51 protein-coding genes and 2 pseudogenes (2 of these 53 cut by a window edge) are annotated in these 56,849 nt (G+C 62.2%); 32 read left to right on the top strand and 21 right to left on the bottom strand.

The genetic code is table 11. The annotated features are described in order from the left end of the window. From gudD to kdgD, 3 genes are all read right to left on the bottom strand, one after another. Positions 1-535, bottom strand: the beginning of a protein-coding gene (gene gudD, locus AACY13_RS04260; protein WP_339459524.1) for a glucarate dehydratase. Its footprint begins 821 nt before the window's first position; the window shows 535 of its 1,356 coding nt (coding positions 1-535); its start codon is at positions 533-535; its stop codon lies beyond the left edge, outside the window. Between the two features lie 143 nt (positions 536-678). Beyond that, positions 679-2,115, bottom strand: a complete 1,437-nt coding sequence (locus tag AACY13_RS04255; RefSeq protein WP_339459522.1) for an aldehyde dehydrogenase family protein — start codon at positions 2,113-2,115, stop codon at positions 679-681. Between the two features lie 130 nt (positions 2,116-2,245). Beyond that, complete coding sequence (gene kdgD / locus AACY13_RS04250; RefSeq protein WP_339459521.1) at positions 2,246-3,157, bottom strand: 5-dehydro-4-deoxyglucarate dehydratase; 912 nt, start codon at positions 3,155-3,157, stop codon at positions 2,246-2,248. A gap of 634 nt (positions 3,158-3,791) precedes the next feature. On the opposite strand from kdgD, the gene AACY13_RS04245 reads away from it, so the two are divergent. The 4 genes from AACY13_RS04245 (at position 3,792) to AACY13_RS04230 (ending at position 8,495) form a co-directional block, all read left to right on the top strand. Continuing rightward, positions 3,792-5,195: an enolase C-terminal domain-like protein gene (locus AACY13_RS04245; protein WP_339459519.1), complete on the top strand. Its 1,404-nt coding sequence runs from the start codon at positions 3,792-3,794 to the stop codon at positions 5,193-5,195. A gap of 40 nt (positions 5,196-5,235) precedes the next feature. Beyond that, positions 5,236-6,216 carry a tripartite tricarboxylate transporter substrate binding protein gene (locus AACY13_RS04240; protein WP_339459518.1) on the top strand — a complete coding sequence of 327 codons (981 nt, stop codon included), beginning with the start codon at positions 5,236-5,238 and terminating at the stop codon, positions 6,214-6,216. Between the two features lie 257 nt (positions 6,217-6,473). Then, positions 6,474-6,962 (top strand): tripartite tricarboxylate transporter TctB family protein, encoded by a 489-nt coding sequence (locus tag AACY13_RS04235; protein WP_339459517.1) that lies wholly within the window; start codon positions 6,474-6,476, stop codon positions 6,960-6,962. 12 nt (positions 6,963-6,974) lie between these two features. Continuing rightward, positions 6,975-8,495: a tripartite tricarboxylate transporter permease gene (locus AACY13_RS04230; RefSeq protein WP_339459516.1), complete on the top strand. Its 1,521-nt coding sequence runs from the start codon at positions 6,975-6,977 to the stop codon at positions 8,493-8,495. A 19-nt stretch (positions 8,496-8,514) separates the two neighbouring features. Here the strand turns inward: AACY13_RS04230 and AACY13_RS04225 are convergent, their stop codons facing one another. Further along, entirely contained in the window at positions 8,515-9,210 is a 696-nt protein-coding gene (locus AACY13_RS04225) for a tRNA (adenine(22)-N(1))-methyltransferase (RefSeq protein WP_339459515.1), read from the bottom strand. 522 nt (positions 9,211-9,732) lie between these two features. Here AACY13_RS04225 and AACY13_RS04220 point away from each other — a divergent pair. The 4 genes and pseudogenes from AACY13_RS04220 to AACY13_RS22600 all read left to right on the top strand — a co-directional run. After that, entirely contained in the window at positions 9,733-10,233 is a 501-nt protein-coding gene (locus AACY13_RS04220; RefSeq protein ID WP_445262520.1) for a hypothetical protein, read from the top strand. A 121-nt stretch (positions 10,234-10,354) separates the two neighbouring features. Then, entirely contained in the window at positions 10,355-10,726 is a 372-nt protein-coding gene (locus AACY13_RS04215; RefSeq protein ID WP_339459513.1) for a nuclear transport factor 2 family protein, read from the top strand. Positions 10,727-10,823: 97 nt separating this feature from the next. Beyond that, positions 10,824-11,558, top strand: coding sequence for a gamma-glutamylcyclotransferase (locus tag AACY13_RS04210; protein WP_339459512.1), 735 nt, complete (start codon positions 10,824-10,826; stop codon positions 11,556-11,558). 239 nt (positions 11,559-11,797) lie between these two features. After that, a pseudogene (locus tag AACY13_RS22600) lies at positions 11,798-11,914 on the top strand (hypothetical protein); the annotation flags it as partial. A 205-nt stretch (positions 11,915-12,119) separates the two neighbouring features. Here the strand turns inward: AACY13_RS22600 and AACY13_RS04205 are convergent. Continuing rightward, entirely contained in the window at positions 12,120-13,325 is a 1,206-nt protein-coding gene (locus AACY13_RS04205) for an NAD(P)/FAD-dependent oxidoreductase (protein WP_339459511.1), read from the bottom strand. Positions 13,326-13,449: 124 nt separating this feature from the next. On the opposite strand from AACY13_RS04205, the gene pdxR reads away from it, so the two are divergent. Further along, positions 13,450-14,949 carry a MocR-like pyridoxine biosynthesis transcription factor PdxR gene (pdxR, locus tag AACY13_RS04200; protein ID WP_339459510.1) on the top strand — a complete coding sequence of 500 codons (1,500 nt, stop codon included), beginning with the start codon at positions 13,450-13,452 and terminating at the stop codon, positions 14,947-14,949. A gap of 214 nt (positions 14,950-15,163) precedes the next feature. Here the strand turns inward: pdxR and AACY13_RS04195 are convergent, their stop codons facing one another. The 3 genes from AACY13_RS04195 to AACY13_RS04185 form a co-directional block, all read right to left on the bottom strand. Further along, positions 15,164-16,771, bottom strand: coding sequence for a type I restriction-modification system subunit M (locus AACY13_RS04195; RefSeq protein ID WP_339459509.1), 1,608 nt, complete (start codon positions 16,769-16,771; stop codon positions 15,164-15,166). A gap of 151 nt (positions 16,772-16,922) precedes the next feature. Further along, complete coding sequence (locus AACY13_RS04190; RefSeq protein WP_339459508.1) at positions 16,923-18,128, bottom strand: AAA family ATPase; 1,206 nt, start codon at positions 18,126-18,128, stop codon at positions 16,923-16,925. Continuing rightward, entirely contained in the window at positions 18,125-19,441 is a 1,317-nt protein-coding gene (locus AACY13_RS04185) for a restriction endonuclease subunit S (protein ID WP_339459506.1), read from the bottom strand. Before AACY13_RS04185 ends, AACY13_RS04190 begins: the two co-directional genes overlap by 4 nt. Before the next feature lie 381 nt (positions 19,442-19,822). Between AACY13_RS04185 and stpA the strand changes: the two genes are divergently transcribed. Beyond that, complete coding sequence (gene stpA / locus AACY13_RS04180) at positions 19,823-21,100, top strand: glucosylglycerol 3-phosphatase (protein WP_339459505.1); 1,278 nt, start codon at positions 19,823-19,825, stop codon at positions 21,098-21,100. A 183-nt stretch (positions 21,101-21,283) separates the two neighbouring features. On the opposite strand, the gene AACY13_RS04175 is transcribed toward stpA, so the two are convergent. From AACY13_RS04175 to AACY13_RS04160, 4 genes are all read right to left on the bottom strand, one after another. Continuing rightward, positions 21,284-21,742 carry a GNAT family N-acetyltransferase gene (locus tag AACY13_RS04175; protein ID WP_339459504.1) on the bottom strand — a complete coding sequence of 153 codons (459 nt, stop codon included), beginning with the start codon at positions 21,740-21,742 and terminating at the stop codon, positions 21,284-21,286. A gap of 157 nt (positions 21,743-21,899) precedes the next feature. Continuing rightward, positions 21,900-22,277, bottom strand: a complete 378-nt coding sequence (locus AACY13_RS04170) for a hypothetical protein (RefSeq protein ID WP_339459503.1) — start codon at positions 22,275-22,277, stop codon at positions 21,900-21,902. A gap of 294 nt (positions 22,278-22,571) precedes the next feature. After that, a complete protein-coding gene (locus tag AACY13_RS04165) occupies positions 22,572-23,603 on the bottom strand; it encodes a GlxA family transcriptional regulator (RefSeq protein ID WP_339459502.1) in 1,032 nt (343 codons plus the stop codon). Positions 23,604-23,650: 47 nt separating this feature from the next. Continuing rightward, positions 23,651-23,932: a hypothetical protein gene (locus AACY13_RS04160; protein ID WP_339459500.1), complete on the bottom strand. Its 282-nt coding sequence runs from the start codon at positions 23,930-23,932 to the stop codon at positions 23,651-23,653. 366 nt (positions 23,933-24,298) lie between these two features. On the opposite strand from AACY13_RS04160, the gene AACY13_RS04155 reads away from it, so the two are divergent. From AACY13_RS04155 to AACY13_RS04130, 6 genes are all read left to right on the top strand, one after another. Then, complete coding sequence (locus AACY13_RS04155) at positions 24,299-25,126, top strand: NAD-dependent epimerase/dehydratase family protein (RefSeq protein WP_339459499.1); 828 nt, start codon at positions 24,299-24,301, stop codon at positions 25,124-25,126. A 42-nt stretch (positions 25,127-25,168) separates the two neighbouring features. After that, positions 25,169-26,056 (top strand): SMP-30/gluconolactonase/LRE family protein, encoded by an 888-nt coding sequence (locus AACY13_RS04150; protein ID WP_339459498.1) that lies wholly within the window; start codon positions 25,169-25,171, stop codon positions 26,054-26,056. Between the two features lie 77 nt (positions 26,057-26,133). Then, positions 26,134-27,108, top strand: a complete 975-nt coding sequence (locus AACY13_RS04145) for a TRAP transporter substrate-binding protein (protein WP_339459497.1) — start codon at positions 26,134-26,136, stop codon at positions 27,106-27,108. A 67-nt stretch (positions 27,109-27,175) separates the two neighbouring features. Continuing rightward, complete coding sequence (locus tag AACY13_RS04140; RefSeq protein WP_339459495.1) at positions 27,176-27,703, top strand: TRAP transporter small permease; 528 nt, start codon at positions 27,176-27,178, stop codon at positions 27,701-27,703. Next, the gene (locus AACY13_RS04135; protein ID WP_339459494.1) at positions 27,704-28,984 is read left to right on the top strand and encodes a TRAP transporter large permease; all 1,281 of its coding nucleotides are present in this window, start codon (positions 27,704-27,706) and stop codon (positions 28,982-28,984) included. A 71-nt stretch (positions 28,985-29,055) separates the two neighbouring features. Next, positions 29,056-29,967, top strand: a complete 912-nt coding sequence (locus AACY13_RS04130; RefSeq protein ID WP_339459492.1) for an EamA family transporter — start codon at positions 29,056-29,058, stop codon at positions 29,965-29,967. 28 nt (positions 29,968-29,995) lie between these two features. Here AACY13_RS04130 and AACY13_RS04125 read toward each other — a convergent pair whose 3' ends face one another. Next, positions 29,996-30,751: a FadR/GntR family transcriptional regulator gene (locus AACY13_RS04125; protein ID WP_339459491.1), complete on the bottom strand. Its 756-nt coding sequence runs from the start codon at positions 30,749-30,751 to the stop codon at positions 29,996-29,998. A 125-nt stretch (positions 30,752-30,876) separates the two neighbouring features. Between AACY13_RS04125 and AACY13_RS04120 the strand changes: the two genes are divergently transcribed. The 3 genes from AACY13_RS04120 (at position 30,877) to AACY13_RS04110 (ending at position 33,069) form a co-directional block, all read left to right on the top strand. Then, complete coding sequence (locus AACY13_RS04120; protein ID WP_339459490.1) at positions 30,877-31,758, top strand: aldose 1-epimerase; 882 nt, start codon at positions 30,877-30,879, stop codon at positions 31,756-31,758. A 104-nt stretch (positions 31,759-31,862) separates the two neighbouring features. Then, entirely contained in the window at positions 31,863-32,612 is a 750-nt protein-coding gene (locus AACY13_RS04115; RefSeq protein WP_339459488.1) for a substrate-binding periplasmic protein, read from the top strand. Positions 32,613-32,856: 244 nt separating this feature from the next. After that, complete coding sequence (locus AACY13_RS04110) at positions 32,857-33,069, top strand: hypothetical protein (protein WP_339460008.1); 213 nt, start codon at positions 32,857-32,859, stop codon at positions 33,067-33,069. A gap of 227 nt (positions 33,070-33,296) precedes the next feature. On the opposite strand, the gene AACY13_RS04105 is transcribed toward AACY13_RS04110, so the two are convergent. Further along, positions 33,297-34,787 (bottom strand): helicase HerA-like domain-containing protein, encoded by a 1,491-nt coding sequence (locus AACY13_RS04105; RefSeq protein WP_339459487.1) that lies wholly within the window; start codon positions 34,785-34,787, stop codon positions 33,297-33,299. 128 nt (positions 34,788-34,915) lie between these two features. On the opposite strand from AACY13_RS04105, the gene AACY13_RS04100 reads away from it, so the two are divergent. Continuing rightward, positions 34,916-36,793 (top strand): methyl-accepting chemotaxis protein, encoded by a 1,878-nt coding sequence (locus AACY13_RS04100; RefSeq protein ID WP_339459486.1) that lies wholly within the window; start codon positions 34,916-34,918, stop codon positions 36,791-36,793. Positions 36,794-36,835: 42 nt separating this feature from the next. On the opposite strand, the gene AACY13_RS04095 is transcribed toward AACY13_RS04100, so the two are convergent. The 3 genes from AACY13_RS04095 to purU are packed head-to-tail and all read right to left on the bottom strand — an operon-like array spanning position 36,836 to position 38,390. Next, positions 36,836-37,018: a hypothetical protein gene (locus AACY13_RS04095; protein WP_339459484.1), complete on the bottom strand. Its 183-nt coding sequence runs from the start codon at positions 37,016-37,018 to the stop codon at positions 36,836-36,838. Positions 37,019-37,066: 48 nt separating this feature from the next. Further along, entirely contained in the window at positions 37,067-37,492 is a 426-nt protein-coding gene (locus AACY13_RS04090; RefSeq protein ID WP_339459483.1) for a CBS domain-containing protein, read from the bottom strand. Positions 37,493-37,538: 46 nt separating this feature from the next. Continuing rightward, positions 37,539-38,390, bottom strand: a complete 852-nt coding sequence (purU, locus tag AACY13_RS04085) for a formyltetrahydrofolate deformylase (protein ID WP_339459482.1) — start codon at positions 38,388-38,390, stop codon at positions 37,539-37,541. A 344-nt stretch (positions 38,391-38,734) separates the two neighbouring features. On the opposite strand from purU, the gene mvaT reads away from it, so the two are divergent. Further along, the gene (mvaT, locus tag AACY13_RS04080; protein WP_339459481.1) at positions 38,735-39,109 is read left to right on the top strand and encodes a histone-like nucleoid-structuring protein MvaT; all 375 of its coding nucleotides are present in this window, start codon (positions 38,735-38,737) and stop codon (positions 39,107-39,109) included. 95 nt (positions 39,110-39,204) lie between these two features. Here the strand turns inward: mvaT and sbcB are convergent, their stop codons facing one another. Next, on the bottom strand, positions 39,205-40,635 hold the full coding sequence (gene sbcB, locus AACY13_RS04075) for an exodeoxyribonuclease I (protein WP_339459479.1): 1,431 nt from the start codon (positions 40,633-40,635) through the stop codon (positions 39,205-39,207). 163 nt (positions 40,636-40,798) lie between these two features. On the opposite strand from sbcB, the gene AACY13_RS04070 reads away from it, so the two are divergent. The 7 genes from AACY13_RS04070 to AACY13_RS04040 all read left to right on the top strand — a co-directional run bounded on the left by AACY13_RS04070 (position 40,799) and on the right by AACY13_RS04040 (position 48,572). Further along, positions 40,799-41,560 carry a hypothetical protein gene (locus AACY13_RS04070; protein ID WP_339459478.1) on the top strand — a complete coding sequence of 254 codons (762 nt, stop codon included), beginning with the start codon at positions 40,799-40,801 and terminating at the stop codon, positions 41,558-41,560. A gap of 89 nt (positions 41,561-41,649) precedes the next feature. Further along, entirely contained in the window at positions 41,650-42,375 is a 726-nt protein-coding gene (locus tag AACY13_RS04065) for an RDD family protein (RefSeq protein WP_339459477.1), read from the top strand. Beyond that, on the top strand, positions 42,372-43,352 hold the full coding sequence (locus tag AACY13_RS04060; protein WP_339459475.1) for a stage II sporulation protein M: 981 nt from the start codon (positions 42,372-42,374) through the stop codon (positions 43,350-43,352). The genes AACY13_RS04065 and AACY13_RS04060 overlap by 4 nt, the downstream gene beginning before the upstream one ends. Continuing rightward, complete coding sequence (locus AACY13_RS04055) at positions 43,339-44,910, top strand: DUF4129 domain-containing protein (RefSeq protein ID WP_339459474.1); 1,572 nt, start codon at positions 43,339-43,341, stop codon at positions 44,908-44,910. The genes AACY13_RS04060 and AACY13_RS04055 overlap by 14 nt, the downstream gene beginning before the upstream one ends. Next, positions 44,907-46,130 carry a DUF4350 domain-containing protein gene (locus AACY13_RS04050; protein WP_339459472.1) on the top strand — a complete coding sequence of 408 codons (1,224 nt, stop codon included), beginning with the start codon at positions 44,907-44,909 and terminating at the stop codon, positions 46,128-46,130. The genes AACY13_RS04055 and AACY13_RS04050 overlap by 4 nt, the downstream gene beginning before the upstream one ends. Then, positions 46,127-47,218: an AAA family ATPase gene (locus AACY13_RS04045; protein ID WP_339459471.1), complete on the top strand. Its 1,092-nt coding sequence runs from the start codon at positions 46,127-46,129 to the stop codon at positions 47,216-47,218. The genes AACY13_RS04050 and AACY13_RS04045 overlap by 4 nt, the downstream gene beginning before the upstream one ends. Before the next feature lie 25 nt (positions 47,219-47,243). Then, positions 47,244-48,572: a DUF58 domain-containing protein gene (locus AACY13_RS04040; protein ID WP_339459469.1), complete on the top strand. Its 1,329-nt coding sequence runs from the start codon at positions 47,244-47,246 to the stop codon at positions 48,570-48,572. Between the two features lie 169 nt (positions 48,573-48,741). Here the strand turns inward: AACY13_RS04040 and AACY13_RS04035 are convergent, their stop codons facing one another. Beyond that, positions 48,742-49,224: a glutathione peroxidase gene (locus AACY13_RS04035; RefSeq protein ID WP_339459468.1), complete on the bottom strand. Its 483-nt coding sequence runs from the start codon at positions 49,222-49,224 to the stop codon at positions 48,742-48,744. A gap of 330 nt (positions 49,225-49,554) precedes the next feature. After that, positions 49,555-50,040, bottom strand: a complete 486-nt coding sequence (locus AACY13_RS04030; protein WP_339459467.1) for an FKBP-type peptidyl-prolyl cis-trans isomerase — start codon at positions 50,038-50,040, stop codon at positions 49,555-49,557. Here AACY13_RS04030 and AACY13_RS04025 point away from each other — a divergent pair. The 4 genes and pseudogenes from AACY13_RS04025 (at position 50,009) to AACY13_RS04010 (ending at position 54,881) form a co-directional block, all read left to right on the top strand. Continuing rightward, a pseudogene (locus AACY13_RS04025) lies at positions 50,009-50,369 on the top strand (DUF3565 domain-containing protein). The gene AACY13_RS04030 and the pseudogene AACY13_RS04025 overlap by 32 nt on opposite strands. Next, a complete protein-coding gene (locus AACY13_RS04020; protein ID WP_339459466.1) occupies positions 50,370-51,557 on the top strand; it encodes an acetate kinase in 1,188 nt (395 codons plus the stop codon). A gap of 97 nt (positions 51,558-51,654) precedes the next feature. Beyond that, complete coding sequence (pta, locus tag AACY13_RS04015) at positions 51,655-53,748, top strand: phosphate acetyltransferase (RefSeq protein WP_339459464.1); 2,094 nt, start codon at positions 51,655-51,657, stop codon at positions 53,746-53,748. Positions 53,749-53,975: 227 nt separating this feature from the next. Beyond that, positions 53,976-54,881 carry an acyltransferase gene (locus tag AACY13_RS04010; RefSeq protein WP_339459463.1) on the top strand — a complete coding sequence of 302 codons (906 nt, stop codon included), beginning with the start codon at positions 53,976-53,978 and terminating at the stop codon, positions 54,879-54,881. A gap of 256 nt (positions 54,882-55,137) precedes the next feature. Here the strand turns inward: AACY13_RS04010 and AACY13_RS04005 are convergent, their stop codons facing one another. Further along, a protein-coding gene (locus AACY13_RS04005) for a putative bifunctional diguanylate cyclase/phosphodiesterase (protein WP_339460007.1) crosses the window boundary here: on the bottom strand, positions 55,138-56,849 show its 3' portion. 439 nt of this gene lie beyond the right edge of the window; only the last 1,712 of its 2,151 coding nucleotides appear in the window; the start codon falls outside the window, past its right edge; it ends in the stop codon at positions 55,138-55,140.

The following is a 56,849-nucleotide window of genomic DNA, read 5'->3' as shown; positions in this document are numbered from 1 at the left end:
CGTCGTCGGCATTGCGCTCGTCGCGGTAGCCGAGATCGGTCTTGCCCTTGTCGGCGATAAAGAACAGGTAACCGAGCATCTCCACCGCATCACGCTGCTGGCCTTCACCGAGCAGGGCCGCGACCGGCACGCCGAGGTGCTGACCGAGCAGGTCGAGCAGCGCCGCTTCCAGGGCAGTGACGGCATGGATGGTGATGCGCAAATCGAAGGTCTGCAGGCCGCGACCGCCGGAGTCGCGGTCGGCGAAGGCCTGGCGCACCTGATTAAGCAGACCGTTGTAGTTGCCGATGGACTGACCGACCAGCAGCGCGCGGGCATCTTCCAGGGTCTGGCGGATGGCTTCGCCACCGGGCACCTCACCCACGCCGATATGCCCGGCGTTGTCTTTGAGAATCAGGATATTGCGGGTAAAGAATGGGCCGTGGGCACCACTCAGGTTCAGCAGCATGCTGTCGTGGCCGGCAACCGGCACAACCTGCAGCTCGGTGATGATCGGGGCACCTGCAAAGGCACCGGCAGTGTTCTGTGTACTCATGACCGTTCCCTTTTTATTGTTGGGCGGGATAAAGCTCTTGTTGCGGCCGTAGGGTGGATGACGCTTCTTCATCCACCACAACGACGCTGTGGTGGATCGGTGAAGCGTGATCCACCCTACATCGGGTGAGACCGGTGCCGGTCTTAACCGATGTAGGTGGTCTTCACCGTGGTGTAGAACTCCTGGGCGTACTTGCCCTGCTCGCGGCTGCCGTAGGACGAACCTTTACGGCCACCGAACGGCACGTGGTAATCCACCCCGGCAGTGGGCAGGTTGACCATGACCATACCGGCCTGGGCATGACGCTTGAAGTGATTGGCGTACTTCAGCGAGGTGGTGCAGATACCGGCGGACAGGCCGAACTCGGTGTCATTGGCCATGGCCAGTGCCGCATCGTAGTCGGCGACTTTGACGATATTGGCCACCGGGCCAAAGATCTCTTCGCGGCTGATGCGCATATCGGCAGTGCTGTCGGCAAACAGCGTCGGTGCCAGGTAGTAGCCGTCCTGCTCGCAGGAAACGCGCTCGCCGCCGCAGACCAGGCGTGCGCCCTCCTGCTTGCCGATCTCGATATAACGCAGGTCCTGTTCCAGCTGCGCCTGAGACACCACCGGACCGATGTCCACGCCTTTTTCCAGGGCGTTGCCGACCCTGATCGACTTCATCCGCTCGGCCATGGCCGCAACAAACTGGTCGTAGATCCCGGCGGTGACGATCAGACGGCTGGATGCGGTGCAACGCTGACCGGTGGAGTAGAAGGCGCTCTGCACCGACAGCTCCACGGCGGTTTTCAGGTCGGCGTCGTCGAGAATGACCTGCGGGTTCTTGCCGCCCATTTCCAGCTGCACCTTGGCACCACGCGCCACACAGCTGGCGGCGATGCTGCGACCGACACCGACCGAACCGGTAAAGCTGACGCCATCCACCTGAGTGCTCTGCACGATGGCTTCACCGACCACGCGGCCGCTGCCCATCACCAGGTTGAACACGCCGGCCGGGAAGCCCGCGCGGGAGATGATTTCGGCAATCGCCCAGGCGCAGCCCGGTACCAGATCGGCCGGCTTCAACACCACGCAGTTGCCGTAGGCCAGGGCCGGAGCGACTTTCCAGGCGGGAATGGCGATGGGGAAGTTCCATGGGGTGATCAGGCCAATCACGCCCAGCGGCTCACGGGTGACTTCCACCGATACGCCGGGACGCACCGAGGCCAGCAGCTCGCCGGCCTGACGCAGGCACTCACCGGCAAAGAACTTGAAGATATTGCCGGCGCGGCTGACTTCGCCGATGGCTTCGGGCAGGGTCTTACCCTCTTCCCGGGCCAGCAGGGTGCCGAGTTCTTCACGGCGGGCGAGGATTTCGCTGCCGACCTTATCCAGCGCATCGCTGCGCGCCTGGATGCCGGACGTCGACCAGGCAGGGAACGCGGCGCGGGCTGCAGCGATGGCCTGCTCAACCTGGGCGGCATCGGCCTGGGCGTATTCGCCGACCACATCGGCCAGGTCGGACGGACTGGTGTTGCTCGAGTAGCTGGCAGCAGCGACCCATTGGCCGCCGATATAGTTGTCGTAACGCTTGTTCATGATCCCTTCCTAGCTATGTATGGCTTGCGTAGGGTGTCGCGGGGCCGCCCAGGCCGTGCGCACCAATGACGACGAACGGCTGGTGCGCACAGCGCACCCTACGGCGGCTTGGCCCGCCACGTTCAACTGCTTATTGCGCGCCCTGGGCTTCGATCAGCGCGGCGAGCATTGCGTACTCTTCCGGCAGCAGATCGGTCAGCGGGGTGCGCACGGGACCGGCGTCATGCCCAACAATCTTCGCGCCGGCCTTGATGATGCTGACGCCATAACCGGCGCAGCGATTGCGGATGGCCAGGTACGGCAGGAAGAACTCGTCGATGATCTTGCCAACGCTGGCGTGATCGTCACGCGCCATGGCGTGGTAGAAGGTCATCGCGGTCTTGGGGATAAAGTTGAACACCGCCGAGGAGTACACCGGCACGCCCAGGGCCTTATAAGCAGCGGCATAGACTTCGGCGGTCTGCAGGCCGCCGAGGTAGCTCAGGCGATCACCCAGACGACGGCGGATGGACACCATCAGCTCGATATCGCCGATGCCATCCTTGTAGCCGATCAGGTTCGGGCAGCGATCCGCCACCTGCTCCAGCAGCGGTGCGTTCAGGCGACAAACGCTGCGGTTGTACACCACCACACCGATCTTCACCGACTTGCACACGGCCTCGACGTGCAGCGCAACGCCTTCCTGGCTGGCTTCGGTCAGGTAATGCGGCAGCAGCAGCAGACCTTTAGCCCCCAGACGCTCGGCTTCCTGAGCCATTTCGATGGCCTGGCGGGTTGGGCCACCGACGCCGGCGAGGATCGGCACGCTGCCCGCGCAGGTATCCACTGCGGTCTTGATCACCGCCGAATACTCTTTACCGGTCAGGGAGAAAAACTCACCCGTACCACCGGCGGCGAACAGTGCCGAAGCACCATAGGGTGCCAGCCATTCCAGGCGACGCGCATAGGTATCGGCGCGGAAATCGCCGGCAGCATCGAAGTCGGTCACGGGAAAGGACAGCAGACCGGAAGAGAGGATGGACTTCAGTTCTTGTGGATTCATTGTGCGAACACCCTGTAGAGCGAATGGTGGAGAGGAGCAGCAGTCGAGACTGTAGAGATACGTTATCGTACAACAATGATCGATGTCATCACTTTTCTCGACCGGCCATCGCCTGACCTGCCACCGCCCTTTTCGTCGGCTGTTTGCCGCCACAACCCGCCGAGCCCGCAGCAATTGCCCAGAATAAAGCCTTGCCATGGCCATTGCAGAGCCAGTGGCGATTGTCGCGACTTAAGTTGTAGAGCCACGCCGTCCCCATAACCGATGGTCGCCGCCGGCACTTTTCGCACAACGGCGCGTTGACAAGTTCGTCAGACGCTGTTGATAATCCGGCCAAGTCATACGACAACGTATGACAATTCTAAAAACAAAAAATCAGGCCCAGCCATGATTACCACGAGCAAGACACACGCGCCTTCCATCTGCCCGCTCGCTGTCGCCAGCCAGGGCCCAGCCGCCTTGTGCGCCGTGCCCCCGCGCAGCGCTCCGCATCTGCTGCGTCGCGCCGCGCCGAACCATCGCCCTCATTCCTGCTTGCGCCCCCTGCATCGCGCCCTGCCCGCAACGCCGCGCCTTGGTGCGGCTGGCGCACGGCTCCGCGCCCCCGCTGCCCTGCCCCTGGAGAACCCTGCCCATGCTTGAACAAGCCCATACGCACAGCCCGCGAGTGGTGGACATGCAGGTGATCCCGGTGGCCGGTCACGACAGCATGCTGCTCAACCTGTGCGGTGCCCATGCGCCCTACTTCACCCGCAACCTGGTGCTACTGAAAGACAGCGCCGGGCGCAGCGGCGTCGGCGAAGTGCCCGGCGGCGAAGGCATTCGCCAGGCCCTGGAGCGCAGCAAGGGGCTGGTCATCGGCCAGCCGGTCGGCCGCTACAACCGCGTGCTCAATAGCCTGCGACAGGCCATCGCCGGGCGCGACGGCGGCGGGCCTCAGGCCACCGTGCATCAGGTAACGTCCGCAGCTGAGGCCGCCGTACTCAAGCAGCCGCACGAGATCAACCTGCGCCTGGACAACGTGATCACCGCCGTCGAAGCCGCGCTGCTCGACCTGCTCGGTCAGCACCTCGAGGTGCCGGTGGCCGAACTGCTCGGCAACGGCCAGCAACGCGACAGCGTGCCGATGCTCGCCTACCTCTTCTATATAGGTGACCGCCAGCGCAGCGACCTGCCCTATCTGGCCGGCCAGGGTGCGACTGGCGACTGGTATCACCTGCGCCATCAGCCCGCCCTTACCCCAGAGGCCATCGCGCGCCTGGCGGAAGCGGCGCATGCGCGTTACGGCTTTAGCGACTTCAAGCTTAAGGGCGGGGTAATGCGCGGTGCCGAGGAAATGCAGGCGGTGGCGGCGATCAAGGCCGGCTTCCCCGAAGCCCGGGTGACCCTCGACCCGAATGGGGCCTGGTCGCTGGCCGAGGCCATCGAGCTGTGCAAGGGCCAGGGCCATCTGCTGGCTTATGCCGAAGACCCCTGCGGCCCGGAAAACGGTTACTCCGGCCGGGAGATCATGGCCGAATTCAAGCGCGCCACCGGCATCCCCACCGCCACCAATATGGTCGCCACCGACTGGCGGCAGATGGGCCACTCGCTGCGCCTGGAAGCGGTCGATATCCCCCTGGCCGACCCGCACTTCTGGACCATGCAGGGCTCGGTGCGCCTGGCGCAGCTGTGCGAGGAATTCGGCCTGACCTGGGGCTCGCACTCCAACAACCATTTCGATATTTCCCTGGCCATGTTCACCCACGCGGCCGCCGCCGCGCCGGGGCGCATCACCGCCATCGACACCCACTGGATCTGGCAGGAAGGCCAGGAGCGCCTGACCCGTGAACCGCTGCAGATCATCGGCGGTCGGGTGCAGGTGCCACAGAAACCGGGCCTGGGTATCGAGCCGGACATGGACCGGATCATGCTCGCCCACGAACTCTATCGACAGGTCGCCGGTGCTGCCCGCGACGACGCCATGGCCATGCAATACCTGGTGCCAGGCTGGCAGTACCACCCCAAGCAACCGAGCCTTGGCCGCACGCCGGCCTAATTAATCGCTTCGCCGCAAGCCCACTCACCGGAGAATTCCAATGAAAAAAACAATCCGCGCCTCCCTCCTCTCTGCCCTGGTCGGCATGGGTGTGCTCGCCGCCCAGTCGAGCGCCTTCGCCGCCGACGAAGTCAACTGGCCAACCCGCCCGGTGCAGGTGGTGGTGATCGCCAACCCCGGCGGCGATACCGACTTCAACGCCCGGATGATGGCCAAGTACTTCAACAAGATCACCGGCAAGAACATGGTGGTCACCAACGTCGCCGGCGGTGGCGGCACCCTGGCCGCCGAGCAGGTCAAAGGCGCGGCGGCGGACGGCAATACCATCCTCTTTACCCACACCGGCCAGCTGATCGTCAACGAAGTGGCGGGCCTGTCGGATGACAGCTTCGAGGCCTTCGATATTGCCTGCATCGCTGGCGTGGACAAGGGTGCAATCTTCGTTTCCAGTGAGAGCGCCGGGGTCAAGAGCCTGCAGGCGCTGATCGACAAGGCCAAGGCCAACCCCAATAGCGTCAGCTACGGCACAGAGATGGGCAGCTTCTCGCATATCCAGGGGCTGATGTTCGAACAGCTGGCCGGGGTGAAACTGAAGATGGTCGACGCCGGCACCGTGTCGGAGAAGGTCGTCGCCCTGCTGGGCGGGCGTATCGATCTGGGTGCGATCAGCTACGGTTCGGTGCAGGACTACGTCACCGGTGGCCAGATGTTCGCCCTCGGCCAGCCCAACAGCGAGCGCAATGCACTGCTCGGCGATGTGCCGACCTTCAAGGAGCAAGGCGTCGACTTCACCATCGACAAGCCCTATGTGGTCGCATTCCCGAAAGGCACCGACCCGGCCATCGTGGCCAAGATGGCCGGCATCATGCAGCAGATCACCGAGATGCCCGAGTACGCCGATGAGCTGAAGAAGTCCTTCAAGCAGCCGGTGGCCTACCATGGCACCGAAGCAGCCATCGCCGTGCTGAGCAAGACCCGCGACGATTTCATGCAGTACAAGGATGCTCTGCGCAACAAGTAGGAACCTGGTTCACGATTTCGCGAGCTAGAGCCATGCAAGGCAAAAGCAGGCGAGGAAGCGGAGTTTACGAGCAGTAAATGAGCATTACTCGTTTCACTCGCCCCTTCGGGGCCGCGCTAAAGCGCGTTAGCCACAAGTGGCTTTCCGAGTCTGCTTTTAACGCCGCAGGGCCGACGCGCAGCAGATCGTGAACAGGTTCAGTGACCCGGTCGGTTTGACTATCGACCGGTTCCCGGCCCCATCCCCAGAGGTTCCCGATGGCTACTACCAAGAAAAAGGAGCTGCTGATCGGCGTTGCCATGCTCGGCACCGGTCTCGGCTACCTGTTAATGACCAGCCAGCTGCCGCGCCACGACGGCATCGATGCGGCCTTCGTGCCCAGCCTGCTGTCGGCGATGCTCTGTCTGCTCGGCTTTCTGCAACTGCTGAGCGTGCGCAACTGTACTCAAGCCGTGACGGAGTACCACGCCGATGGCGAAGCCGAGGTGGTGGGCGGCAGCGATATCAAGACGGTGCTCAAGACTCTGGCGTTGATCGTCGGCTATATCGCCCTGCTCAACCCGGTCGGTTTTCCGATCATGACCGCGATCTACCTGTACCTGCAGTTCATCGTGCTGACCCCGCTCGATCATCGGGTCAACCACCTCGCCTATGCCCTGATCGCCCTGGTCACGTCGGCCATCACCTATCTACTGTTCCGCGAGGCCTTCGATCTGATGCTGCCTTCCGGGCTGCTGCCGTTCTAAGGAGGATCGACCATGCTCGAATTACTGCAGCAAGGCTTCGGTGCCGTCTTCTCGCTCCATATCCTCCTGCTGATGGTGATCGGCGTCGCCGTCGGCATCGTCTTCGGCGCGGTGCCTGGCCTGTCGGCCACCATGGCGGTGGCCCTGTGCCTGCCGCTGACCTTTACCATGGGCCCGCAAGCCGGCCTGTCGCTGCTGGTCGCGCTGTTTATCGGGGCCACCTCGGGCGGGCTGATCTCGGCCATCCTGCTGAAGATCCCCGGCACGCCCTCCTCCATCGCCACGGTGTTCGACGGCGGCCCGCTGATGGAACAGGGCCATGGGGTCAAGGCCCTCGGCGTCGGTATCGTGTTTTCCTTTCTCGGCACCATCTTCAGCATCGTCGCGCTGATGTTTATCGCCCCGCAGCTGGCCAAGGTCGCCCTGCGTTTCGGCCCCCATGAATACTTCGCCATCGCGGTGTTCTCCCTGACCCTGATCGCCACCCTGTCCGCCGGCTCCATGGTCAAGGGCCTGTTTGCCGGGGCCCTGGGCTTTGCCGTGTCCACTGTGGGCATCGCCCCGGTGGAGGCGATCCGCCGCTTCACCTTCGGCGTCGCCGAGCTCAATGGCGGTTTCGCCATGCTCACGGTGATGGTCGGCATGTTCGCCGTGGCCGAGATCATCAAGCTGGCCGAGACCGGCCGCCGCGCCCATCAGGACAAGGCCAAGTCGGTCAGTCTCAGGCACATCAAGGGCTTCGGTTTCTCGCTCAAGGAGTTTCGCGAGCAACTGCCCAACGCCGGGCGCTCCGGCCTGATCGGCCTGGGTATCGGCATCCTCCCGGGCATCGGTGCAGGCACCTCCAACCTGGTCGCCTACATCCTCTCGAAGAAGCGCGCGAAGAATCCCGAGACCTACGGCAAGGGCAATATCGGCGGCATCGTCGCCAGCGAAACCGCCAACAACGCCGGCATCGGCGGGGCCATGCTGCCGCTGATGACCCTGGGCATCCCCGGCGACACCGTTACCGCGATCCTCCTCGGCGGCTTCCTGATCCACGGCATCCAGCCCGGCCCGCTGCTGTTTATCAGCCAGGGCCCGCTGGTGTACACCATCTTCGCCGCGCTGATCGTCGCCAGCGTGCTGATGCTGTTTATGGAGTTCTACGGCCTGCGCCTGTTTATCAAGCTGCTCGACGTGCCCAAGCACATCCTGCTGCCGATTATCCTGGTGCTCTGCGTGGTCGGTGCCTTCGGCCTGAGCAGCCGGCTGTTCGACGTCTGGTCGATCCTGCTGTTCGGCATGCTCGGTTACCTCTTCGTCAAAGCCGGGATGCCGGCGGCCCCCTTTATCATCGGCTTTATCCTCGGGCCCATGGCGGAAACCAACCTGCGCCGCGGCCTGATGCTCTCCGATGGCAACTTCGGCGCGTTTCTCAGCAACCCCATCGCCGCGGTATTCCTCGCCCTGGCCCTGGTCTTTATCCTCTGGCAGGTCGTCAGCTCACTGCGCAGCAAGAAAAGCCTGGTGAACGAGATACTGCGTACCTGAGCCTGCCCCTTGGCCAGGCTTAAGCCAGCATCTCGCTGATCCAGCGGGCGTGCTGGGCAACCTCCAGCACCTTCGCCTCGGGCACGGCCTGCCGTGCCTGGGCGAAGTCGGCCAGGGTGCGCTGCTTCAAGCGCAAGATTCGCTGCCACTTGGTGAGGAACGCCGGGCTGCGTTGCTGCAGCTGCAGCGGGCCGAAGTACAGCTCCTCAGAGCTGTACATCACCGGCCTTATGCGCTCGGCGACGATGATTTCGTAGTAGAAGCGGTTTTCCCGCAGCAGGTCCTCGCAGAGGATGCTGTAGCCGTTGTCCATCAGCCATTGGCGCAGTGGCTGCTCGCCGCCGTTGGGCTGCAGAATCAGGCGCTCATGGCCGCTCAGGCGGGACTTGCCGCTGTCGAGGATGTCGCGGATTCTCTCGCCGCCCATGCCACAAAGGCTGATCGCCGTGATCCCGTCACCCGGCTCGATTGCCGCCAGGCCATTGGCCAGACGCACGCTGATGCACTGGCTCAGCCCGTTCTCGCGCACGGTACGTTCAGCCGCGTGAAACGGCGTCAACGCCACCTCGCCAGCCACCGCCGCCGTGATCACACCACGGCGCATCAGCGCCACGGGCAGGTAGCAGTGATCCGATCCGATATCGGCCAGCCGCGCACCTGCCGGCACATGCGCGGCTACGCGCTCCAGACGCATGGACAATGCCCGTTCGTTCAACTTCAGCCCCTTTAATCACCGGCGTCCGGCACGGAAGGCTGGATCGGCGGGCGATTCTGCCGGGCAGCGTGGGGGATGGCAAATGCTTGCGGGCTGCGCTCGCGGTTTGGCCTGGATCTGGGGCACCAGGAGGGGCCACGGCAAATCCAGGTGATGGGTCTTAAAAAGGAGGAATGATTAAAAACAAATCACTTAGCCCCCTTTAACTCCTGCCCCGCCCCAATTACTTTATTGACGATCGATGTTGATAGAGCTTCGCTTGCCATAATTGGCGGAGCTCTAAATAAGCGGGTAATACATAGAACGGATACAGCCATTAAAACGAATGGTTATTTTTGTGTGAATATTTGTTCTATCGAGCTCAATACGAGTCACTACACTGTACAAATTCGGGTGAGTTAAATCTTCAAAGGGTGCAACCCGGTGGGCGCAGATGGGCTAACGGCGGCCTAGCGCTGGGCAGCGCAGCCTGCCTGGCCGAAGTCGTCGATCGGTCGAAGCAGCATGACAGCGAGGCAGTCCATGTCTGTGGAGCACTTGGACGTACTGGTCATTGGTGCAGGTCTGTCCGGTGTTGGCGCGGCCTCTCACCTGATGCAGCCGTGCCCGTGCAAGCACTTCGCGATCTTCGAAGGCCGGGATGCCCTCGACTGCGCGTGGGGTCACTACCGCTATTGGCTGTTCATGGCCGACTGGTGCGGCGAAGCGGCCGAGCCGAGCCTGCTGAGTTGCCGGCAGTTGCTGATGTGCACCGGCTACTGCCGCTACGAAGGCGGCTATTCCCCGTCGTTTAAGGGCCGCGAACTGTTCCGCAGCGCGTTCATCCACCCGCAGCCGTGGCCGCAGGGCCTCGATTTCAGCGGCAAGAACCTGGTGGTAATCGGCAGCGCTGCCACCGCGATCACCCTGGTGCCGACCCTAACCGGCCCGGCACATAACCGGTTACAGCAACGTCAGCTGGACGCTCAAGGCGGAGCTGTCCAGCGAATACTTCTGCTGCCTGTCGCGCACATGGATGCCTAGGCGCTCGGCTCTGTTGTCTGCGGCCGCGAGTCTTTCAGGTTGAGCAACCCGCGAAGAGACTGCCGATAACCTATTCGGCACGATTCTCGGTTCGGACACCAAGAAAAAAGAGGTGAATAAAATGACTATTCACATGACAGATAAAGAAAACATCAACCTCGTGGTCCGCAATTACGTAGAGGGCATGATATTCGCCGATGAAGCTTTACTGCGACAGGCCTTCCACCCATCTTGTTGCGTCATCGGTCACTACCATGGAGAGCTTGAGTGGTTATCCCTTGATGATTTTATTAGCGCCATCAAGGCCGAAGGCCCAGCAGCAAAAGATGTAACACCCTTCTGGGAGATGGACGACATAGATATAACGGGTGATGCCGCAGCCGTAAAAGTACGCGATGATTATATCGGGATGAGATTTACAGATTACCTGTCGCTACTGAAAACCGATCATCGCTGGATGATTGTTAATAAGCTTTATTATTACCATGAATAGAAATCGATAATCTTTCAGTCCGCACAGTGGCCGTCCATGCAGTGCGCTTTAATACCTGCTTGAGCGACCTGATTATTATTCATGCCGAGAGGCGGGTATGGCCAAAGAAGCAATCACTCACGTTACGGGGCGAAACCTGACTGAGGAACACGTCGCTCGGGTTGAGCGTTTCGAGCCAGACCCCGGACCAGAACCGGGAACGACCGAACACACCGACGCAGAGTTTGATGCGATGGTGGACGGGCTTTTGCTCGAGTACACCCCGCAAGAGCTTTGGGTCTTCGCCTACGGTTCACTGATATGGAACCCGGAGTTCGATTTCCTCGAGAGCCGCAGCGCTACCGCCTACGGCTGGCATCGATCGTTCTGTCTCAAACTTACCCGGTGGCGCGGTACGCGCGAGTTGCCAGCCCTGATGCTGGCCCTTGACCGGGGCGGAAGCTGCAATGGCTTGGTATACCGGCTTCCGGCGCAAGACCATGCCAAACAATTGGGCCTGTTGATGCGTAGGGAAATTGACGCAAACCCACCGACCAATGTTCCCCACTGGATTTCCGTTAAAACCGAAACTGGAATAGTGCGTGCATTAGCCTTTGTCGCATCACGCGACGGACCGGCTTATGCGGGCAAATTGCCCCTGATGCAGGTTGCACAGGTATTAGCCCGCGCGGCTGGACACTGGGGCTCGGCAGCCCAATATCTATTCCGCACCGTGACCATGCTGGAAGGTCATGGCATACGGGACCGGAATATGTGGCGGATACAGAGCCTGGTTGCCCAGGAAATCGAAGACTCAGGACCTCAGGGGCGGCCCCACGCACTGCCTGACTGAAATGAAGCTGTGAAAAGGGACAGATTTATTTACTGGGTAAACCATCCGCTCTTGGCCGGTTTATGCCGGTCGTGACTGGCCAAAGTCGTCCCATTGCAGCCGGTTGCACCAGGCGGTAAACCGTCGATGGGCTTAGCACGGTTGTCGCCGCAATTTTCTGGGCTGAAAGGGCAACACCCGGCGCTGCGCAAGTGATGTTGGACCACTGGCTCGCCGATGCAGATTAATGGGTTCGCTGTGCTGCCATGCAGCATCAGCTCGGGTGGCGGCTGGATACTGACGCCGAGCATCTATTTACTTATGCGCGACAGTTGGCCGGCGAGAAGAACGTGTTTATCCGTAAAGTCATCTGTTGAACGTTGCGCGATTAGACCGCTGGAACCCGCAGGCAGTCAGTGTCGTTCTACGAGGCAACCAAGAGAGATTTTCCGGGCTGACGCTCCATGAGGCGCAGAACACCTTGGCACCGATCATTAAAAAGAATCACCGCAGGGCAATCCCGTTGCTGTTTCTGCGTGGAAGTAACACCCCAGGCCGGATTGCCCAGGGCGTTGCCGAGCTTTACGCCACCACCGGGATCAACGGGTCGGCCGCCGCCAGGGCGATTGCCCGATCCGCCGCCGGTGGGTAGATCCACTGGGTGTTGATCTGGGTTTTCAGCGCTTTGCCTTCCTGGCCGGTCAGTAGCACCTTGCGCTCCCAGCCTTCGGTGAATACCGCGCCCCATGCACCCAGATCCAGGCAGGTGACGTACTTGTGCTGGCTGTAGGCAATCGGCGCAACACCGAGCAGATCAGCAGCGGCGTTGTTGCCGGCCGAGCGGCCCAGGGCAATGGCGTGCTGGCAGGTCATCAGGGCGTGATTGCCCTGCTCATCCACCGCGGCGTAGGCGGTGTCGCCGGTGGCGTAGATGGCATCCTGGCCGAGCACCTTGAGGTTGCGGTCCACGTGCAGTCGGCCATGCGCGTCGCGCTCGCCGTTGATCTGCTGGGTCAGTGGCGAGGCTTTCACACCCACGGCAAAGATCACCGTGCTGGCGGCAATGCGTTCGCCGTTACCCAGCTGCACGCCGTGCTCATCGACCTTGGACGCCGGGCTGCCGAGCCGCCAGGTGACGCCCAGGCTGTCGCTGGCTTCGGCGACGATCCCGGCAATTGCCTCGCCCATGGCCGCGCCAACCTGCTTGGCCATATCCACCACGATGACGCGGATGTCGGTCTGCTCACCGAGGATGGCGCGCAGGCGTGCCGGCATTTCGGTGGCGGTTTCGATACCGGTAAAGCCGCCGCCGACCACCACCACGGTGTTGCGTGCTGCGCTTTCTGGCTGCTGCGCCAGGCTTTGCAGATGGGCTTCAAGTTTCTGCGCCGACTCCAGGCTGTCGACATCGAAGGTAAAGCGTTCGATACCGTCCAGCGGCGGTCGCGCCACCTGGCTGCCGGACGCGAGGATCAGACGGTCATAGTTCAACTCGGCCTCGGCACCCGAGGCGTCGCGGTAGCTGACCCGCTTACTCGCGGCATCAATCTGCGTGGCGCTGCCCTGGACGAAGCGCACACCCACGGCCTCGAACAGCGGGCCGAGCGGGGCGACGGTGCTGGCCAGGTCGGGTTCATAAAAGCGTGGACGCACGCGCAGTTCCGCCTGGGGCGCAAGCAGGGTGACGTTGACGTCCAGGCGCTGCTGTTGATCAAGCAGGCGCACGGCGCTGAGTGCACTCCACATGCCGGCAAAGCCGGCACCGATGATCAGGATTTGCTGTTTCATATGGGTAGGTTCCCGTAGTGAAGAGAAAGGCTGTTGGCTGACGACGGGAGTGATTCTGCCCCTGGATTGGATCAGTGTATTGATCCATTCTTTCCATAACTCATTGATCCACTTTGGAGCGCTCATGCCCGCCGAAAAATCGCCACCGCAGGTGGTCTTCCTGCCGCTGGGCATGCCCGAGCCGGGCGTCAGTCTGCAGCGCTGGCTGTATGAGGCGCTGCGCAACGCCATTCTCGGCGGCCGCCTGCCGGCCGGCAGCAAGCTGCCCAGCACGCGCGCTCTGGCCGAGCACTACAAACTGGCGCGGGGCACGGCCCAAGCGGCCTATCAGCAGTTGTTGTCCGAGGGTTATCTGGAGGCGCAGACCGGCAGTGGCACCCGGGTTTGCCAGGTATTGCCGGATGCCACGCTCAACGCCGGCTATGTGCGGCGCAAAGTCGTGGCCACCGTAGAAGCGCCGCGCACGCCGCCAGCCACGCCGTGGATCGAACGCCTTGATGCGATCACGCCAATATTCGCACGACGCCCGGTGATGCCGGGGTTGCGGCCGTTCTTTCCACACCGTGGCGACACTCAGGCCTTCCCGGTCGATCTGTGGCGCAAGCTGCATATTCAACAGCTGCGCGCGTCGCGGCTGTCCATCCTGCTCGACTCGGACCCCGGTGGTTTGCCGGCGCTGCGTGAAGCTATCGCCGGCTACCTGGCCATCGCCCGTGGCGTGCAGGTGCCGGCCGAGTGCATCCTGGTGCTCAATAGCGTGCAGCAGGGGCTCGACCTGTGCCTGCGCCTGTTGGCACCGGGCAACTCTCAGGTGTGGATGGAAGACCCCGGTTACCCCGGCGCGCGCCAGTTGCTTGATGTCAGCGGCGTACAGCGGGTGGATGTGCCAGTGGATGGATTCGGCCTGCAGGTGGCGGAGGGCGAACGCCTAGCACCGAATGCCCGGCTGGCCTATGTCACCCCTTCACGGCAGGCACCGCTGGGCAGTGAGTTGTCACCGGCACGACGCCTGGCGCTGTTGCAGTGGGCGGCGCAGCATGGCAGCTATATCTTCGAGGACGACTACGACAGCGAATACCGTTTTATCGCCAAGCCGATTCCGGCGCTGCGCTCGATGCCGGCGGCTGAACAGTCAGTGATCCTCGCCGGCACCTTCAGCAAGCTGCTGTTCCCCTCCATCCGCCTGGCCTATCTGGTATTGCCGGCGCATCTGCTGGAGAGCTTCACCCGCGCCGCCGCGCTGATGTCACGCCACGCCAACAGCCTGTCGCAGGCGGTGCTGGCCGACTTTATCCATGAAGGGCATTTCGATCGCCATGTGCGGCGCATGCGTATGATCTACGCCTCACGCGCCGCAGCCTTCGCCGAGTCGGCACAGCGGCATTGGCAAGGACTGATCGACGTACCGGAGATCCGCGCCGGTCTGGATATCACCTGCAACCTGCAGGTGGACAATGAACAGGCGGCCTTCGCCCGTCTGCAGGCCGCCGGTATCGACACGATGCCACTGGCGCGCTACTGCGTGAAGCCCAGAGCACCGGGACTGGTGCTGGGTTTTGCGCCCTACGATGAGCGCGCTATTGAGGATGCTGCCAAGGCGGTCGCGGTGGCATTGAGGCGATAAGTCCATACGGTACTGACGCATGCCTGGTTTATAACCGAGCGGGTGGGCACTACTGTTAGCGACAGGTCGAAATCGGCCAGGAGCGGGCATTGACGACAGGCAGAAGTCGATCCGAGGCGGACGCTCATCCTCATCAATACCGTGGTATGTCCCCGATTGTTCCCTGTAATGTGACGAACCGGCGGACTTTGAATCTATCGAATTTCTTTGCAATTCACACTAAGGGTGGCAATCCCAGCTCTTTAAGAAACGCATTATGTTTGTCTCGGGCCGCCTGAATGTTTTTCTCCAGTGTGACTAGATCATTATTCACGGCCTGTAAGTCAATCTCTGTTTCTATACTTGTCGTACTGATATAGCGGGATATATTAAGCTTGTAGCCGTTCTCCTTGATTTCCTCTATCGTAACCCGACGGGCATATCGGGACTCTTCCTTGCGAAACCGGTAAGTCTCGACGATCTTGGTGATTTGCTCATTCGTTAGCTGATTCTGCCGTTTGCCTTTAACGAAGTGCTCAGCCGCGTTGATAAAGAGCACGTCATCCGGTCGAATGCACTTCTTAAGAACGAGAATGCAAATCGGGATGCCGGAGGAGTAAAGCAGGTTTGAAGGTAGGCCAATCACCGCATCAATTCGGCCTTCCTTGAGCAGTTTGGTGCGAATTCCCTCCTCGGCACCGCTACGAAAGAGCACGCCATGTGGCAGAACGATGGCCATCACACCCTCGTCTTTTAAGAAATGAAGGCCGTGAAGCAGAAAGGCAAAGTCGGCAGACGACTTAGGTGCCACTCCATAGTTCTTAAAGCGTACGTCGTCGGCCAGAGCGTCGTTGGACTCCCAGCGGCAGCTGAAGGGCGGATTGGCGACGATGGCATCAAACATTGGTTTTTTTGCGGGATCTAACTCGCGCAGTATGGCCCACTCGTTAGTCAGGGTGTCGCCGTTATAGATCTCGAATTCGGTATCCTTTACACCGTGCATCAGCATATTCATGCGCGCTAGGTTGTAGGTAGTGAAGTTCTTTTCTTGGCCATAAATCTTGCCAATGCCATGCGGTCCCATGCGATTGCGCACGTTAAGCAGCAGCGAGCCGGAGCCGCAGGCAAAGTCCATTACACTTTCCAAGCTATGTTTGGGTCCAATTTTTGGGTCCTGGCTGTCGAGGATGACAATGGAGGAAAGGATGTCGGAAATTTGCCGGGGCGTATAAAATTCACCCCCCCTCTTGCCTGAGCCTTCGGCAAACTGCCCGATCAGGTATTCACATACATCGCCAAACGCATCCATCTCGGTGGAGAATTCAGTTAGGCCTTCTGCAATTTCATGGATGATGGTAGAGAGTTTAGTATTGCGATCGGCGTAAGTACGGCCGAGCTTGTCGGAACCTAGATTGATCTCGGAAAACAGCCCCTGGAATGTGCCCTCAAAAGATTCAGTCTCGATGTATTTGAAACCCGCCTGCAGTGTGTTGAGCAGATCCCCGTTTTGAGTGCGAGCCAAATTCGCGATGCTGCTCCACAAATACTGTGGGTGCATGATGTAATGGATCTTTCGACGCATAAGCTTTTCAAATTCGGTGATGTTATCCGGGTTGTTGCCGTACCAGAGCGCAAGCGGCACACAGCAGTCTTTACCTTCTACTTTAGGGTAATCGCTGCCCAGTACCTTCTTCGCTGCCCTTTCATAGTTATCTGACAGGTAACGCAGGAAAAGGAAGGACAGCATATAGTCGCGAAAATTGTCTGCGTTCATTACCCCGCGCAATTGGTCGGCGATATCCCAGAGGGTCTTGCCCAGCTTTATTTGGTTTTGGTCGATCATTGTTTATCAACTCCGGGGATGGAAACTACCGCGGATTCCTCGATAGCCGCTTCGACGCTGGCCTTAAATCGAACTATCAAGGAACATCTGACTGCTTTCCACTGATACAGCTCGCGATCATAGTGGTCGTGAAGATAGACGCTCGATTCAATCATGGTATAGGGGCGGGTATAAGCGACTTCGGAAACAGTGCCGTATTGAACGGGTGCTGGTTAATAAACGCGCCCAGAATTTCCCGGAACATCTTTTTCTCAGAGCGGCTTAGGGGCTGAGGCTCAAAAACAGAGTACTTTGAATGACTGCGGATATTTAAAAAGCGAACGTATAAATCTTTGTTGGGATTACCATCAAAACAAGTGGAGATGTGCTGTCGACCAAAAAAAATAGCTGTCTTCTCTAAAATGCCTCTAAGAGAATTGAAGTGGTATTGCGAGATTTCGCCTGACTTTGCTGCCGCCTGCAATTCCATTAATGATGCTACATGATTCAGGAACGGAGATTCTCCAGTGTCTTGGAGAGTATAAGTGTTGGACTTGTTAGGGCGGTTGAGGATGTAAGACTTCTTCTTGATGTCCTCAGTGCGGCCATTTAGCTCCTTCTTACCTTTAAGCTCGTTGAAAATAACGTTAAAAAATAATCCATGATGCGTGGATATGATGATTTTTATATTATTGCTGGCTTTTTTCAGAAGGCCGGAAAGTCCAGAGGCAACAGCAATTGTGTTGTGCTCATCAAGAGAGGATATTGGGTCATCAATATAAACAAATTTCACCCAATGATAAGGGTCGCCCGGTTCGGCTTCAGTAGCCAATTCGAGTATTGCGAGAAAGAAGCACCAAATAAAAATGTTTTCTTCGCCTCGTGATATTTTGATATCTTCCAAAACTTCACTTTTTCCAGAAATAATTTCCTCGCGGAAAAATCTAATCTCTGAATAATCATAGTCAATTGTGAAGTTGAAATCTGCGTGGCGATGTAAATGGGGGCGAATTCGATCTTCAATGCCCATACCGTCGAGCCCATTGAAAAACTGGGAGTGGGACTTAAATTTTATTCTTCTTTCTCTATCACCATCGAAGTCATTATCCCAGTCAAAAAGATCTTCAGTGAAGGCATTGAAATATAGCGTGTCCCGTTTCTCCTCTGCCTTTCCAATTTCTTTGAACTCCATGGATAGACGGGTTTTACCCACGCCGTTGTGGGCGAAAAGCAGCACAAAGTCACTTCCTTTGATTGGTGCGATCGCCTTTCGTGTGGTGGACTTCTTTCTTCCTCGGACTCCTGTCAGCTCCCTGCGTAACTTTCTGGCAAGCGACTTTAATGATCTGAAGTTGGGTGATGCTGGCTGTTTGCTCATGCATTCACCTCATTCGGAGATGGGAAAAGCAGTTGCATCAGCCCTTCCTTGTGCATTTTTATAGTTTCGAGTTTTTGAGTGTGCGAAATAATTAGGCTGTCGATGGATGTAAGGCAATCGGCTATGCGTCTTTGTTCGAGCAACGATGGAAGAGGGATACTCAGCGCGTGTAATTCTTTCAGAGATATCATTGGCTGGCCAATGCCGATAGAGATGCTTGCTGCATAACCCTTAATAAAGTATCGACAGAATTGAAGCGCGAAATCCACACAAAGCGAGTTGCTTATAGCTTCTAACTTGACTAATCGCTGACTTAGGATTGAGAGTGCATCATCTTTTCTAACTTTGGAAATCTTCAATTCGTCATTGCTCACTGGGCCGTATAGAGCAAGAACGATATCATTGTCTCGCAATACTAATTCAGAGTATTTATCAGCGTAGCTTTCAGGGAGATAGATTGTATTCTCGCTCCATTTTGTCGCGTCGTATCCGATGTTCTCAGCCTGCATTAATCGAATGCCCGTATTCGAGTACTCTGATGCTTTGAATCGCTTCCCTGAAGTTATTCTTAAAACATTTACCAGCAAATTCTCTTTCCACTCTCCGGCATTCCGAAATTCAGGTAAGCGTAGGCAGGGTTGGGTGTCACCTTTGCGAGGAAACAACTGCAGTATCAACCCTTTTTTATGGGTCTTGAGCGCGCTCACCTTAAGGGTTTGAGCGGCAATCAGCTCCTCCACCGACTCCAGACAATCGGCGATTTTTTGTTGTTCCGATTCGCGCGGGTGCCATACGCTAGTGGAGAGGAATTGACTAATTGAAATGTTAAATCTTCCCGCCCTTGCACCTCCATTTACGAGGCTGCTCACTTGAGCATTGTGCGCTCCTGATTCAAAATACCATTCCCAAAAAGCTGGGTTCTCTTCAGCATGGAAGCGGAAGCACTTGTAAATTGGGGCGACTACTCCATCTGAGTGCTTAGACAGTCGTTTGATAGTGCCGTAGGTAGATATCTTTGTGGCTCTGTCGTTATAGATAAAGTCATCACGGATAACTTTCAGATAACGCTCTGAGTTTTCGTTTGCTTCTTTACTTCCGAAAAGCTCACCTTTAAGCACTGTGCCCTGTTCAGCAGAGAGGCTCAGGGTACTGTTTTTTTCGTCAAGACTAGCTCTGTCTAAGACAGGGTCGGCAATCACCTTGAGTTGTATCTTTGTCCACTCCTTCGAATCCCTAAATTCAGGAAACCGTAGTTTGGGAGCCAGCGTTATTTGGGCGTTTTCCTTTCGGTTCGTTGCTTTCGGTTTACTCATACGCGCTGAGTCCTGAGATTTCGCGACCTTGTGCGAGTTTTGTGAGTCGAGGGGGCGATTCGTTCATCTGGCCCCCTTTTGCCTGGGGCGCTTTCAGCCAAGTCCTGTAGTAAAACATGACTACGGTGAATCTCCACGTACCAACTACAAAAGGGGGGGCGTTGCTTTGAATTGGCCCTGCTTTCCTAGAGGCCTTCAAGCCTCAAAGTGAGACCAGGCAGCGTGGATAGTGCTGTCCGCTTTTGGCCGATTTCGGCCCTTCATGACCCGCAGCTGTCGGCCCACAGCAGACCGCCTAATGGGCGTCCCCTATTTCTGACCAACCCTCAACATCCCGGCCTCAGCATTGGTTGAGCCCGGCACTGGGCGTAAGATGCCCCCATGACTACCCACAACCAACGCTTCTCCCTCGACCACCCGCGCCTGCTCGAATCTCTTCTTGCGACCGACAAACTGCTGATCATCCAGGACCTGGACGGCGTCTGCATGGGCCTGGTGCGCGACCCGCTGACCCGCACCATCGAGCACCGCTATGTGCAGGCCGCGGCGCGTCTGGCCGGGTGTTTCCAGGTACTGACTAACGGCGAACATATCGGCAGCCGCGGGGTAAACGGCATTGTCGACAAGGCCTTCGACGACCCCAACTATGCCCGTGAACAGGGCCTCTATCTGCCGGGGCTGGCCGCCGGTGGCGTGCAGTTGCAGGATCGCTTCGCCAGGGTCAGCCACCCGGGCGTCAGCGAGGCGGAGTTGGCTTTTCTGCAAGGCGTGCCGGACAAGGCCACACGCTTTCTCGCCGAACTACTGGCCGCCCCGCCCTACGCCCTCGCCGCAGCCGAGATCACCGCCCTGGTGGGTGCCAGCGTGCTGGACAACCTCGCCTCGCCAACCCTCAACCTCAATAGCCTCTACCAACGCTTCAGCGCCCAACCGGCGCACTACCGGCAATTGCAGCAAGCGGTCGCCGACTTTATGAGCGCCTTGCAACAGCAAGCCAGCCAGGCCGGCCTGGGGGACGCCTTCTTCGTCCACTACGCCCCCAATCTCGGGCAAGACGCCCAGGGCCGCGAACGGCTCAAGTACAGCGACGGTGGCGATGCCGGCAGCACCGACTTCCAGTTCATGCTCAGGGGCGCGGTCAAGGAAGTCGGCGTGCTGCTGATCCTCAACCACTATTACCAGCAACGCACCGGGCACTACCCGCTGGGCGAACACTTCAACGCCCGCCAGGCCCCGCGCGACCAGGACGCGCTACTGCAACTGGCCCGCGAGCATTTCGACCCGGCGCTGATGCCGCGCATCCTCGGCGTCGGCGACACCGTCACCTCCAACACCCGCACCCTAGACGGCCAACAGCAACAACTGCGCGGCGGCAGCGACCGCGGCTTTCTCAGCCTGGTGCAGCGACTCGGTGAAGCCTTCGACAGCAACAACACCCTGGCCTATATCGACAGCAGCAACGGCGAAGTCGCCCGCCCCGGCATCGATATCGCACACCTGCAACGCTGTGCAAACGACCCCAGCCTGCCACCCTGGCCAGCCTTCGCCGGCATCAGCGACAGCGCAGACCCGCTAAGGCTGGATGTGGTTTTTTCTGGCGGACATAGGCAATACGTGGAGTTTTTCTGTGCGTTGGCTGAGGGGTATATGGGGCGGTAGGGAGCTGGCGGCGATTGGTGGTGAAGCCCGAGGGTGATCGTGATCTGTTCCCGATTACGCAGTCCAGATCACGCACAAATTAAGAAACAATCGGGGGCAAAGCACGGCATTGATACTGACCGACAATAGCTGCCAGTCAATACCGACTACCCCGCTCCGACATAGGTAACCCATTTGTCGGAATCAAAGATCCCGCAGCATCAACCACTGCTCCTTGCCCCAGGCCTGAAAACACTCCTGCACCTGCCATCCACGTTTGGCGTAGTAGTCGTTGCGATCATGGGTGTGCAGGTACAGCCGTGTGGTGCCGTTGGCCTTTGCTGCAGCGCAGATGCCTTCTATCAGCTGTTCCGCGAGGCCTCGCTTCCTTGCCTGCGGGGCAATAAAGACGCAGGCGAGCCAGGGACTCAGCTCCGGGCGTTCGGGCAAGTCGTTGGCGGCGAGCGCAGCACCGCCCAGTAGCTGGTCATTCTCCAGGGCGATCAGGCATTGCCAGTCGCCGTTGCTCTGGCCCGCGGCGAATTCGCGTTGCCAGTCGGCCAATGGCTGCTCGATAAACTCGTAAGCAAACTGCTGATGCAGCCACTGCGCCAGGGTGTCGCTGTGTTGCATATGGTCGAGTAGCCAAACCAGGCGGGGCATGTGGGTTCTTCCTTGTTCATTTTTGATCAGTACGCGCATGTGGCCGGAAGGAGGGTATACGGTCAAGCGAAACGCGCGATTCCGATCAGTTGCACGTCAGGCCGGTGTGTTCTTCTACAAGCCCTTATCCGCACGCGGCCCACCCCCTCAACGGCCCTCACGGAATAGCGATAGGCACGATTTCCATCCGGCCCGAATCGCGGCTCAGTTGAAAGGCGCGCACCTGTGCGTTGCCATAGCCACGCGGGTCGGTGAATTGGTCGTACACCAGTACGATCAGATCCGGGTAGGGAAATACGCCTGGGTTGAAGTGCCCGACCGCCAGCAACTTGCTGGTCTCTCGCCGTACCAGCGGCGGCGCAAAAGTCACCAGTTTGCCCTCGTGGTACACCCGGTAGTAGGTCCTCGTACCGCCGGCCGGGTGCGGCTCGCTTACCTGGCGAATCGACCACCAGCTGCCCCGTTCATAAATCACCCGCTCGCTGATGCTACGGCTGCAGCCCGCGAGCCAGGCGATGGCCAGGGCAAGGAACAAACAATGGGTTTCATCACGGGCCTTGTGCTAAGCAGGTGGGTGAATGCCGCGCAAGCGGACAACCAAGGGTAGCGGCTCAACGAAAAACGAGACGGTATAAAGGCAGTGGGTTTATTTACAAAACAGATCGTTCTGACCCTGCCCTTCTCGCCCCATCACCTGCAATCAGCCACTCGATCAACTCGAACCCCACATCCCAGCGCAACGTCTCATGTGCCAGCACTGGTTCGGCGATGGCGCGGCCGATGGAGACTCGCCACCCCTAGAAAGCCGTGGCGTTTCAATGTCGACGGTTTAGCCCTTGCGCACGCCAGCCCGGAAACACCCCGGAGCGATGTCGAAGAACTCGCGGAAGCAGCGGCGGAAATGCGAGATGCTGACGAAGCCGCAGGCAACGGCAATATCGGCAAGGGATTTGTTGGTCTGCTGCAACAACTGACGCGCGCGAGTCAGGCGCAACTCCAGGTAGTAGCGCGAAGGCGTGGCGTTGACGTGACGGCAGAATTGGCGCTCGAGCTGACGCACGGAGAGCTCTACGCAGGCGGCGATCTCATCCACCTTGAGCGGCTCGTCGATATTGTTGTGCATCAGTTCCAGGGCCAGCTTCAGCGGCTGCGGCAAGGTCGGGTCGCGATCCACCGCCACCACCGACACGTCCATCACCTCCTGCAGCTTGTCGCAGCTAAGCACTTCTTCCACGGCTTGAACCAGGCTGTCACCGCAGTCGCGCTTGACCACCGCAAGCATCATGTCCAGGGAACTACTGGCACCGGCGCAGGCTATTCGCTCGCGATCCAACACAAAGGAATGCTTGGAAAGTCGCACCCTGGGAAACAGCTCAGTCATCATTGACCGACCATCGGGGTGAAAAGCACAGTCGTAGCCATCCAGCAGCCCGGCTTCAGCCAGAAAATACGCACCGTTCCACAGCCCACCGAGCATGGCCCCGGCATTGCCGGCCGAACGCAGCTTGGCCCTGAGCAGCGGGTGCGGCTGCAGCGGCACCCGCAAGCCACCGCAAACCACGATCAGCTGTTGCTGGCGCTCCTGCAACTCGGTCAGACGACAGTCCGCCGAAATGACGATCCCCAGGTCACTGACCACCACATCCTCGACACCGACCACCAGCACCTCGTACAACGGCAGCGCGCTCATCAGATTGGCCGTGACCAACGCATCCACGGCACCGGTAAAGGCCATCATCGAGAAGTTATCCAACAACACGAAGGCGACTCGGCGCTTGGCCATCACCGGCTCGTCACGCCGCACCCGCTCGAGGTGCAGCCGGTTCTTGTCCTTCAGGACACTTTCGAACGACGATCTCATCAGAGTGACACCTTGTACGGAGAGTGGTGAGCACAGCTTTTTAGCCGCTAAACAACATGGAAAATAACGCATCGCAACTGGCGCAGCCAGGCAGTTCGACTGCCGCATGTTCGATGCTCCGGTGCGGCCGCGAGTAACACCTCTCCCTGCCGAAGGTCGTAGCCGGTCAGCCCCTGCTGGGGCTGATAGCCGGCTGCGCGGCCCGCCTGAGCACCTCGGGGGCGGCCCAGGATGCGGGATACGGTGATGAGGGAAACGCTCGCCACCCCGGCCACATCGATCAGGGTCGGCACGGCAGTGGTGCGCACGTCGGGAGATTTTCTGCTCATGCCATCCCCTCGGAAGTCCAAGCCGCTTAGCCAGCGCCTGCACCTCGCAGAGCCGAGATACGTTGTCATACAACTTTAGTCGATAGTGGCGAACCCCACGTTTGTCGGCCAACAGTACCGGGCCTCGCGCGAGCCGCCCCGGCGCTTGCCAAACCGCCCTGAGAATGGCGTTACAGAGGCCTTTAACCCGAATAAAACCACACAACACAAGGGGTTTAGCCCCTGACAAATCGCGGTATCGAGCAGACGGATAACCGCAACTGGTTCCTCTTGCGCGTTGACATCTGCCCGCTGGCCTGATGATAATCGACACAAGTCATACGACAACAGATGACATACCCAATAACAACAAAGCAGAGCCCTGCCATGACCCCAACAGCCAATGCCCCAGCTCCCTTCAATCGTTTGCTGCTCACCGGTGCCGCTGGTGGTCTGGGCAAGGTGCTGCGGGAAAGCCTGCGGCCTTACGCCGCCATACTGCGGCTGTCCGATATCACCGAGATGGCTCCCGCCGCTGGCGCACACGAAGAAGTCCGGGTCTGCGACCTGGCCGACAAGGACGCGGTGCATCAGTTGGTCGCGGGCGTGGACGCGATCCTGCACTTCGGCGGCGTGTCGGTCGAGCGCTCGTTCGAGGAAATCCTCGGGGCCAATATCTGCGGCGTGTTCCATATCTATGAGGCGGCGCGCCGGCATGGGGTCAAGCGGGTGATCTTCGCCAGCTCCAACCATGTGATCGGCTTCTACAAGCAGAACGAATTTATCGACGCCAACGCGCCGCGCCGGCCGGACAGCTACTACGGCCTGTCCAAGTCCTACGGCGAAGACATGGCCAGCTTCTACTTCGACCGCTACGGCATCGAGACCGTGAGCATCCGCATCGGCTCCTCCTTCCCCGAGCCGCACAACCGCCGAATGATGAGCACCTGGCTGAGCTACAGCGACCTGACCCAGCTGCTCGAACGCGCCCTGTACACCCCCAAGGTGGGCCACACCGTGGTCTACGGCATGTCCGCCAACCGCAACGTCTGGTGGGACAACCACCTGGCCACGCACCTGGGCTACCAGCCCAAGGACAGCTCGGAGCCGTTCCGCAGCCAGGTCGAAGCCCAGCCCATGCCCGCCGCCGATGATCCGGCGATGGTCTACCAGGGCGGTGCCTTCGTCGCCGCCGGCCCCTTCGGCGACGCCTGAAACGCCCCTGCACTGCAGAACCACCAAGGGAAACCAGCTGCCATGCAAGCCGAACTGATTGTCGATGCACGCAATGCCACCGGCGAAAGCCCGGTGTGGAGCGCCGAGGAACAGGCCCTGTACTGGGTCGATATCCCGGCCGGCCTGCTGCAGCGCTGGAGCCCCGCGGATAATCGCACCCAGCAATGGACCGCCCCGGAAATGCTTGCCTGCATCGCCCGCCGCCGTGACGGCGGCTGGATCGCCGGCATGCAGAGCGGCCTGTTTCACCTGCAGCCAAACGCAGATGGCAGCCTGCTCAGCCACCTGCTGAGCGCCGCGACACACGCCCGCCCGGCTATGCGCTTTAACGATGGCCGCTGCGACCGTCAGGGCCGCTTCTGGGCCGGCAGCATGCTGCTCGACATGAGCGCCGCCGCGCCCGTCGGTGCCCTGTACCGCTACAACGGCGGGCAGAGCGAGCCACTCGCCGCGCAAATCGGCGAGCTTATCGTGCCCAACGGCCTGGCCTTCAGCCCAGACGGCAGAACAATGTACCTGTCCGACTCGCACCCTTCGGTACAGGCCATCTGGGCCTTCGATTACGACATCGACAGCGGCACGCCGCATAACCGCCGGCTGTTCGTCGACATGCGCCAGCACCCCGGCCGCCCCGATGGCGCGGCGGTGGACAGCGAAGGCGGCTACTGGATCTGTGGCAACGACGCCGGGCTGATCCACCGCTTCAGCCCCGACGGCCGCCTGGATCGCTCCCTCGCCGTACCGGTGCTGAAGCCGAGCATGTGCGCCTTCGGCGGGCGCAACCTGGACACCCTGTTCGTCACCTCGATCCGCCCGAGCGGCGACCTCAGTGACCAGCCATTGGCCGGCGGCGTGTTCGCCCTGCAGCCCGGCATCAAGGGCCTGGAGGAAACCTGCTTCAACAACTGAGCGGCGACTCGCGATGGGTCGCGCGCTCGGTTTTCGCAACGCTGCATATCCAACAACAACAAGACTGGAGCTTCACCATGAACTTCAAACGCAAGTTGCTTATCGCCGCCCTGCCCCTGGCCTTCTGCCTCTCCGGCCTGGCCCAGGCCGAGATGAAGCTGAAAGTCGCCGAGATCCACCCCGCCGGCTACCCGACCGTGGTCGCCCAGGAAAACATGGGCAAGAAAATCGAGGCCGCGACCAACGGCGAACTCAAGTTCACCATGTTTGCCGGGGGCGTACTGGGCTCCGAGAAGGAAGTGGTCGAGCAGGTGCAGATCGGTGCCGTGCAGATGACCCGGGTCAGTCTCGGCACGGTCGGCCCGGTGGTACCGGACGTCAACGTGTTCAATATGCCGTTTATCTTCCGCGACACCGCGCATATGCGCGCCATCATCGACGGCGAGATCGGTCAGGAAATCCTCGACAAGATCACCGACTCGGAATTCAACATGGTCGGCCTGGCCTGGATGGATGGCGGTGTGCGCAACCTCTACACCAAGAAGCCGGTGCGCAGCATCGAAGACCTCAAGGGCATGAAGATCCGCGTGATGGGCAACCCGCTGTTTATCGACACCCTCAACGCCATGGGGGCCAACGGCATCGCCATGGGCACCGGCGAGATCTTCAGCGCCCTGCAGACCGGCGTGGTCGACGGTGCGGAAAACAACCCGCCGACCATGCTCGAGCACAACCACTATAAGTCCGCCAAGTACTACAGCCTGACCGGCCACCTGATCCTGCCGGAACCGCTGATGATGTCCAAGACCACCTGGAACAAGCTCAGCCCAGAGCAACAGACGCTGGTGAAGAAGTACGCCAAGGAAGCGCAACTGGAAGAGCGCCAGCTGTGGGATGAGAAATCCGCCAGCAGCGAAGCCAAGCTCAAGGAAGCCGGTGTGGAATTTATCGAGATCGACAAGAAGCCGTTCTACGACGCCACCGCCCCGGTCCGTGAAAAGTACGGCGCGCCTTACGCCGCCCTGATCAAGCGTATCGAAGCGGTCCAGTAATCCGGTCTCTCTGAAGAACGTCGTGGCGGCGGGCGCGGGTCCGTCGCCACGGGCGTGGTGAAGTCTCATGAAAAACACGCTGCTGCGCGTCAACGACGCGATCTACCTGACCTGCATCTGGGTCGCCGGCCTGGCCATCACGGTCATGGCCCTGATCATCCCCTGGGGCATCTTCGCCCGCTACGTGCTGGGCAGCGGGGCCGGCTGGCCGGAGCCGGTGTCCATCATGCTGATGGTGCTGTTCACCTTCGTCGGTGCCGCGGCCAGCTATCGCGCCGGCGCGCATATGGCGGTGACCACCTTCACCGACCGCCTGCCAGACCACTGGCAGCCCTACATCAGCGTGCTGGTCCAGCTGCTCATGGCACTTATCTGCCTGTTCATGACCATCTGGGGCATCAAGCTGTGCATCGCCACCTGGAACCAATTCATGAGCACCCTGCCGACCCTGCGTGTGGGCGTCACCTACGCGCCCATTCCGATCGGCGGTTTCCTCAGCCTGATCTTTATCCTCGAACGCCTGTTTTTCGGCGACCAGAGCCATAGACGCGCGGTGAACTTCGAGCTGCTCGAAGACAGCAAGGAGGCCGTGTAAATGGACGCACTATTGCTCCTCGGCAGCTTTCTGCTGCTGATCCTGATCCGCGTGCCGGTGGCCTATTCCCTGGGCCTGTCGGCGCTGATCGGGGCCTGGTACATCGACATTCCCTTCCACGCCGTGATGATCCAGATCGCCGGCGGGGTGAACAAGTTTTCCCTGCTGGCCATTCCGTTCTTCGTCCTGGCTGGCGCGATCATGGCCGAAGGCGGCATGTCCCGCCGCCTGGTGGCCTTTGCCGGGGTGCTGGTGGGCTTCGTGCACGGCGGCCTGTCGCTGGTCAACATCATGGCTTCGACCTTCTTCGGCGCGATTTCCGGCTCGTCCCTGGCCGATACCGCCTCGGTCGGTTCGGTGCTGATCCCGGAAATGGAAAAGCGGGGCTACCCGCGCGAGTTCTCCACCGCGGTCACCGTCAGCGGCTCGGTGCAGGCGCTGCTGACCCCGCCCAGCCACAACTCGGTGCTCTACTCGCTGGCGGCGGGCGGCACCGTGTCGATCGCCTCGCTGTTTATCGCCGGGATCATGCCTGGGCTGCTGATGAGCGCCTGCCTGATGGGCCTGTGCCTGATCTTCGCCAGAAAGCGCAACTACCCCAAGGGCGAAGTGATTCCGCTGCGCCAGGCGCTGAAGATCTGCGCCGACGCGATCTGGGGCCTGATGACCATGGTGATCATCCTCGGCGGCATCCTCTCGGGCATCTTCACCGCCACCGAGTCGGCGGCCATCGCGGTGCTCTGGGCCTTCTTCGTCACCATGTTCATCTACCGCGACTACAAGTGGAGCGAACTGCCCAAGCTGCTGCACCGCACCGTGCGCACCCTGTCGATCGTGATGATCCTGATCGCCTTCGCCGCCAGCTTCGGCTACATCATGACCCTGATGCAGATCCCCTCGAAGATCACCACGCTGTTCCTGACCCTGTCGGATAACCGCTACGTGATCCTCATGTGCATCAACTTTATGCTGCTGGGCCTGGGTACCCTGATGGACATGGCCCCGCTGATCCTGATCATGACGCCGATCCTGCTGCCGGTGATCACCTCCATCGGTGTCGACCCGGTACACTTCGGCATGATCATGCTGGTCAACCTGGGTATCGGCCTGATTACCCCGCCGGTGGGGGCGGTGCTGTTCGTCGGCGCGGCCATCGGCAAGGTCAGCATCGAAAGCACCATCAAGGCGCTGCTGCCCTTCTATGCCGCGCTGTTCATGGTGCTGATCGCCGTGACCTATATTCCGGCCATCTCGCTGTGGCTGCCGAGCGTAGTTCTCTAGGCAATGCGTCACGATATTCTGGAGCCGCCGACCTGGCGGCTCCTTGCTTGTATAAGGACATCACCTCCGTCATGCCTGCCGCCACGCCCTTCCCCCGGCATATCGCCGCCCTGATCCTGGCCACCCTGGCCTGCTCCTTCGCCGGCAACCATATTGCCGCGCGGATCGCCTTCGACCATGACACCGGCCTGCTGCTGGCGATGCTCTGCCGTTCCGGGGTGACCCTGCTGGCGCTCGCCGCCCTGGTGCTGTGGCGCGGCGAATCGCTGCGAATGCGCCGCCAGACCTGGGGCTGGCAGCTGCTGCTCGGCCTGCTGATCGCGGTGCAGAGTTTCTGCATCTACTCGGCGGTGGCGCGGATTCCGGTGGCCCTGGCGCTGCTGGTGGTCAACCTCGCGCCCATTCTGCTGGCGCTGCTGACTTGGGCCCTGGGCGGGCCGCGGCCGACCCGCCGCGCGGCCTGGCTGATGGGGCTGATCCTGCTGGGCCTGGTGTTCGTGCTCGACCTGCCGCAGCAGCTGTCCGGCCCGGCCGAGATCGATCGACGCTGGATCGAAGGGGTAGTGTTCGGCCTGACCGGCGCGGCGGCATTTGCCTGCGCCCTGTGGATTACCGAACACCGGCTCAGCGGCATGCCGGGCGCGGTGCGCAGCATGCTGACCATGCTGGTGGTGTTCGCCGCCTCGGCCCTGGCTGGGGCCGGCGGCCTGTTGCCGGGCGGGATGGATCTGCCCAGCGCCACGGCCGGCTGGATCGCCCTGGGCTGCCTGGTGTTGCTGTATGGGGTGGCGTTTTCCGCGCTGTTTATCCTAGTCACCCGCCTGGATATCGCGCGCAACGCGCCGGTGATGAATATCGAACCGGTGGCCGGGCTGCTGTTCGGCTGGCTGATTCTCGGTCAGCTGCTCAATGGCCTGCAGATGTTCGGCGGGGTGCTGGTGGTCAGCGGCATCGTCCTGCTGGCTTACAAGCGCCGAGCCTAACAGGACCTACTTGAACCATCGGCCGCCATCAACCGTGCAGGGCCTGGGCTTCCGCCGCTTCATGGGCCTGACGCAAACGCTCGCGACTGTTGGTCAGGTGCAGGCGCATGGCGGCGCGGGCCGCATCGGAATCCTGGCGGGCGATGGCCTCGAAGATCTGCTCGTGCTCGCGGCTCAGGCGCGCCATGTAATGTTCCTGGTCGTCCTGGGCGATGCGCGCCGAATTCAGGCGGGTGCGCGGAATGATGCTGGTACCCAGGTGGCTCATGATGTCGGTGAAGTAGCGGTTGCCGGTGGCCTCGGCGATCAGCAGGTGGAACTGGAAGTCGGACGCCACCGCATCGCCGGAGTGGGTGACGTTCTGGCTCAAGGCATCCAGGGCCTCACGCATGGACGTCAGCTGCTCGGCACTGCGCCGTTGTGCAGCCAGCCCCGCCGACTCGACCTCGAGGCTGATACGCAACTCGAGAATCGCCAGCACATCGCGCAGGGTGACGATGGTCGCCGGATCGATGCGAAAACCGCTGGGGCTCGGCGTGTCCAGCACGAAGGTGCCGATGCCGTGGCGGGTTTCCACCAGGCCAGCTGCCTGCAAGCGCGACAAGGCCTCGCGCACCACGGTGCGGCTGACACCCTGCTCTTCCATGATCGCCGACTCGGTCGGCAACTTGTCGCCGCGCTTGATCACACCGTCGCGAATCCGCTGGGACAGCTCGGTGACCAATTCCTGGGCCAGGCTGCGATGCTTTCTGCGTACGCGCGGAGGGCTGTTCTGAGTGTCCATATCGGAGGTCTTTCTCGGCTGACGGCTAGGCTGCCATCATATCCCAGCAGTTGTACGATGACACCCCCGGTCACGCATCGGCCGTGTGCGGCAACGACATCAGCCACTTTCAAGGCAAGAACCCGATGACAGCGACACTCCTCAGCCTCGACGACGGCATCACCCGCCTGAGCCTGGCCCCCGAACTGGGCGGCAGCATCGCCAACTGGTCGGTCACCGCCACTGGCCAGGCGCTGCTGCGCCCCAGCGACCAGCAGGCCCTCGACGCCGCCACGCCACGGCGGCTGGGCTGCTACCCGCTGGTGCCCTGGTCCAATCGCATCGCCGGCGGCGGCTTTGCCGGCCCCGATGGCTGGTTCGATCTGGCCGCCAACAGCCCCAACGATCCCTTGCCGATCCACGGTAGTGCCTGGCAACAGCCCTGGCAGCTGAGCGCACAGAGCGCGACTGAGATCGTCCTGCAACTGGACAGCCGGCAGCCCTTTGCCTATCGCGCGGTACAGCGCTTTCGCCTGCACGACGGGCGGCTCGACATCGAGCTGCAGGTCACCCACCTGGACGAGCGCGCCGCCTGGCATGGTCTGGGCTGGCACCCCTATTTCCCGCGCAGCCCACACACCCGTCTGCGCGCCGCGGCAGAGCAATTCTGGCAGTGTGACCCCAGCCGCCTGTCCACAGCACTCGCGGCGCTGCCGGCCGACTGGGACTTCGCCGAGCCCCGGGAGCTGCCCGCCGAGCAGATCGACAACGCCTTCAGCGGCTGGAACGGCTACTGCGAGATCATCCAGGCCGATACCGGCTACCGTCTGCAGTGCCGCAGCCAGGGAGCCGATCACTTTATTCTCTACACTCCGGCCGGGCAGGACTTCTTCTGCTTCGAGCCCGTGACGCACCCGGTCAATGCCCACCACCTGCCCGGCCAGCCAGGCCTGCGGCTATTGCGCCAGGGACAATCCAGCCGCCTGTCCTTCAGCTTGCACTACCAGGCCTTGGCAACGCCCCTGTAACAGCGCTAATAATGGCGGGCAAAAAGCCATCTCGCGTTTGCCAGCCTTATTACTATAAAAACGCCTGCACGAACTTAGGGCAGCCAAGGAAAGAATCAGTGCTGATGCGCATGTCACTGTTCATATTCGCGCTGTTGCTGTGCGGCGGCCAGGCGGCCGCCAACGACTTGCACTTCGTCACCGAAGAGTTTCCGCCCTTCAGTTATTCGCGCGGCAATAACGCCAGCGGTGCATTGCCGGATGTAGTCAATCAGGTCTGCCGGAAGTTGAACTACCACTGCAGTATCGAAGTCTTACCATGGCGTAGAGCATTGCAGCTGGCGGAAGACGGCGAGGTCGACGGTATATTCAGCGTGATCCAGTCGCCCGCGCGCAGCCAGGCTTTTTTTATTACACCGATGCTGGTGACTTCCGGCTACGATTTCTACACCCGGCGCGGCAGCGATTTCACCTACCAGCGCCCCGAGGATCTGCGCGGTCGGCAGATTGGCGTATATGGTCCCTCGGGCACCTCGTTCGTGTTGAGCGAGACCCTCAAGGGGGTGGCCGATGTCGAGATCAGACTAGCAACCAATAACCAGCGCCTGATGTTGATGCTCAATGCCGGACGCTTTGGCCAGAACGGCCTGGTGCTGCTCAACCGTGATGTGGCACGGCATCTGGTGGACCACCATCAACTCTATGGCGTGCGCCCGGCGGGGCATCTGGCGGCCATTTCTTACGGCATCGGTTTTTCACGCAAGAAGGTCAGCGAAGTGCAGTTTCAGGCGTTCAATGCCGGGCTGACAACGCTGATAAAAGATGGGCAACTGACGGCCATTCTGCAGCGTTATGGCCTGCAGCCCGTTAATTAGGTGGGCTGGACATTTAATTCGGCTTCGCCATAATTACCTCGCTGATAAAAAGCCGCCTGTTCGAACCGCCTGACAATTGCGCCAAACAGTTGTTTGGCCTGGCAAATATACGTTCAACAGGCCTTGGTTAAACGCTTTGCAGCGCTAACCCATTACGCAACAGCCAACTGATTCACAGCATTGGACGATCCCCCGTCGGGGTTATATCGTGACCAATAACCTCCAGATAACCATGGGTAAACACGTGACGAAAGACGAACTGCGCGCCGAACTCGAGCGCCAGGCGCAGCGTTACAAGGAAGTATACGGCGGGGAAGTTGTTACCTACGCCGCTCAGCCGGACCCCGAACGCAAGCCTTGGCGCAAGAAAGCCAACCTGCTTGACCAGGCCTTCGAGAAAGAAATCGAGAAGATCGAAAAAGATCTACAGGCCAAAAGCGATCAGGCAGGCGACTGATCCAGCCCGGCTCGCGGCCTTAACAGGCCGTTGAAAAAACGTAGGCGAGGCAGGCAAGGCAAGGCAAGGCAAAAACGGCCGCTACGTAGCGCAGCGGAGTAACAGCCGTAGGCTGGCCCGCAGGGCGAGCGAAGCGAGTCAAAAGCGGAGTTTACGTGCTGTAAATGAGCATTTTGAGGCCGTTTTTAACGCAGTATTGCCAACACAGGTAGTTTTTCAACGGCCTGCTATCGTCCCTTGCCGCCAAGCAGGGACCCCAGCAAGCCACGCACCAGCTGCCGACCGATCTGATTGGCAGCCTGGCGCATCGTCGACTTCAGCACCTGGCCGGCCAGGCCGCCGAGCAGATCCCCCGCGGCACTGCCGATACCGGCGGCCTTGCCGGCTGCAACCGGTTTGTCCTGTGCCGCCTTCTCCCGGGCGGCCTGCTCGGCGCGGGCGCTGAGCAGCTCGTAGGCGGACTCGCGATCGATGGGCTTGTCATAACGCCCACCCAACGGCGACTGGCGAATCAGTGCGACCCGCTCGCTCTCGCTGAGCGGGCCGATGCGCGACTGCGGCGGGGCGATGGCCACCCGCTGGACCATGGCCGGCGTGCCCTTGTCTTCCAGCGTGCCGACCAGGGCCTCGCCGATCCCCAGCTCGGTCAGCGTTGCCAGGGTATCGATCGCGGGGTTGGGGCGAAAACCCTCGGCCACCGCACGCAGGGACTTCTGCTCCTTAGCGGTAAAGGCGCGCAGGCCATGCTGGATGCGCAGGCCGAGCTGAGCCAGCACCTCATCGGGCAGATCGCTGGGCGACTGGGTGACGAAATACACCCCGACGCCTTTCGAACGAATCAGCCGCACCACCTGCTCCAGGCGGTCCTGCAGGGCTTTCGGGGTGTCGGCGAACAGCAGATGAGCCTCATCGAAGAACAGCACCAGCAGCGGCTTGTCGGCATCGCCGCGCTCCGGCAACTGCTCGAACAGTTCGGCCAGCAGCCACAACAGGAAGGTCGCGTAGACCTTGGGGGCTTCGTGCACCAGGCGGCTGGCATCGAGCAGATGAATCCGCCCGCGGCCGTCGCGATCCGGGTGCAGCAGGTCTTCCAGCTGCAATGCCGGTTCGCCGAACAGGGCCTCGCCCCCCTGCTGTTCCAACCCCGCCAGCTTGCGCAGCAGGGCCTGGGAAGAGGTGGAAGTAAACAGCGCACTGTCCTCGCCCAGCACCTCGGGGTGGCTCTTCAGGTGGGCCAGCAGGGCCTTGAGGTCTTTCAGGTCGAGCAGCAGCAGGCCTTCGCGATCGGCCACCTTGAACGCGGCATAGAGGGCCGCCTGCTGGCTGTCGGTCAGCTCCAGCAATGCGCCGATCAGCAGGGGGCCCATCTCGCTCAGGGTGGTGCGTAATGGATGGCCGCTCTGGCCATGCACATCCCACAGGCTCAGCGGGTAGGCCGTCGGCCGATGGCCGAGCCAGGGCATGCTGGCAATCCGCTCGGCCACCTTGCCCTGGGGGCTGCCGGCTGCGCCCAGGCCGCACAGATCGCCCTTCACATCGGCGGCGAATACCGCCACGCCGGCGTCACTGAACCCCTCGATCAACCGTTGCAGGGTCACCGTCTTGCCCGTGCCGGTGGCTCCCGCGATCAGGCCATGCCGATTGGCCAGGCGCAACGACTGGCTGATCGGCTGCCCGTCGACGCCGGCACCCAGCACAAACTGATTAATTTCGGCCATATTGCCATCCTCTCGGTTAAAGCTTTACTGCTGGTATGCCGACACAGTTCCCAACGCCGCATCCTGGCGCAGCGACTGCCTTACATCAGCCAAAGACTGATGCCTGACCTCACCGGACGCAAGAAGCCATGACCAATAACCTGAAATTCAGCCACAAAATTCTACTCGCGGCCTCCCTGGTGGTGCTCTGCGCTTTTGCCCTGTTCACCCTGTACAACGACTACCTGCAACGCAATGCCATCCGCGCCAATCTGGAAAGCTACCTGCATGAGATGGGCAATGTCACCGCCGGCACCATCCAGAACTGGTTGTCGGGGCGCATTCTGCTGGTCGAGAGTACCGCCCAATCGATTGCCCGCGACGCCTCGACCGACAGCCTGACCGGCCTGCTCGAACAGAAAGCCCTGACCTCGACCTTTGCCTTCACCTACCTGGGTAGTGCCGAGGGTGCCTTCACCATGCGTCCGGACGAGAAGATGCCGGCGGACTACGACCCGCGCGTGCGGCCCTGGTACAAGGACGCCATGGCCGCCGGCGGCACCACCCTGACCGAACCCTATGTGGATGCCGCCACCAGCGCGCTGATCATCACCATCGCCACACCCGCCAAGGCGGCGGGCGTGGTCGGCGGCGACCTGAGCCTCAACACCCTGGTCGAGATCATCAATTCCCTAGACTTCAACGGCATCGGCTATGCCTTCCTGGTCAGCGCCGACGGCAAGATTCTGGTGCACCCGGACAAGAGCCTGGTGATGAAGAACCTCGGCGAGGTCTTCCCGCAGAACACCCCGCGCATCGGCAGCGATTTCAGCGAAACCCAGGTCAACGGCGAGACCCGCATCCTGACCTTTGCCCCGGTCAAGGGCCTGCCTTCGGTCAACTGGTATGTCGGCCTGTCCGTGGACAAGACCAAAGCCTATGCGATGCTCAGCGAATTCCGCGCCTCGGCGATCATCGCCACCCTGATTGCCGTGGTGCTGATCATCCTGCTGCTGAGCATGCTGATCCGGGTGCTGATGCAGCCCCTGCTGGTGATGGGCAAGGCCATGGAGGACATCGCCCAGGGTGAAGGCGATCTGACCAAACGCCTGCATATCCAGTCCAATGACGAGTTCGGCCGCCTGGCCACCGCCTTCAACCGTTTCGTCGAGCGTATCCACAGCTCGATTCGGGAAGTCTCCTCGGCCACCAGCCAGGTCAACGAAGTGGCCAAGCTGGTGGTCAACGCCTCCAACTCCTCGATGATCAACTCCGACGAGCAGGCCAGCCGCACCAACAGCGTGGCCGCCGCGATCAATGAATTGGGCGCGGCCGCCCAGGAAATCGCGCGCAATGCCGCCGACGCCTCGACCCAGGCCTCGGATGCCCGCGGCCTGGCCGAAGACGGCCGCCAGGTGGTGGAAAAGACCATCGTCGCGATGAACGAGCTGTCGGCCAAGATCAGCGCCTCCTGCAGCAATATCGAGACCCTGAACGGCAAGACGGTGAATATCGGGCAGATTCTCGAGGTGATCAAAAGCATCTCCCAGCAGACCAACCTGCTCGCCCTCAACGCCGCCATCGAAGCCGCCCGCGCGGGCGAAGCCGGCCGCGGCTTTGCCGTGGTTGCCGACGAGGTACGCAACCTGGCCCACCGCACCCAGGAGTCGGCGCAGGAAATCGAGAAGATGATCGAAGAACTGCAGGTCGGCTCCCGCGAGTCGGTCACCACCATGACCGAGAGCCAGCGCTACAGCGAGGAGAGCGTGGTGATCGCCAACCAGGCCGGCGAACGTCTGGGCAGCGTCACCGCGCGCATCGGTGAGATCGACGGCATGAACCAGTCGGTGGCCACCGCCACCGAAGAACAGACCTCGGTGATCGAATCGCTCAACGTCGACATCACCGAGATCAACACCCTCAACCAGGAGGGCGTGGAGAACCTCAACGCCACCCTGCGCGCCTGTGGCGACCTGGAACAGCAGGCTTCCAGGCTCAAGCAGCTGGTCGACAGCTTCCGCATTTAAACCCGCGCCATGCAAACGGGGCACTCCATGAGTGCCCCGTTGTCATTTCGGCGTGTCGCGCTCGGCCGCCTGTTTATCCCGTTGCAGCTGCCGCCACAACTCGGCGGCCTCGGCAAACTCGGTACCATCCTCGGGGCCCAGGGCCTGCGGATCGTACCGCTGGGTACAACCCTCGCCCACCACGGGCGGGGCTTTGGCGGTGGCTCGCGCCAGCGGATCGTTCATCGCATCGCCTGTTCAAGGTGCGGCGTTTGGCTGATCTGCCCAAACACCTCAGTTAACCAGCAAACGCCCTTCATCGTGCTGGGCGAACTCCTTGACCGCGCGCAGCACATCGCTACGACTGACCTGGCCAACCAGCCGGCCATCCTCGACCACCGGCAGACGCCGCCGGCGACCGCGCAGAAAACGCTCGGAAACCTCGATGATATCGGCCTCGGGCGAAATGACTTCCACCTCGGTGGTCATATAGGCACTGACATCGCCCCCCGCGGACTCGTAATAAGCCCCGGACAGAATGCCGCGCAGACAATCACCCTCGGACAACAGGCCCACCAGATGCCCCTGCCCGTCGACCACAGGCGCGCCGGAGATGCGGTGATCCAGTAACCGGTTGATCGCCGTGAACAGATTCATTTCAGGACGAAAGGTCACCAGATTGCGGGTCATGTAATCGCGCACCTTGATTGACTTGAGCATCAGCGAACTCCTTTGTCATGCACTAAACCGGCCCACGACCTACAACTCAGTCAAACACCACCGTCTTGTTATCGTGCACCAGTACTCTGTCTTCTAAGTGATAGCGTAATCCACGGGACAGCACCATTTTTTCCACATCCTTGCCCAGGCGCACCATCTCTTCAATGCTGTCGCGGTGGCTGACTCGCACCACGTCCTGCTCGATGATCGGCCCGGCATCCAGCTCTTCGGTGACATAGTGCGAAGTGGCTCCGATCAGTTTGACCCCACGTAGCGAGGCCTGGTGATAGGGTTTGGCCCCGACGAAGGACGGCAGAAAGCTGTGATGGATATTGATCACCCGCTGGGAAAACTCGGCGCACAGTTGCGCGGGAAGAATCTGCATATAGCGGGCCAGGACGATCACGTCGGCTCGATGCGCCTTGACCAGGCGCTCCACTTCGGCGAAGGCCACCTGCTTGTCATGCGCATCGACCGGCACATGGAAGTAGGGGATGTTGTGCCACTCGACCATGCTGCGCAGATCGTCATGATTGGAAATAACACAGGGAATGTCACAATCCAGCTCGCCGCTGTGCCAACGATGCAGTAAATCGGCCAGGCAATGGGACTCGCGACTGGCCAGCAGGACCACGCGCTTCTTCTGCGCCGAATCGGTAACCCGCCACTCCATGGAAAACTCGCGGGCAATAGGCGCAAAGGCTTGGTGAAAGCCGTCAAGTTCGAACGGCAGCGAGTCGGCGCGAATCTCGTGGCGCATAAAGAACCAGCCACTCTGATTGTCCGAATGATGACTGGCCTCGGTAATCCAGCCGTTATAGGTGGCCAGAAAGTTACTGACCTTGGCCACGATACCGACCCGATCGGGGCAGGCGATGACCAGTCGAAAAGTGCGCATGTAACACTCCGCCGCTTGCATAAAGGCGGCCATTCTAGCCACAGCGCAGGAAAACTGCAGTACTCCTGCACACTGCAGCACGATCGTCCCAGTGAACCGCAACATTTATCGGCAGCGTTACTCTCGATTCGTCCTGCACTATTTAAATGCTGCCCCCACGGATAACCGCGAATATCCAGCGCCGCGGCAATCACCGACAACTGCAAGGGATTAATTGCCGGTCAATTAGGGCTAATTGAAAACACCCACTCTGGAAAATTTCGACAAAGCGGTTTACTTGTGAAAAGTGCCTGACTATTATCAAACCACTTAGTCATCCTTTTTCGAATATTAAGGTAAGCCACATGTCGCTGATCAACGAATACCGCGCCACAGAAGAAGCCATCAAAGAACTGCAAGAGCGCCTGAAAAACCTGTCGCAAGATGACAAGCTGAAAAAAGAGCTCGAGTTCGAAGGCAAACTGCGCACCCTGATGGGCGAATATCAGAAGTCCCTGCGCGACATCATTGCCATGCTCGACCCGGATGCCAAGAGCAGCAAGGCGACCCGCGCGGCCAAGCCCGCCGGCACCAAGCGCGCGCGCAAGGTCAAGCAGTACAAGAACCCCAACACCGGTGAAGTGATCGAAACCAAAGGTGGCAACCACAAGACCCTGAAAGAGTGGAAAGCCAAGTGGGGCGGCGACGTGGTAGAAGGCTGGGCAACCCTGCTGGACTAAGCAGCGACCCAAGCAACCAATACCAATAAAAAACGCCAGCATTGCTGGCGTTTTTTATTGGCTGGAGCACAGCGATTGGCTGCCGTCTTTACCCGTTACAGGGCATAACGCTGACGCAACTGTTCGGCATAGTTACGCCACTCGCTTAACACCGCCTGCTGCCCGGCCGGTACTCCATCGAATACGGCGTCCAGGGCCTGGGTAAAATCCGCCAGGGTATTGGGCGCGCCATATTCCGCCTGACTTAAACGTTGCCGGCAGAATGCCTGCCACTGCTGCTGCTCGCCCTCACTCAAACTCGCTGGAAAGTTGCGCGCCCGGTAGCGAAACAGCAACTCCGGCAAACGCCCATCGTCAAATGGCCAGGCCTGCTGGCCGAGGCGCTGCGGGTCGGCCAGCCGCACCTGCTCACATAAACGCCGGTCGCGATCGCCGATAAACCCCTGGTACAACTGTTGTTCCGGGTCCGGGTTCGGTGCGAACTGTTCCTCGCCATATACCTCGGCGAGTTTGTCCTGCCACTGCGCCGCGTGCGTGCGCAATTGTTCGGCCCGGGCCTGATAGCCGGGCATATCCAATTGCAGGCGCTGAATATCGGCATCGCGCAATACCGACAAGGGGGCCAATACCGGACAGCGATTGATATGCAGCAACTTCAGCGGTACCGGCAACTCGCCTTCGGCCAAATTCTCGCGGCGGGTATACAAGCGTTGCTGCAGGGTGGCCGCTGTTTCATTGAGCAGGGGCGAAATATCGCCATGCAGGTCGCACACGATCAGCGCATTGCGGTTGCGCGGGTGCCAGGCCAGGGGCAAGACCAGGGCCAGATAATGCCGGGCCCCGGCAAAGCGCCCGGAGACATGCACCAGCGGCTGCAACAGGCGCACCTGATCGAGCACCCGCTGCTTGCTGCGCAGCTGGTACAGGTAGTCATACAGCCTGGGTTGCTTGCTGCGCAGCAAGCGGGCCAGGGCGATGGTCGCGCGCACATCGGACAGGGCATCGTGGGCCTGGCCATGGGCAATGCCGTTGGCCGCGGTCAGGCGCTCCAGCTTGAGCGTCACGCGTCCGTCTTCTTCGGGCCAGACGATGCCCTCGGGGCGCAGTGCATAGGCGCAGCGCACCAGGTCGATCAGATCCCAGCGACTGTTACCGCCCTGCCATTCGCGGGCATAGGGGTCGAAAAAATTGCGATACAGGCTGTAGCGCGTCACCTCATCGTCGAAACGCAAACTGTTGTAACCCACCCCGCAGGTACCCGGCTGCGCCAGCTCGGCATGTATCCGGGTCATGAATTCGGCTTCACTCAAGCCCTGCTCGGCCAGCCGGCCCGGGGTAATACCGGTAACCAGGCACGCCGCCGGATGGGGCAGGATGTCCTCGCTGGGCTGGCAGTAGATATTCAGCGGCTCGCCGATTTCGTTGAGGTTTTCGTCGGTGCGAATCCCGGCCACCTGCAGCGGGCGGTCGCGGCGCGGGTCGATGCCAGTGGTTTCGTAGTCGTACCAAAAGAGACTGGAGCTCACGGTTTTGTCCTGAGTGGGAGGCACGGGCAGTCTAACAGGCCAGGCTCGCCGCGGGCCTTCCGGGCCGGCACGCAGTGCCACGGCAAGTCCCGTGCGCTTGTGGCCGGAGCAAGCGGCGGCTAGAGTAAGCCCCTGCCCCTCACTCTCGAACAAGGACGCCGCCATGAGTGATACCCCCGTCAGCAATCCCTACGCCGCCCCCATCAGCGCCCTGCAGGAATCGCCCCGCGATCTGCGGGTACCGAGCATCGAAGAAGCCCTGAGTCGCGGCTACGACTTCACCATCGGCGAGTTGCTGAGCGAGGCCTGGCAACGTACCAAGGGCACAAAAGGCATCATCGTCGGCGGTTTCCTGCTGTTCTATACGGTGATGATGGTCGCCTCCCTGGCCCTCGGCGGCCTCGTCGCCCTGCTCGGCCTGGCCAGCGACAGCCTAGTGCTCGGCACCGTGGTGGAAATCGTGGTGGGTCTCTTCGCCTCGGCCCTGGCCTACCCCTTTATGGCCGGGATCGGCATGGTCGGCATCCGCCGTGCGGCCGACCAGAACATCAGCTTCAACGAGATTTTCAGCCACTTCGGCCGCAGCGTGCCGATCCTGATTACCGCGATCGCCTGCCCTGTGCTGATCTACCTCGGCATGATCCTGCTGATCATCCCCGGCATCTACCTGGCCATCGCCTATATGCTGGCGATTCCGCTGGTGGTCGAACGCGGGCTGTCGCCCTGGCAGGCCATGGAAGCCTCGCGCAAGGCCGTCGGCCAGCGCTGGTTCAAGATATTCGGCCTGTTTCTGCTGCTCGGCCTGATCGTCATGATCAGCGCCATTCCCCTGGGCATCGGCCTGGTCTGGAGCATGCCGCTGCTGATGATTGCCATCGGCATCCTCTACCGCACCATCTTCGGCGTGCTGCCAGCGCCCCAATAAGTGTCCCTCGCACCGGGTCGGCTGACTGACCCGGTTGCTTCCCTGTCCGCTGCTGGCTAGCATCGGGCTTTCCTCGACGCAGTCTGCCGATGCCGCTCAGCTCAATTTCCTATCCAGCCCCCGTCCAGCGCCCGCTGCTGGATACCCGCTATCAAGTGGAAACCCCGGAAGGCATCGACCTGATCCTGCGCCCAGCCGGCCTGGTACCACGCGCCTTGGCTTTCGCTATCGATCTGCTGATCCGCGGGGCGCTGCTGGCCGTGCTGTTTGCCGTGCTGGCCCTGCTCGGCCAGTTCGGCATGGGCCTGGGTACCATCCTGCTGTTCCTGGTGACCTGGTGGTACATGGTGCTGTTCGAGGTGCTCAATCAGGGCCGCTCGCCGGGTAAGCAGCTGATGGGGCTGCGGGTGATCCATGACGACGGCACCCCAATCGGCTGGGCGGCATCCCTGACCCGCAACCTGTTGCGCTTCGTCGACATGCTGCCGTTTGCTTACGCCCTGGGCATTCTCAGCTGCCTCAATCATCTCGCCTTCAAACGCCTGGGCGATATCGCGGCCGGCACCCTGGTGGTCTACCGCGACAGCCCCGCCAGCGCGCCCCAGCTACCGGCGGCCGAGGCTCTGCGCGCGCCATTCAGCATGGACCTGAGCGAACAACGCGCCCTGCTCGGCTTCGCCGAACGCGCCGAGTCTCTCTCCAGCGCGCGCCGTCTGGAGCTCGCGGGGATACTGGCCGAACCGCTGCAGGTGCCGCCCGAACAGGCCGAGCAGCGGATCAATGGCATCGCCCGCGGCCTGCTGGGGCCGACATGAAGCAGAGTCTTTTCGAGGGCCAGCACCAGAGCGCCTGGCAGGCCTTCAGCGCGCAACTCGATGCCCTAGAGCGCGGCAAGGCCGACAGCCAGCAATGCCAGAGCTTCGCCGCCGACTACCGACGCCTGTGCCAGCATCTGGCCCTGGCCCAGAGCCGCGGCTACAGCAGCCATCTGATCGAGCACCTGCAGCAGCTGGCCATGCGCGGTCACCAGCAGTTCTATCGCCACCGCAGCCCACTGGGCGGGCAGTTGCTCGGTTTTATCCTGGCCGGGTTTCCGCGCCTGGTGCGGCGCGAATGGCCTTTCGTCGTCGCCGCCAGCCTGCTGTTCTTCGGCAGCCTGCTGGCCATGGGCCTGCTGGTCTACCTGGTACCCGAGCTGGTCTACAGCCTGATCGGCACCGAGCAGGTGGCCGAGATGGAGCAGATGTACGACCCCGACGCCCGGCGTATCGGCCGCTTCGGCGAGCGCGACTCCGGCGACGACTGGATGATGTTCGGCTACTACATCATGAACAACATCGGCATCGCCTTTCAGACCTTTGCCAGCGGCCTGCTGCTCGGCCTGGGCAGCCTGTTCTTCCTGCTGTTCAACGGCCTGATGATTGGCGCGGTGGCCGGCCATCTGACGCAGATCGGCTACGGCGAAACCTTCTGGTCCTTCGTGGTCGGTCACGGAGCCTTCGAGCTGACCGCCATCGCCCTGGCCGGAGCCGCCGGTCTGAAGCTCGGCTGGGCGCTGCTGGCCCCCGGCCGCCTGCCCCGGGGCGAAGCCCTGCGCCTGGCGGCCGGGCACAGCGTGCGACTGATCGGTGGGGTGATCCTGTTTCTGCTGCTGGCCGCCTTTATCGAGGCCTACTGGTCGTCCATGAGTCTGGCCAGCCCCTTGGTCAAATACTGGGTGGGAGCCGGCCTCTGGCTGCTTGTGCTGGCCTATCTGCTGCTGGCCGGCCGAGGTGCCCATGCGCCTGACTGATGCCAGCGTGGCTATTCGCCCGCGCAGCGCCTGGGAAGCCATGGACCTCGGCGTGCTGCTGGCCAAGCAGCACGCCGGCCTGCTGATGGCCAGCTGGGCGCTGGTCACCCTGCCGATCTTCGCCCTACTGTGCGGGCTTCTGTGGCAGTACCCGAGCTGGGCGCTGCTGCTGTTCTGGTGGCTGAAGCCAGCCTATGAACGCCTGCCGCTGTTTATCCTTTCCCGCGCCCTGTTCGGGGCCACCCCCAGCCTCAAGCAGGCGCTCGGGGCCATGCCCGGGTTGCTCAGGCCGCAACTGCTGGCCAGCCTGACCTGGCGACGCCTGAGCCCGACGCGCAGCTTCGACCTGCCGGTGATGCAGCTCGAGGGCCTGGCCGGCAAGGAACGCAACCAGCGCCTGATCGTCCTCGGCCAGCGCGACGCCGGCGGGGCCAGCTGGCTGACCCTGGTCGGCATCCACCTGGAAATGGCGCTGTGGTTCGGCCTGATCGGCCTGTTCTATATGCTCCTGCCGGCACAGGTGGAACTCGACTGGAGCTGGCAAAGCCTGATCAATGCCGCCAGCGGCGACTGGCTCTGGCTGGAGCACCTGTCCAACCTGCTCTACGTGCTGGTCCTGATCGTCTGGGAGCCCGTCTACGTCGCCTGCGGTTTCACCCTCTACCTGAACCGTCGCACCGCATTGGAGGCCTGGGACATCGAACTGGCGTTCCGCCGCCTGCGCCAGCGCCTGAGCGGCATTACCTCGGCCCTGCTGCTGGCTGCCGGCCTGTTGTTGCTGCAACTGCCCAACAGCGCCATGGCGGCCGCCAGCAGCTGCCCCCTGCCGGTTGAAGACCCCATGGGCCCGCAGGCACCGCGCCTGCTCAAGCAACCCCTGAACAGCCAGGCGGCGCAGCAGAGCATCGCCCAACTGCTCGACCAGCCGCCCTTCGAACACCACGAGAGCGTAACCCGCTGGCGCTTCGGCGACGCCGCCGAGGAGCCCGATGAAGCAGACGCCGAGGCCCTGCGCGAGTGGCTGGAAAGGTTCTTCAAACTCAGCGAAATGTGGAAAAGCGTCGAGGCCGTGGCGCTGTTCTTCGAAGTGCTGCTGTGGGCCGCCCTGTTCAGCCTGATCGCCTGGCTGCTGTGGCGTTATCGCGAATGGCTGCGCACCTTTGCCGGTCGCCTCAACCTGCCGCGCCTCCACCAACCTGCGCCTCCCGAGCAGTTGTTCGGCCTGGAAGTAACGCCCCAGAGCCTGCCGGCGGATATCGCCGGCGAGGTCGAACGGCTCTGGGACGAACAGCCCCGCGCCGCCCTGGGCCTGCTCTACCGCGCCCTGCTCAGCCGCATGCTGCACGAGCAGCGTCTGCCGCTGAAAAGCTCGCACACCGAGGCCGAAGTGCTGCGCCTGGTACAGGGCCTCGAGCAGGCGCAGTTGAGCCGCTTCAGCCAGGCCCTGACCCAGCACTGGCAAAACCTCGCCTACGGCCATCGTCTGCCCCCGGCGGCGCTCAAACAGAGCCTGTGCACGGCCTGGCGCAAGCTGTTCGAACAAGGGGTGCAGGCATGACCCGGCGCACCCAGTTGCTGCTCGGCGTAGCCCTGCTGCTGGCCCTTGGCTGGCTGGGCAGCTACCTGCTGGGCCGCCTCGAACCCTACGAAGAAACCATCAGCCACGGCCCCGCCCCCGAAGCTCAGGCCAACCCCTACCTGGCCGCCGAACACTTCTTGCGCCTACAGGGCCTGCAGGTGCAACGCGCCGATGGCCTGGAGGTATTGCACGACCTGCCGAGCAGCGGGCAGACCCTGCTGCTGCTCGCTGACCGCACCCGCATGACGCCGAAACAGGCCGAACGCCTGCTGGCCTGGACGGCCAAGGGCGGGCATCTGCTGTTTGTCGCCGAGCGGCTGTGGGACGAGGAAGACGGCAAAAGCGGCGACCTGCTGCTCGACAGCCTGGGTATCCAGCAATATCAGAGCGAAGAACTCGACGAAGACGAGGCCGACACAGAGGCGGATGACGCCGAGCCTGTCGAACAAGCACCGGCAGAGGCGGTCGAGCCGGCTGAAGACGACAACCTCTACCCGGAGCTGACCCAGCTCTATCTGGAAAACGAGGAGGCTCCGGCCTACTTCGGCTTCGACACCGACTTCCACCTCTACGATGCCGAGAACCGCGCCCATGCCTGGGCCAACAGCGATGCCGCCACCCACCTGCTACAGCTCTACCACGGCGACGGCCTGGTCAGCGTGGTCAGCGACAGCTGGATCTGGCAGAACCGCGCGATCGGCGAATACGACAACGCCTGGCTGCTCTGGTACATGAGCCAGGACAGCCAGGTGACCCTGCTCTACCGCGCCGAACGGGACGACCTGTTCAGCCTGCTGCTGCGCCATTTCCCCCTGGCCCTGGCCGCCCTGGCGCTGCTCCTGGCGTTTACCCTGTGGCACCTGGGCGTGCGCCAGGGCCCGCTGCTGTTACCCGCCAGCCGCGACCGTCGGCAACTGCAGGAACACCTGCGCGGCAGCGCCGACTTCCTGCTCCGCCATGGCGGCCAGCGCAGCCTGCTGCAAGGCTTGCAACAGGACATCCAGCGCCGCGCCCGGCATCGTCACCCCGGCTTCGAACGCCTCGGCGTCGCCGAACAATGGCAGGCCCTCAGTCGCCTGAGCCGCCAGCCGTCCAGCTTTATCAGCCACGCCATGCGGCCGTTGCCCACACAACGGCTGAGCGCCGCCGACTTCACCCGTCAGGTCGCCAACCTGCAAACCCTCAGGAATGCCCTATGAGCGAATACACACCCGAACAGCCGGACAGCGAACTCGAACCCGCTGCCGTCGCCGCCGAGCCTGCCGCTCCTGAAGCAGCGGTCGTGGCCCCCGCCGCCGCTCCGGCAGCCGCCGCGGCCAGCCCGAACGTGCAGCGCCAGCGCGCCAGTCAGCTGGCCCAGGCGCTACGCACCGAGCTGCAGAAGGCCCTGATCGGCCAGACGGCGGTGATCGACGATGTGCTCAGCGCCCTGATTGCCGGCGGCCATGTGCTGATCGAAGGCGTGCCCGGCCTGGGCAAGACTCTGCTGGTACGCGCCCTGGCGCGCTGCTTCGGCGGCGAGTTCGCGCGCATCCAGTTCACCCCGGACCTGATGCCCAGCGATGTCACCGGCCACGCCGTGTACGACATGCAGAGCGAGCAGTTCAAACTGCGCAAGGGCCCGGTGTTCACCAACCTGCTGCTGGCCGACGAGATCAACCGCGCTCCGGCCAAGACCCAGGCCGCCCTGCTGGAAGTCATGCAGGAACGTCAGGTCACCCTGGAAGGCCGCGCCCTCGGCGTGCCGCTGCCCTTTATGGTGCTGGCCACGCAGAACCCGATCGAGCAGGAAGGCACCTACCCGCTGCCGGAAGCCGAGCTGGACCGCTTTATGCTCAAGCTGCGCATGGACTATCCCGAGCAGAACGAAGAGCTGAACATGGTGCGCCAGGTGGCCCGCTCGAGCAAAGCCGACATGCTCGAAGTCACCCCGCTGCGCACTCTGCTGCAGGCCCGCGACGTGCAGGCGCTGCAGAAGATCGCCAGCGACCTGCCGATCGACGAACAGGTGCTCGACTACGCCGTGCGCATCGCCCGCGCCACCCGCAGCTGGCCGGGCCTGAGCATCGGGGCCGGGCCCCGCGCCTCGATCGCCCTGGTGCGTTGCGGCCGTGCCCGCGCCCTGCTGCGCGGCGGCGACTTCGTGCTCCCCGACGACATCAAGGGCTGCGCCCTGGCCGTGCTACGCCATCGCGTACGACTGTCGCCGGAACTGGATATCGAAGGCCTGGCAGTCGATCAGGTGCTGCAGCAACTGCTCGACCAGGTACCGGCACCGCGCCTATGAAACCGGCATTGGAAGGCACCCGGGCATGAAACCATCGCCTCTGCTGCTGGCCCTGCTGGCCGGCCTGCTCGCCCTGGGCATCCTCCTCGGAGTGTGCAGCGCCCTGGCCGTGACGCTGCCGGCCAGCGTCGCCACCCTCGGCTGGGGCCTGCTGCTGGCGTTGCTCGGCCTGGCTCTGGTCGACGCCCTGCGCCTGCGCCTGCTGCCCTCGCCACGCCTCGAACGCCAGCTGCCCGGCAACCTGCCCCTGGGGCGCTGGAGCGAAGTACAGCTGTGCTTGCACCACGACTACGGCAACGCCCTGCAGGTGCAGGTGTTCGACCACCTACCCGGGGAGATGGCCTTCGAGCACCTGCCACTCAGGGTCGACCTGCATCCGGGGGAAATGACCCGGGTCAGCTACCGGGTACGCCCGCTGCTGCGCGGGCATTTTCACTTTCCCCGGTGCGAGGTCAGCCTGCCCAGCCCCATGGGCCTGTGGCGCGCCCGGCGTTACCTGCCGGTCAGCGGCGAAACCCGCGTCTACCCGGATTTCGCCCGCCTGTATGGCGCGCAGCTGATGGCGGTGGACGACTGGATCAGCCAGCTCGGGGTGCGCCAGCAGCCGCGGCGCGGCCTGGGCCTGGAGTTTCACCAGCTGCGCGAATTTCGCGACGGCGACACCCTACGGCAGATCGACTGGAAGGCCACCGCGCGCAAGCGCACGCCGATTGCCCGCGAATACCAGGACGAGCGCGACCAGCAGATCATCTTCCTGCTCGACTGTGGGCGGCGCATGCGCAGCCAGGACGGCGAGCTGTCGCACTTCGACCATGCCCTCAATGCCTGCCTGCTGCTCAGCTACGTGGCTCTGCGCCAGGGCGATGCGGTCGGCCTGGCGACCTTTGCCGGCGCACCGCGCTTCCTCTCTCCGGTCAAGGGTCAGGCCCAGCTCAATGTGCTGCTCAACGCCCTGTACGACCTGCACTGCACCCAGCAGCCGGCGGACTTCGCTGCCGCCGTGAACAACCTGCTCAGCCGACAGCGCCGCCGCGCCCTGGTGGTGCTGGTAACCAACCTGCGCGATGAGGACGATCAGGCGCTGCTCGGTGCGGTCAAGCGCCTGAGCCGCCAGCACCGGGTACTGGTCGCCAGCCTGCGCGAAGAAGTGCTCGACAGCCTGCGCCAGCGACCTGTGGAGGATTTCGCCAGCGCCCTGGACTACTGCGGCACCCTGGATTACCTCAACGCCCGTGCCGGCCTGCATGAACGCCTGAGCGCCCACAAGGTGCCGGTGCTGGATGCCCGCCCCAGCGAGCTGGGGCCACAGTTGGTGAGCAGCTATCTGGCCTGGAAAAAAGCCGGGGTACTTTAAAAACTGCCTCGGTTATGTGACTAGGGTGCACCGTTCTCACCAGCCCAGACGGCAGGCTCTTGGTGCGCATGGCGCACCCTACAACGGCAGGCTGGCGCAGCGCCCGGCAGACCTGGAGGCGAACAAGCGGTAAGCACCGCGAGTGCGCAGCCTTAGCACAAATGGCCTGTCAGCCCAGGGCTTTTTCGATCGCCAGGATCAGCACCGGATCGTCAGGCGTGGTACGCGGGGAGAAGCGCGCCAGCACGCGGCCGTCGTGGCCGACCAGGAATTTTTCGAAGTTCCAGGTGATATCGCCGGGAAACTCGGCCCCCTCGCCCGCCAGCAGACGATACAGCGGGTGACGCTCGGGACCGTTGACCTCCAGCTTGCTGCCCAGAGGGAAGCTCACGCCGTAGTTGAGGCTGCAGAACTCGCGAATCGCCTCATCACTGTCCGGCTCCTGCCCGGCAAACTGGTTGCACGGCAGGCCCAGCACGCTGAAACCCTGGGCCTTGTACTGCTGATAGAGCTTTTCCAGGCCGGCGTACTGCGGTGTCAGGCCGCACCTGGAGGCGACATTGACCACCAGCACCACCTGCCCCTTGAAGGGAGCCAGCGGCAGCTCCTGACCATCCAGCGCACGCAGATTGAGGTCGTGAAAGGCACTCATGGCTAACTCCTCGATAACACTGAAATCGCGCGTAGCAGACAAAAAAGGCGCCTATCTGAAGGCGCCTTTCTGATGTTTCAGCTTAGCAGTCGATTGCCCGAGAGGAACGACCATAAGTCGACTCGCTCCACAGCTTACCCGCTACTAATGACCTCGCGAGCTAGAGTCAGGCTAGGCAAAGATGGGCGAGGAAGCGGAGTTTACTGGTGTAAATGAGCAGTACTCGCTTCGCTCGCCCTTCGGGCCGCACTGACGTACGTTAGCCGCAAGCGGCTTTCCGAGCCCAGCTTTAACGCCGCCTGACCGACGCGCAGCAGGTCAAGCGAAGACTTAGTGGTGATGACCGCCTTCGCCATGGATATGCCCATGGGCCACTTCTTCTTCGCTGGCATCGCGCACGCTGACGACCTTGACCTTGAAGTTCAGGCGCTGGCCAGCCAGGGGGTGGTTGCCGTCGACGATCACGTCGTCGCCGTCCAACTCACGGATGGTAACGATCTGCATGCCACCGTCCGGGCCGGAGGCGTGGAACTGCATGCCGACTTCCAGCTCGTCGACGCCTTCAAACATCGAACGGTTGAGGGTGGCCACCAGTTCGGCGCTGTATTCGCCGTAGGCATCTTCCGGCTCGACGGAAACGTCCAGCTCGTCGCCAACCTGCTTGCCCAGCAGGGCTTTTTCCAGGCCGCCGATGATGTTACCGGCACCGTGCAGATAAACCAGCGGCGCGCCGCCTGCGGAACTATCGATCACCTCACCGGCGTCGTTAGTCAGGGTATAGTCGATGGAGACGGCCTTTTGTGCGGCGATCAGCATGGGGCAGGACCTTTTGCTTGGAATTAAAGAACGTGCAAGTTTACCCAAGGGCAAGCGCGAAAGCGAACCGCGTGCAGACGGACGGCCCGGTGCGCCTGCTTGATTTCCGTCAGGACGAGCACGGCGATTGGCTGGCAGTCTTGTCCTGCGGCCATACTCAGCACCTGCGCCACCAGCCGCCCTGGCAGAACCGTGCCTGGGTCATGGACGCCGAACAGCGCCTGGCACGTATCGGCGAGCACTTTGACTGCGGCTGGTGCGCCGCCGACCATCAGGGTGCCGAGGCCGGCACCGATCACGCGCTCAGCGCCTCAAGCAAGGAACCTTAAATGCCGGCACGCAATATCCTGGTGATCAACTGCGGCAGCTCATCGATCAAATTTGCCCTGCTCAACGAAACCCACAGCGACTTCATCCTCAGCGGCCTGGCCGAGCGCCTCGGTAGCCCGGATGCGCAGTTGCATTGGCAACGCGACGGGGAAAAGGACAGCCTGATCCTGCCCAATGCCGATCACCGCGTCGCCCTGGCCCAGGTGCTGCCGCTGGTGCAGAGCGCCGCTGGCGGCCAGCTGCACGGTATCGGTCATCGGGTGGTGCATGGCGGCGAACACTTCAGCGCCGCCTGTCGTCTGGATGCCCTGAGCCTGAACGCCATTCGCAGCACCGTGCCCCTGGCCCCACTGCATAACCCGGCCAACCTGCTGGGCATCGAAGCGACCATCAAACTGTTTCCCAGCCTGCCCCAGGTGGCGGTGTTCGATACCGCCTTCCACCAGACCCTGCCCGAACACGCCTACCGCTACGCGCTGCCGGAATACCTGTACCGCGAGCATGGGGTGCGCCGCTACGGCTTCCATGGCACCAGCCACCGCTATGTCAGCCAGCGCGCCGCCGAACTGGCCGGCCTGCCCATCGGTAACAGCAGCTGGCTGGTGGCCCACCTGGGCAATGGCTGTTCGACCTGCGCCATAGTCGATGGCCAGAGCCGCGACACCAGCATGGGCCTGACCCCGCTGGAGGGCCTGGTGATGGGCACCCGTAGCGGCGATGTCGACCCCAACCTGCACAGCCACCTGGCGCGCACCCTGGGCTGGAGCCTGGAGCAGATCGAAACCCTGCTCAACAAGGACAGCGGCCTGCTCGGTCTGTCCGGCCTGTCCAACGATATGCGCAGCCTGGAGCAGGCCCGTGAACAGGGCCACCCCGGTGCCACTCTGGCCATCGAGGTGTTCTGCTACCGCCTGGCCAAGTCCCTGGCGGCCATGAGCTGTGCCCTGCCGCGACTCGACGGGCTGATTTTCACCGGTGGCATCGGCGAAAATTCGCCGCTGATCCGCAGCATGACAGTCGCCCACCTCAAGCTGCTGGGCCTGGCCCTCGACGACCGGGCCAACGCCAGCACAGTGCGCGGCGTCAGTGGGGTGATCCAGGCCCATGGCCATCCGCGCGTAATGGTCGTGCCGACCAACGAAGAGCGTCAGATCGCCCTCGACACCCTGGAACTGCTTGAAGCCTGAGCTGTAGGAGCGGGTCATACCCGCGACAGAGGCCAGCAACATTTCGCGGGCATGGAACTAGGCGTCCCCCCCGCTCCTACGACATAAAGGAAGACCCATGCACACCTTCTTTATCGCCCCCACCGACTTCGGTGTCGGCCTGACCTCGATCAGCCTGGGCCTGGTCGGTGCCCTGGAGCGGACCGGCCTCAAGGTCGGCTTCTTCAAGCCCATTGCCCAGCCCCATCAGGGCGACCTTGGCCCGGAGCGTTCCAGCGAGCTGATCGCCCGCACCCACGGCCTGAATTCGCCCAAGCCCCTGGCCCTGGCCCATGTCGAACGCATGCTCGGCGATGGCCAGCTGGACGAGCTGCTCGAGGAGATCATCAACCTGTACCACCAGGCCGCCGCCGACAAGGACGTGGTGATAGTCGAAGGCATGGTGCCGACGCGCCAGGCCAGCTACGCGGCGCGGGTCAACTTCCACCTGGCCAAGAGCCTGGATGCCGAGGTGATCCTGGTCTCGGCCCCGGAACAGGAAAGCCTCGGCGAACTGAGCGACCGGATGGAGATCCAGGCCCAGCTGTTCGGCGGGCCGCAGGACCCCAAGGTGCTCGGCCTGATCCTCAACAAGGTGCGCAGCGAGGACAGCCTGGAGGCCTACGCCAATCGCCTCAAGGAACTCTCGCCGCTGCTCAAGACCGATGATTTCCGCCTGCTCGGCTGCATCCCCTGGCAGGACGAGCTGAACGCCCCGCGTACCCGCGACATCGCCGACCTGCTCGGCGCGCGGGTGCTCAATGCCGGCGACTACGAACAGCGGCGCATGCTCAAGATCGTGCTCTGTGCCCGCGCCGTGGCCAACACCGTGCAGCTGCTCAAGCCCGGCACCCTGGTGGTAACGCCCGGCGATCGCGACGACATCATCCTCGCCGCCAGCCTGGCGGCGATGAACGGCATGCCCCTGGCCGGCCTGCTGCTGTGCAGCGACTTCGTTCCCGACCCACGGATCATGGAGCTGTGCCGCGGCGCGCTGCTGGGCGGTTTGCCGGTGATGACCGTGAGTACCGGCTCCTACGACACCGCCACCAACCTCAACCGCCTGAACAAGGAAATCCCGGTGGACGACAAGGAGCGCGCCGAGACGGTGGCCAACTTCGTCGCCGGCCATATCGACCATGAGTGGCTGTTCGCCCGCTGCGGCACCCCGCGCGAACTGCGCATGTCGCCGTCGGCGTTTCGCTACCAGCTGGTGCAACGGGCCAAGGCGGCGAACAAGCGCATCGTCCTGCCGGAAGGCAGCGAGCCGCGCACCGTCAAGGCGGCGGCGATCTGCCAGGCCCGCGGCATTGCCCAGTGCGTGCTGCTGGCCAAGCCGGATGAGGTGTACGCGGTGGCCAGGGCGCAGGGTATCGAGCTGCCCGAGGGGCTGGAGATTCTCGATCCGGACCTGATCCGCGAACGCTATGTCGCCCCCATGGTCGAGCTGCGCAAGGGCAAAGGGCTGAATGCGCCCATGGCCGCCGCCCAGCTGGAAGACACCGTGGTGCTGGGCACCATGATGCTGGCCCTGGACGAGGTCGACGGCCTGGTGTCGGGGGCCATTCACACCACCGCCAACACCATTCGCCCGGCATTGCAGCTGATCAAGACCGCACCGGGCTACAAGCTGGTGTCCTCGGTGTTCTTTATGCTGCTGCCGGACCAGGTGGTGGTGTACGGCGATTGCGCGGTCAACCCCGACCCGACGGCTGCGGAACTGGCGGAAATCGCCCTGCAGAGCGCCGCCTCGGCAAGCGCCTTCGGCATCCCGCCGCGGGTGGCGATGCTCAGCTACTCCACCGGCGAGTCGGGCACCGGCGAGGAAGTGGAGAAAGTTCGCGAGGCCACCCGCCTGGCCCGGCAACTGGCCCCCGACCTGCTGCTCGACGGCCCGCTGCAGTACGACGCGGCCGCCATCGACAGCGTCGGCCGGCAGAAGGCACCGGGCAGCCCAGTGGCGGGGCGCGCCACGGTATTCGTCTTCCCCGACCTGAACACCGGCAACACCACCTACAAGGCGGTGCAACGCAGCGCCGACTGCGTCAGCGTCGGCCCCATGCTGCAGGGGCTGCGCAAACCGGTCAACGACCTGTCCCGTGGTGCCCTGGTCGACGACATCGTCTATACCATCGCCCTGACCGCGATCCAGGCCGCCAACCTGCCCCAGTAGAGCCCTGGGCCGAGGAATTTCACCGCCTGGGCCGGCGAATGACGGGAACAGGCAGCGATTGGTGGCGAACGCCGGCATTTCGAAAGGCTTGCAGTTCGGTGCGCAGCGGTTAACCTGTGCGCCGACCGATCCGTGGTGGAAAACCGCGGGCATAGATAAGCCGGGTACCCGGGCTGCGCAAACGCCTGACACGCAGCCTGCGCCCATTTTCGGAGGCACCTGCCCCCATGTTGCACGCTCTCCCTGCCCCGCTGCGCGGCCTGCTGGCCGGCCTGCTGCTGGCCATCAACACCCTGTTCTGGTGCTGGCCGCTGTTTATCCTGGCCTTGCTCAAACTGCTGCTGCCGATCCCGGCAATGCAGCGGCTGTGCCGCTTTCTGATGCACGCCATTGCCGAGTTCTGGATCTCCAGCAACAAGTTCTGGATGAACCTGGTGGGCCGGATCGAATGGGACGTCGCCGGGCTCGAGGGCTTCGACAAACAGCACTCCTACCTGGTGACCAGCAACCACCAGAGCTGGGTGGACATCCTGGTGCTGCAATACCAGCTCAACCGGCGCATGCCGCTGCTCAAGTTCTTCCTCAAGCAGGAGCTGATCTGGGTACCGGTGATCGGCCTGTGCTGGTGGGCCCTGGAGTTCCCCTTTATGCAGCGCTTCAGCAAGGAATACCTGGCCAAGTATCCGGAAAAGCGCGGCCAGGACCTGGCCACCACGCGCAAGGCCTGCGCGCGCTACAAAACCAACCCGGTCTCGGTATTCAACTTCCTCGAAGGCACCCGCCTGTCGCCGCACAAGCATGCGCAACAGCAGTCACCTTTCCAGCACCTGCTCAAGCCCAAGGCAGGCGGCATCGCCTTCGTTCTCGACGCCATGGGCGAGCAGCTGCACAGCATCGTCAACGTCACCATCCACTACCCGCAGGGCAACCCGGGCTTCTGGGACCTGCTCTGCGGGCGTATCGACAAGGTGGTGGTGCGCCTGCAGCAGCTGCCGATTCCCGCGGAGTTTATCGGCGGCAACTACGACCAGGACGAAACCTATCGCCTGCACTTCCAGCAGTGGGTCAACCAACTGTGGCTGGACAAGGACGCCGAACTGGAAGCACTCAAGCAGCGTTTCGCCCCGGCCTAAAGGCTGCCGCCCGGGCTATGGGCCGACGGGCGACAGGGATTCGCAGGCGATCCCCTGCCGCCCAGACGCCGCGCTGTCGCGCCGCGAACTGGAGGCAATAGTGTCTATCAGCTTGTGGGTACCTGTAGGAGAGGCTGGGCGGCACTCCGCCATGGCCGCGATGGGTTTCGCGGGCATGGTCCGCTCCTACAGTTTGCAAGACTGGCGTGGGAGCATAGGCTCTAGGCACCACCCGCTAACCGAGCCGCCTGCCGAGCTATTCCTCGGGTTTGCTCGGGTACGAGGGCAGGTTGTGCCAGTCCAGTTGCGCCGGGAAGCCCCTGGCCTGCTCGGCACTCAGGCCCGGCGCGACCAGAAAGCCCTGCATGATGGCGCACTGGTGCTGCACCAGCCAGTCGCGCTGAGCCTGGGTCTCCACCCCTTCGGCGATCACTTCCAGGCCGAGGTTGCGGCCCAGATCGATGATGGTGCTGACCACGGCGGCGTCGCGCGGCGAGTCGAGCATATTGGCGATAAACAGCCGATCGATCTTCAGGGTATCCAGCTCGAAATGGCGCAGGTACGCCAGTGACGAGTAACCGGTGCCGAAGTCGTCGATGGCGATCTTCACCCCCAGCGCGCGCAGCTGACGCAACTGCTCCTGGCTGGTATTGAGATCCTGCATCAACGCGCTCTCGGTGACCTCGACCTCCAGCTGCGCGGGCTGCAGGCCGAACTCCTCGAGCACCAGGCGCAATTCCTCGACCAGCTGCGCCCTGCCGAACTGCACGGGGCTGACGTTCAGGCTCAGCACCGTGCCTGCGCCGAACTGGGCGTTCATCCGCTGGCACTGCTCGGCACCGGCGCGGAAGATCCAGTCACCCAGCCGGTTGATCAGCCGGGTTTCCTCCAGCAAAGGGATAAACACCCCGGGCGCGACCGTCCCGGCGGCCCGGTGCTGCCAGCGCAACAGGGCCTCGAACCCGCGCAGGCGACCGCTTTCGAGGTAGATCTGCGGTTGGTAGACCAGCACGAAGTCGTTGTTCTCGATGGCACTGCGCAGGCTTTCCTCGAGCATCAGGCGCGAGCGCGCGCGGCCATTCATCTCCGGCGAGAAGAAGCGGTATTGCTGGCGGCCGGTACGCTTGGCCTCGTACATGGCCATGTCCGCCGCGCGCAGCAAGCCCTCCACGGTCTGCCCGCACTCGGGGAAGCAGGCGATCCCGACACTGGCCCCCAGGGTCACTTCCATACCATCCAGGTTGTAGCGAATCGACACCTGCTCGATCAGTTTCTCGGCAATTCGCGCCGCATCCTCCGGGTGCTCCAGGCTGTCGAGCAGGGCGGTGAACTCATCGCCCCCCATTCGCGCCAAGCAGTCGTAAGAACGCAGGCTGGCCTTGAGCTGCTCGCCAACGCGCTTGAGCAGTTCATCGCCGGCGGCATGCCCCAGCGAGTCGTTGATGCGTTTGAAACCATCCAGGTCGAGATAGAGCACCGCCATGCGCTGACCGCTGCGCTGAATCCGCGACAGCGCCGCCTCCAGGGCCTGGTAGAAACCGCGGCGGTTGAGCAAGCCGGTCAGGGCATCGGTGATGGCCTGCGACTCCAGCTGCTGATGCAGATGGCGCACCACCGACATGTCCAGGGCCATGACCACCATGGCGTGCTGCAGGCGCGGCAAGGGCGAGCAGGACAGCGCCACGGGCACCAGGCTGCCGGCCAGGGTGCGCAGGCTGGCCTCGTGCAGGCGATAGGCTTCGTGGCGACGCCAATGCCGATAGAACTCCGACATACGCCACTCGCAGGTCACCTCGGGGCTGACCAGGTAGGACAGCATGTCGCTGCCCTCCAGGTCGCTGACCGCGCCCTGGAGCATCTGCGCCATGGCCGGGTTGGCAAAGCTGATGCGGCCATCCTCGCCGACCACCATGATGCCCTCGGCGGCATTGTCCAGTACCGAGGCGTTGAAGGCCCGCGCCGAATCCA

The organism is Pseudomonas sp. EA_105y_Pfl2_R69 (genome assembly GCF_963970915.1).
GTDB lineage: Bacteria > Pseudomonadota > Gammaproteobacteria > Pseudomonadales > Pseudomonadaceae > Aquipseudomonas.
Note: the sequence above shows the minus strand (reverse complement) of the source record. Positions and strands in the feature narration are given on the sequence as shown.

Excerpts from the sequence above, each read along its gene's own strand:
- AACY13_RS04100 (WP_339459486.1), top strand. The coding sequence starts at position 34,916 with ATGACCAATAACCTGAAATTCAGCCACAAAATTCTACTCGCGGCCTCC.
- AACY13_RS04010 (WP_339459463.1), top strand. The coding sequence starts at position 53,976 with ATGTTGCACGCTCTCCCTGCCCCGCTGCGCGGCCTGCTGGCCGGCCTG.
- AACY13_RS04145 (WP_339459497.1), top strand. The coding sequence starts at position 26,134 with ATGAACTTCAAACGCAAGTTGCTTATCGCCGCCCTGCCCCTGGCCTTC.
- AACY13_RS04230 (WP_339459516.1), top strand. The coding sequence starts at position 6,975 with ATGCTCGAATTACTGCAGCAAGGCTTCGGTGCCGTCTTCTCGCTCCAT.
- AACY13_RS04070 (WP_339459478.1), top strand. The coding sequence starts at position 40,799 with ATGAGTGATACCCCCGTCAGCAATCCCTACGCCGCCCCCATCAGCGCC.
- mvaT (WP_339459481.1), top strand. The coding sequence starts at position 38,735 with ATGTCGCTGATCAACGAATACCGCGCCACAGAAGAAGCCATCAAAGAA.
- AACY13_RS04115 (WP_339459488.1), top strand. The coding sequence starts at position 31,863 with ATGCGCATGTCACTGTTCATATTCGCGCTGTTGCTGTGCGGCGGCCAG.
- AACY13_RS04215 (WP_339459513.1), top strand. The coding sequence starts at position 10,355 with ATGACTATTCACATGACAGATAAAGAAAACATCAACCTCGTGGTCCGC.
- AACY13_RS04035 (WP_339459468.1), bottom strand. The coding sequence starts at position 49,224 with ATGAGTGCCTTTCACGACCTCAATCTGCGTGCGCTGGATGGTCAGGAG.
- AACY13_RS04140 (WP_339459495.1), top strand. The coding sequence starts at position 27,176 with ATGAAAAACACGCTGCTGCGCGTCAACGACGCGATCTACCTGACCTGC.
- AACY13_RS04090 (WP_339459483.1), bottom strand. The coding sequence starts at position 37,492 with ATGCTCAAGTCAATCAAGGTGCGCGATTACATGACCCGCAATCTGGTG.
- AACY13_RS04105 (WP_339459487.1), bottom strand. The coding sequence starts at position 34,787 with ATGGCCGAAATTAATCAGTTTGTGCTGGGTGCCGGCGTCGACGGGCAG.
- AACY13_RS04135 (WP_339459494.1), top strand. The coding sequence starts at position 27,704 with ATGGACGCACTATTGCTCCTCGGCAGCTTTCTGCTGCTGATCCTGATC.
- AACY13_RS04065 (WP_339459477.1), top strand. The coding sequence starts at position 41,650 with ATGCCGCTCAGCTCAATTTCCTATCCAGCCCCCGTCCAGCGCCCGCTG.
- AACY13_RS04120 (WP_339459490.1), top strand. The coding sequence starts at position 30,877 with ATGACAGCGACACTCCTCAGCCTCGACGACGGCATCACCCGCCTGAGC.
- stpA (WP_339459505.1), top strand. The coding sequence starts at position 19,823 with ATGACTACCCACAACCAACGCTTCTCCCTCGACCACCCGCGCCTGCTC.
- AACY13_RS04130 (WP_339459492.1), top strand. The coding sequence starts at position 29,056 with ATGCCTGCCGCCACGCCCTTCCCCCGGCATATCGCCGCCCTGATCCTG.
- AACY13_RS04055 (WP_339459474.1), top strand. The coding sequence starts at position 43,339 with ATGCGCCTGACTGATGCCAGCGTGGCTATTCGCCCGCGCAGCGCCTGG.
- AACY13_RS04155 (WP_339459499.1), top strand. The coding sequence starts at position 24,299 with ATGACCCCAACAGCCAATGCCCCAGCTCCCTTCAATCGTTTGCTGCTC.
- AACY13_RS04205 (WP_339459511.1), bottom strand. The coding sequence starts at position 13,325 with ATGAAACAGCAAATCCTGATCATCGGTGCCGGCTTTGCCGGCATGTGG.
- AACY13_RS04045 (WP_339459471.1), top strand. The coding sequence starts at position 46,127 with ATGAGCGAATACACACCCGAACAGCCGGACAGCGAACTCGAACCCGCT.
- AACY13_RS04210 (WP_339459512.1), top strand. The coding sequence starts at position 10,824 with ATGGCCAAAGAAGCAATCACTCACGTTACGGGGCGAAACCTGACTGAG.
- AACY13_RS04185 (WP_339459506.1), bottom strand. The coding sequence starts at position 19,441 with ATGAGTAAACCGAAAGCAACGAACCGAAAGGAAAACGCCCAAATAACG.
- AACY13_RS04050 (WP_339459472.1), top strand. The coding sequence starts at position 44,907 with ATGACCCGGCGCACCCAGTTGCTGCTCGGCGTAGCCCTGCTGCTGGCC.
- AACY13_RS04060 (WP_339459475.1), top strand. The coding sequence starts at position 42,372 with ATGAAGCAGAGTCTTTTCGAGGGCCAGCACCAGAGCGCCTGGCAGGCC.
- AACY13_RS04190 (WP_339459508.1), bottom strand. The coding sequence starts at position 18,128 with ATGAGCAAACAGCCAGCATCACCCAACTTCAGATCATTAAAGTCGCTT.
- AACY13_RS04030 (WP_339459467.1), bottom strand. The coding sequence starts at position 50,040 with ATGCTGATCGCCGCACAAAAGGCCGTCTCCATCGACTATACCCTGACT.
- kdgD (WP_339459521.1), bottom strand. The coding sequence starts at position 3,157 with ATGAATCCACAAGAACTGAAGTCCATCCTCTCTTCCGGTCTGCTGTCC.
- AACY13_RS04020 (WP_339459466.1), top strand. The coding sequence starts at position 50,370 with ATGCCGGCACGCAATATCCTGGTGATCAACTGCGGCAGCTCATCGATC.
- AACY13_RS04220 (WP_445262520.1), top strand. The coding sequence starts at position 9,733 with ATGTCTGTGGAGCACTTGGACGTACTGGTCATTGGTGCAGGTCTGTCC.
- purU (WP_339459482.1), bottom strand. The coding sequence starts at position 38,390 with ATGCGCACTTTTCGACTGGTCATCGCCTGCCCCGATCGGGTCGGTATC.
- pta (WP_339459464.1), top strand. The coding sequence starts at position 51,655 with ATGCACACCTTCTTTATCGCCCCCACCGACTTCGGTGTCGGCCTGACC.
- AACY13_RS04165 (WP_339459502.1), bottom strand. The coding sequence starts at position 23,603 with ATGAGATCGTCGTTCGAAAGTGTCCTGAAGGACAAGAACCGGCTGCAC.
- AACY13_RS04235 (WP_339459517.1), top strand. The coding sequence starts at position 6,474 with ATGGCTACTACCAAGAAAAAGGAGCTGCTGATCGGCGTTGCCATGCTC.
- AACY13_RS04160 (WP_339459500.1), bottom strand. The coding sequence starts at position 23,932 with ATGAGCAGAAAATCTCCCGACGTGCGCACCACTGCCGTGCCGACCCTG.
- pdxR (WP_339459510.1), top strand. The coding sequence starts at position 13,450 with ATGCCCGCCGAAAAATCGCCACCGCAGGTGGTCTTCCTGCCGCTGGGC.
- AACY13_RS04095 (WP_339459484.1), bottom strand. The coding sequence starts at position 37,018 with ATGAACGATCCGCTGGCGCGAGCCACCGCCAAAGCCCCGCCCGTGGTG.
- AACY13_RS04040 (WP_339459469.1), top strand. The coding sequence starts at position 47,244 with ATGAAACCATCGCCTCTGCTGCTGGCCCTGCTGGCCGGCCTGCTCGCC.
- AACY13_RS04255 (WP_339459522.1), bottom strand. The coding sequence starts at position 2,115 with ATGAACAAGCGTTACGACAACTATATCGGCGGCCAATGGGTCGCTGCT.
- AACY13_RS04195 (WP_339459509.1), bottom strand. The coding sequence starts at position 16,771 with ATGATCGACCAAAACCAAATAAAGCTGGGCAAGACCCTCTGGGATATC.
- AACY13_RS04125 (WP_339459491.1), bottom strand. The coding sequence starts at position 30,751 with ATGGACACTCAGAACAGCCCTCCGCGCGTACGCAGAAAGCATCGCAGC.
- AACY13_RS04245 (WP_339459519.1), top strand. The coding sequence starts at position 3,792 with ATGCTTGAACAAGCCCATACGCACAGCCCGCGAGTGGTGGACATGCAG.
- AACY13_RS04240 (WP_339459518.1), top strand. The coding sequence starts at position 5,236 with ATGAAAAAAACAATCCGCGCCTCCCTCCTCTCTGCCCTGGTCGGCATG.
- AACY13_RS04175 (WP_339459504.1), bottom strand. The coding sequence starts at position 21,742 with ATGCCCCGCCTGGTTTGGCTACTCGACCATATGCAACACAGCGACACC.
- AACY13_RS04150 (WP_339459498.1), top strand. The coding sequence starts at position 25,169 with ATGCAAGCCGAACTGATTGTCGATGCACGCAATGCCACCGGCGAAAGC.